The sequence below is a fragment of the Geodermatophilus sp. SYSU D01045 genome (genome assembly GCF_054050295.1).
Genome location: NZ_JBJGZB010000006.1, coordinates 56318 through 113988, shown reverse-complemented (window position 1 = coordinate 113988; position 57671 = coordinate 56318). Strand labels below are relative to the sequence as shown.

General features: G+C 74.8%; 57 protein-coding genes and 5 tRNA genes (2 of these 62 running past the window's edge). 46 read left to right on the top strand and 16 right to left on the bottom strand.

The window, feature by feature from the left end; all coding sequences use genetic code 11:
- The 16 genes from ACI798_RS07090 to ACI798_RS07015 all read left to right on the top strand — a co-directional run.
- Positions 1–538, top strand: partial view of an ABC transporter ATP-binding protein gene (locus ACI798_RS07090; RefSeq protein ID WP_456940568.1) — the final stretch only. It extends 1274 nt beyond the left edge of the window; the window shows 538 of its 1812 coding nt (coding positions 1275–1812); its start codon lies off the left edge, out of view; its stop codon occupies positions 536–538.
- 27 nt (positions 539–565) lie between these two features.
- A complete protein-coding gene (locus ACI798_RS07085) occupies positions 566–979 on the top strand; it encodes a hypothetical protein (RefSeq protein ID WP_457047562.1) in 414 nt (137 codons plus the stop codon).
- 37 nt (positions 980–1016) lie between these two features.
- Positions 1017–1547, top strand: coding sequence for a hypothetical protein (locus tag ACI798_RS07080; protein ID WP_457047561.1), 531 nt, complete (start codon positions 1017–1019; stop codon positions 1545–1547).
- Positions 1548–1557: 10 nt separating this feature from the next.
- A complete protein-coding gene (locus ACI798_RS07075; RefSeq protein ID WP_456940571.1) occupies positions 1558–3210 on the top strand; it encodes an FAD-binding dehydrogenase in 1653 nt (550 codons plus the stop codon).
- Positions 3207–3872, top strand: coding sequence for a hypothetical protein (locus ACI798_RS07070; RefSeq protein ID WP_456940572.1), 666 nt, complete (start codon positions 3207–3209; stop codon positions 3870–3872). Before ACI798_RS07075 ends, ACI798_RS07070 begins: the two co-directional genes overlap by 4 nt.
- Positions 3873–3925: 53 nt before the next feature.
- Entirely contained in the window at positions 3926–4300 is a 375-nt protein-coding gene (hisI, locus tag ACI798_RS07065) for a phosphoribosyl-AMP cyclohydrolase (protein WP_456940573.1), read from the top strand.
- A complete protein-coding gene (locus tag ACI798_RS07060) occupies positions 4287–5795 on the top strand; it encodes an anthranilate synthase component I (RefSeq protein ID WP_457047560.1) in 1509 nt (502 codons plus the stop codon). Before hisI ends, ACI798_RS07060 begins: the two co-directional genes overlap by 14 nt.
- Complete coding sequence (locus tag ACI798_RS07055; protein ID WP_457047559.1) at positions 5792–6424, top strand: Trp biosynthesis-associated membrane protein; 633 nt, start codon at positions 5792–5794, stop codon at positions 6422–6424. Before ACI798_RS07060 ends, ACI798_RS07055 begins: the two co-directional genes overlap by 4 nt.
- A 56-nt stretch (positions 6425–6480) precedes the next feature.
- The gene (trpC, locus tag ACI798_RS07050) at positions 6481–7290 is read left to right on the top strand and encodes an indole-3-glycerol phosphate synthase TrpC (RefSeq protein ID WP_456940576.1); all 810 of its coding nucleotides are present in this window, start codon (positions 6481–6483) and stop codon (positions 7288–7290) included.
- Between the two features lie 104 nt (positions 7291–7394).
- A complete protein-coding gene (gene trpB / locus ACI798_RS07045) occupies positions 7395–8744 on the top strand; it encodes a tryptophan synthase subunit beta (RefSeq protein ID WP_457047558.1) in 1350 nt (449 codons plus the stop codon).
- On the top strand, positions 8741–9538 hold the full coding sequence (gene trpA / locus ACI798_RS07040; RefSeq protein ID WP_457047557.1) for a tryptophan synthase subunit alpha: 798 nt from the start codon (positions 8741–8743) through the stop codon (positions 9536–9538). Before trpB ends, trpA begins: the two co-directional genes overlap by 4 nt.
- Entirely contained in the window at positions 9535–10485 is a 951-nt protein-coding gene (gene lgt, locus ACI798_RS07035) for a prolipoprotein diacylglyceryl transferase (RefSeq protein WP_457047556.1), read from the top strand. The genes trpA and lgt overlap by 4 nt, the downstream gene beginning before the upstream one ends.
- A 317-nt stretch (positions 10486–10802) precedes the next feature.
- Positions 10803–15467 carry a glutamate synthase large subunit gene (gltB, locus tag ACI798_RS07030; protein WP_457047555.1) on the top strand — a complete coding sequence of 1555 codons (4665 nt, stop codon included), beginning with the start codon at positions 10803–10805 and terminating at the stop codon, positions 15465–15467.
- Positions 15460–16947 carry a glutamate synthase subunit beta gene (locus tag ACI798_RS07025; RefSeq protein ID WP_457047554.1) on the top strand — a complete coding sequence of 496 codons (1488 nt, stop codon included), beginning with the start codon at positions 15460–15462 and terminating at the stop codon, positions 16945–16947. Before gltB ends, ACI798_RS07025 begins: the two co-directional genes overlap by 8 nt.
- 206 nt (positions 16948–17153) lie before the next feature.
- A complete protein-coding gene (gene pyk, locus ACI798_RS07020; protein ID WP_456940582.1) occupies positions 17154–18569 on the top strand; it encodes a pyruvate kinase in 1416 nt (471 codons plus the stop codon).
- 29 nt (positions 18570–18598) lie between these two features.
- Positions 18599–19441 carry an acyl-CoA thioesterase gene (locus tag ACI798_RS07015; RefSeq protein ID WP_456940583.1) on the top strand — a complete coding sequence of 281 codons (843 nt, stop codon included), beginning with the start codon at positions 18599–18601 and terminating at the stop codon, positions 19439–19441.
- Here the strand turns inward: ACI798_RS07015 and ACI798_RS07010 are convergent.
- A complete protein-coding gene (locus ACI798_RS07010; RefSeq protein ID WP_456940584.1) occupies positions 19419–21089 on the bottom strand; it encodes an aminotransferase class V-fold PLP-dependent enzyme in 1671 nt (556 codons plus the stop codon). The two genes, ACI798_RS07015 and ACI798_RS07010, sit on opposite strands and share 23 nt — an antisense overlap.
- A gap of 129 nt (positions 21090–21218) precedes the next feature.
- Positions 21219–21292, bottom strand: a tRNA-Leu gene (locus tag ACI798_RS07005).
- Positions 21293–21370: 78 nt separating this feature from the next.
- On the opposite strand from ACI798_RS07005, the gene ACI798_RS07000 reads away from it, so the two are divergent.
- Positions 21371–21985, top strand: a complete 615-nt coding sequence (locus tag ACI798_RS07000; protein ID WP_387986671.1) for an ANTAR domain-containing response regulator — start codon at positions 21371–21373, stop codon at positions 21983–21985.
- Positions 21986–22135: 150 nt separating this feature from the next.
- The gene (locus ACI798_RS06995; protein WP_456940586.1) at positions 22136–23470 is read left to right on the top strand and encodes an ABC transporter substrate-binding protein; all 1335 of its coding nucleotides are present in this window, start codon (positions 22136–22138) and stop codon (positions 23468–23470) included.
- A 77-nt stretch (positions 23471–23547) separates the two neighbouring features.
- Here the strand turns inward: ACI798_RS06995 and ACI798_RS06990 are convergent, their stop codons facing one another.
- From ACI798_RS06990 to ACI798_RS06970, 5 genes are all read right to left on the bottom strand, one after another.
- Positions 23548–23967, bottom strand: a complete 420-nt coding sequence (locus tag ACI798_RS06990) for a DUF7712 family protein (protein ID WP_457047553.1) — start codon at positions 23965–23967, stop codon at positions 23548–23550.
- 90 nt (positions 23968–24057) lie between these two features.
- On the bottom strand, positions 24058–24915 hold the full coding sequence (locus ACI798_RS06985; RefSeq protein WP_456940588.1) for an ABC transporter ATP-binding protein: 858 nt from the start codon (positions 24913–24915) through the stop codon (positions 24058–24060).
- Positions 24912–25925 carry an ABC transporter ATP-binding protein gene (locus ACI798_RS06980; protein WP_456940589.1) on the bottom strand — a complete coding sequence of 338 codons (1014 nt, stop codon included), beginning with the start codon at positions 25923–25925 and terminating at the stop codon, positions 24912–24914. Before ACI798_RS06980 ends, ACI798_RS06985 begins: the two co-directional genes overlap by 4 nt.
- Positions 25915–26913 (bottom strand): branched-chain amino acid ABC transporter permease, encoded by a 999-nt coding sequence (locus ACI798_RS06975; RefSeq protein ID WP_456940590.1) that lies wholly within the window; start codon positions 26911–26913, stop codon positions 25915–25917. The genes ACI798_RS06980 and ACI798_RS06975 overlap by 11 nt, the downstream gene beginning before the upstream one ends.
- 4 nt (positions 26914–26917) lie before the next feature.
- A complete protein-coding gene (locus ACI798_RS06970; protein ID WP_456940591.1) occupies positions 26918–28168 on the bottom strand; it encodes a branched-chain amino acid ABC transporter permease in 1251 nt (416 codons plus the stop codon).
- A gap of 289 nt (positions 28169–28457) precedes the next feature.
- Between ACI798_RS06970 and ACI798_RS06965 the strand changes: the two genes are divergently transcribed.
- Entirely contained in the window at positions 28458–29078 is a 621-nt protein-coding gene (locus ACI798_RS06965) for a GNAT family N-acetyltransferase (RefSeq protein WP_456940592.1), read from the top strand.
- On the opposite strand, the gene ACI798_RS06960 is transcribed toward ACI798_RS06965, so the two are convergent.
- Positions 29079–29483, bottom strand: coding sequence for a PaaI family thioesterase (locus ACI798_RS06960; RefSeq protein ID WP_457047552.1), 405 nt, complete (start codon positions 29481–29483; stop codon positions 29079–29081). It abuts the gene before it with no gap.
- A gap of 69 nt (positions 29484–29552) precedes the next feature.
- On the opposite strand from ACI798_RS06960, the gene polA reads away from it, so the two are divergent.
- Positions 29553–32303 carry a DNA polymerase I gene (gene polA, locus ACI798_RS06955; protein ID WP_457047551.1) on the top strand — a complete coding sequence of 917 codons (2751 nt, stop codon included), beginning with the start codon at positions 29553–29555 and terminating at the stop codon, positions 32301–32303.
- Between the two features lie 108 nt (positions 32304–32411).
- Here polA and ACI798_RS06950 read toward each other — a convergent pair whose 3' ends face one another.
- Both ACI798_RS06950 and ACI798_RS06945 read right to left on the bottom strand, forming a co-directional pair.
- Complete coding sequence (locus ACI798_RS06950; protein WP_457047550.1) at positions 32412–32909, bottom strand: hypothetical protein; 498 nt, start codon at positions 32907–32909, stop codon at positions 32412–32414.
- A gap of 43 nt (positions 32910–32952) precedes the next feature.
- Positions 32953–33792, bottom strand: coding sequence for a class I SAM-dependent methyltransferase (locus ACI798_RS06945; RefSeq protein WP_456940596.1), 840 nt, complete (start codon positions 33790–33792; stop codon positions 32953–32955).
- Between the two features lie 214 nt (positions 33793–34006).
- On the opposite strand from ACI798_RS06945, the gene rpsA reads away from it, so the two are divergent.
- Positions 34007–35479, top strand: a complete 1473-nt coding sequence (rpsA, locus tag ACI798_RS06940; RefSeq protein ID WP_456940597.1) for a 30S ribosomal protein S1 — start codon at positions 34007–34009, stop codon at positions 35477–35479.
- 222 nt (positions 35480–35701) lie between these two features.
- On the opposite strand, the gene ACI798_RS06935 is transcribed toward rpsA, so the two are convergent.
- Positions 35702–35881: a hypothetical protein gene (locus tag ACI798_RS06935; RefSeq protein WP_457047549.1), complete on the bottom strand. Its 180-nt coding sequence runs from the start codon at positions 35879–35881 to the stop codon at positions 35702–35704.
- Positions 35882–36129: 248 nt separating this feature from the next.
- Between ACI798_RS06935 and coaE the strand changes: the two genes are divergently transcribed.
- Positions 36130–36735, top strand: a complete 606-nt coding sequence (coaE, locus tag ACI798_RS06930) for a dephospho-CoA kinase (RefSeq protein ID WP_457047548.1) — start codon at positions 36130–36132, stop codon at positions 36733–36735.
- 82 nt (positions 36736–36817) lie between these two features.
- Here the strand turns inward: coaE and ACI798_RS06925 are convergent.
- The 4 genes from ACI798_RS06925 to ACI798_RS06910 all read right to left on the bottom strand — a co-directional run bounded on the left by ACI798_RS06925 (position 36818) and on the right by ACI798_RS06910 (position 37680).
- Positions 36818–36892: transfer RNA gene (locus tag ACI798_RS06925), tRNA-Val, on the bottom strand.
- A 49-nt stretch (positions 36893–36941) separates the two neighbouring features.
- Positions 36942–37012: transfer RNA gene (locus ACI798_RS06920), tRNA-Cys, on the bottom strand.
- A 43-nt stretch (positions 37013–37055) separates the two neighbouring features.
- Positions 37056–37128 (bottom strand) — tRNA-Gly (locus tag ACI798_RS06915).
- A 102-nt stretch (positions 37129–37230) separates the two neighbouring features.
- Complete coding sequence (locus ACI798_RS06910; protein WP_456940600.1) at positions 37231–37680, bottom strand: SsgA family sporulation/cell division regulator; 450 nt, start codon at positions 37678–37680, stop codon at positions 37231–37233.
- Between the two features lie 215 nt (positions 37681–37895).
- Between ACI798_RS06910 and ACI798_RS06905 the strand changes: the two genes are divergently transcribed.
- The 4 genes from ACI798_RS06905 to ACI798_RS06890 all read left to right on the top strand — a co-directional run bounded on the left by ACI798_RS06905 (position 37896) and on the right by ACI798_RS06890 (position 40019).
- A complete protein-coding gene (locus ACI798_RS06905) occupies positions 37896–38546 on the top strand; it encodes a sigma-70 family RNA polymerase sigma factor (RefSeq protein WP_456940601.1) in 651 nt (216 codons plus the stop codon).
- Complete coding sequence (locus tag ACI798_RS06900) at positions 38543–39433, top strand: anti-sigma factor domain-containing protein (protein WP_457047547.1); 891 nt, start codon at positions 38543–38545, stop codon at positions 39431–39433. Before ACI798_RS06905 ends, ACI798_RS06900 begins: the two co-directional genes overlap by 4 nt.
- Before the next feature lie 14 nt (positions 39434–39447).
- A complete protein-coding gene (locus tag ACI798_RS06895; protein ID WP_456940603.1) occupies positions 39448–39921 on the top strand; it encodes a TIGR02611 family protein in 474 nt (157 codons plus the stop codon).
- A gap of 26 nt (positions 39922–39947) precedes the next feature.
- Positions 39948–40019: transfer RNA gene (locus tag ACI798_RS06890), tRNA-Val, on the top strand.
- Between the two features lie 302 nt (positions 40020–40321).
- On the opposite strand, the gene ACI798_RS06885 is transcribed toward ACI798_RS06890, so the two are convergent.
- Positions 40322–40867, bottom strand: a complete 546-nt coding sequence (locus ACI798_RS06885; protein ID WP_456940604.1) for a dihydrofolate reductase family protein — start codon at positions 40865–40867, stop codon at positions 40322–40324.
- Between the two features lie 110 nt (positions 40868–40977).
- Here ACI798_RS06885 and ACI798_RS06880 point away from each other — a divergent pair, with 110 nt between their 5' ends.
- From ACI798_RS06880 to ACI798_RS06785, 20 genes are all read left to right on the top strand, one after another.
- Entirely contained in the window at positions 40978–41400 is a 423-nt protein-coding gene (locus tag ACI798_RS06880; protein WP_457047546.1) for a hypothetical protein, read from the top strand.
- Positions 41401–41435: 35 nt separating this feature from the next.
- Positions 41436–41825, top strand: coding sequence for an HNH endonuclease (locus ACI798_RS06875; protein ID WP_456940606.1), 390 nt, complete (start codon positions 41436–41438; stop codon positions 41823–41825).
- A 10-nt stretch (positions 41826–41835) separates the two neighbouring features.
- Positions 41836–42375 (top strand): MOSC N-terminal beta barrel domain-containing protein, encoded by a 540-nt coding sequence (locus tag ACI798_RS06870; protein ID WP_456940607.1) that lies wholly within the window; start codon positions 41836–41838, stop codon positions 42373–42375.
- Positions 42376–42473: 98 nt separating this feature from the next.
- On the top strand, positions 42474–44546 hold the full coding sequence (thrS, locus tag ACI798_RS06865; RefSeq protein ID WP_457047545.1) for a threonine--tRNA ligase: 2073 nt from the start codon (positions 42474–42476) through the stop codon (positions 44544–44546).
- Complete coding sequence (locus ACI798_RS06860; protein WP_456940609.1) at positions 44543–45124, top strand: HIT family protein; 582 nt, start codon at positions 44543–44545, stop codon at positions 45122–45124. Before thrS ends, ACI798_RS06860 begins: the two co-directional genes overlap by 4 nt.
- A gap of 2 nt (positions 45125–45126) precedes the next feature.
- Complete coding sequence (pgsA, locus tag ACI798_RS06855; RefSeq protein WP_456940610.1) at positions 45127–45759, top strand: phosphatidylinositol phosphate synthase; 633 nt, start codon at positions 45127–45129, stop codon at positions 45757–45759.
- Entirely contained in the window at positions 45756–46691 is a 936-nt protein-coding gene (locus ACI798_RS06850) for a phosphatidylinositol mannoside acyltransferase (protein ID WP_456940611.1), read from the top strand. Before pgsA ends, ACI798_RS06850 begins: the two co-directional genes overlap by 4 nt.
- Entirely contained in the window at positions 46691–47902 is a 1212-nt protein-coding gene (locus ACI798_RS06845; protein WP_456940612.1) for a glycosyltransferase family 4 protein, read from the top strand. The genes ACI798_RS06850 and ACI798_RS06845 overlap by 1 nt, the downstream gene beginning before the upstream one ends.
- A gap of 11 nt (positions 47903–47913) precedes the next feature.
- Positions 47914–48453, top strand: a complete 540-nt coding sequence (locus ACI798_RS06840; RefSeq protein WP_456940613.1) for a hypothetical protein — start codon at positions 47914–47916, stop codon at positions 48451–48453.
- Between the two features lie 66 nt (positions 48454–48519).
- Entirely contained in the window at positions 48520–49422 is a 903-nt protein-coding gene (gene pdxS, locus ACI798_RS06835; RefSeq protein ID WP_456940614.1) for a pyridoxal 5'-phosphate synthase lyase subunit PdxS, read from the top strand.
- Complete coding sequence (gene pdxT / locus ACI798_RS06830) at positions 49419–50087, top strand: pyridoxal 5'-phosphate synthase glutaminase subunit PdxT (protein WP_457047544.1); 669 nt, start codon at positions 49419–49421, stop codon at positions 50085–50087. Before pdxS ends, pdxT begins: the two co-directional genes overlap by 4 nt.
- Entirely contained in the window at positions 50084–50836 is a 753-nt protein-coding gene (locus ACI798_RS06825) for a YebC/PmpR family DNA-binding transcriptional regulator (RefSeq protein WP_456940616.1), read from the top strand. The genes pdxT and ACI798_RS06825 overlap by 4 nt, the downstream gene beginning before the upstream one ends.
- 145 nt (positions 50837–50981) lie before the next feature.
- Positions 50982–51548, top strand: coding sequence for a crossover junction endodeoxyribonuclease RuvC (gene ruvC, locus ACI798_RS06820; protein ID WP_456940617.1), 567 nt, complete (start codon positions 50982–50984; stop codon positions 51546–51548).
- On the top strand, positions 51545–52183 hold the full coding sequence (gene ruvA, locus ACI798_RS06815) for a Holliday junction branch migration protein RuvA (protein WP_457047543.1): 639 nt from the start codon (positions 51545–51547) through the stop codon (positions 52181–52183). Before ruvC ends, ruvA begins: the two co-directional genes overlap by 4 nt.
- Positions 52180–53304 (top strand): Holliday junction branch migration DNA helicase RuvB, encoded by a 1125-nt coding sequence (gene ruvB / locus ACI798_RS06810; RefSeq protein WP_456902765.1) that lies wholly within the window; start codon positions 52180–52182, stop codon positions 53302–53304. The genes ruvA and ruvB overlap by 4 nt, the downstream gene beginning before the upstream one ends.
- A 172-nt stretch (positions 53305–53476) precedes the next feature.
- Positions 53477–53842, top strand: a complete 366-nt coding sequence (locus tag ACI798_RS06805) for a preprotein translocase subunit YajC (protein ID WP_456940619.1) — start codon at positions 53477–53479, stop codon at positions 53840–53842.
- Positions 53843–53852: 10 nt separating this feature from the next.
- Positions 53853–55541 carry a protein translocase subunit SecD gene (gene secD / locus ACI798_RS06800; protein WP_457047542.1) on the top strand — a complete coding sequence of 563 codons (1689 nt, stop codon included), beginning with the start codon at positions 53853–53855 and terminating at the stop codon, positions 55539–55541.
- Complete coding sequence (gene secF, locus ACI798_RS06795; protein ID WP_456940621.1) at positions 55538–56908, top strand: protein translocase subunit SecF; 1371 nt, start codon at positions 55538–55540, stop codon at positions 56906–56908. The genes secD and secF overlap by 4 nt, the downstream gene beginning before the upstream one ends.
- A complete protein-coding gene (locus tag ACI798_RS06790) occupies positions 56905–57501 on the top strand; it encodes an adenine phosphoribosyltransferase (protein WP_456940622.1) in 597 nt (198 codons plus the stop codon). The genes secF and ACI798_RS06790 overlap by 4 nt, the downstream gene beginning before the upstream one ends.
- A 90-nt stretch (positions 57502–57591) precedes the next feature.
- Positions 57592–57671 carry the beginning of a RelA/SpoT family protein gene (locus tag ACI798_RS06785; RefSeq protein ID WP_457047541.1) on the top strand. 2344 nt of this gene lie beyond the right edge of the window, so the window shows 80 of its 2424 coding nt (coding positions 1–80); the start codon lies at positions 57592–57594; the stop codon falls past the right edge of the window.

Genomic DNA, 57671 nt, shown 5'->3' with positions numbered 1-57671 from the left:
CTCCTCGCTGCGCCGGCGGGTCGGCATGGTGCCGCAGGACGGGTTCCTGTTCGACGCGACGGTCGCCGACAACGTCCGCTACGGCCGCCCCGACCTCACCGACGAGCAGGTCACCGCGGCCTTCGCCGAGCTCGGCCTCGGCGACTGGCTGGCCGGCCTGGCCGACGGCGTCGCCACCGCGGTGGGTCAGCGCGGGGAGTCGCTGTCGGCGGGGGAGCGGCAGCTGGTCGCCATCGCCCGCGCGCACGTGGCCGCCCCCGACCTGCTGGTGCTCGACGAGGCCACCAGCGCCGTCGACCCGGCCACCGAGCGGCGGCTGACCCTGGCGCTGGACCGCCTCACCGAGGGCCGCACCACGCTCACCATCGCGCACCGGCTGTCCACCGCCGAGCGGGCCGACGAGGTGCTCGTCGTCGACGCCGGGCGGGTCGTGCAGCGCGGCACGCACGCCGACCTGGTCGACGCCGTCGGCCCCTACGCCCGGCTGCACGCGTCGTGGCGCCGGTCGTCGGCGGGGGAGCCCGAGCGCGTCGCCTGAGCGGGCGCCGGTCCTAGGCTCCGCGGCGTGACCACGTCCTCCACGAGCCCCTCCCGCATGCCCGGCACGGCGATCGCCGCCGCGGCGGTCGGCGCCCTCGGCGTGCTGCCGCTGGCCCTGGTCACCGTCCTGCCCTTCGTCCTCGGCGGGGTGCAGTCCGACGACGTCCGCGACTGGTGGGTCTACGCGCTGCTCCTGCTGCCCGTGATCCAGCTCTTCGGCGTCGTCTGGCTGGTCTCCCGCCGGGGCCGGTGGCCGCTGCTCCTGGGCGCCGTGGCCTCGCTGGGGTTCGCCCTCCTCGTCGTCGCGACGGCGGTCGCGGTCGGCGAGGACGTGGGCGCCGCGCCCTTCGTCGTGGCCGTCTGCCCGCTGGTCGCGGCCGGCCTGGCGCTCAGCCCCCGGGTGTCGGCCTGGCTGGCCGGGCGGCGCCGGGCGGGCTGACGGGGTCCGGCCAGGCAACGGACCTACGCTGCGCGGCATGCCGTCGTCCCCACCCCGCCGGACGACGACCCGCCGCTCGCCGCGGGCGGCGCCCGCGAGGTCGTCGGCCGTCCGGCGGACCGCCCCGCCGCCCGCGGCCGGCCGCCCGCTCACCGCGCCGTTCGCCGCCGTGTTCGGCCTGCTCGTCGCCGCCGAGGACCTCTACCTCGGCCGGCTGCTCTGGGACGGCCTGCCCCCGGGCTGGGGCTGGTACCTGGCCGCCTCCGCCGTTCCGGCGCTCCTGGCCGTCGCCGGGGCGGCGCTGGTGTGGCTGGGCCGGGGCCGCGGGTGGCTGGTGCTCACGGTCGCCGCGGTGCTGCCGCTGCTCCTGCTGCTCGGCGTGGCCCTGCTCTTCGGCGCCCTCGGCGACGGCTCGTCGGTCGGCTGGGCGCTGGCGCTGCTCGTCGGCCCGGTCGGCTGCCTGGCGCTGACGGTGCGCCGCCCGATCCGGGAGTGGACCCGTCCCGCCTGGGCGACACCGGCCCCGGTGCAGCCGGCGCGGACCCCCCGCGGCGGCCGCGCCCGCTAGCGTGCCCGCCGTGATCGACACAGACGTCGTCGTGGTGGGGTCCGGCCTGGCCGGCCTGGTGGCCACCGCCGAGCTGGCCGACGCCGGCCGGCGGGTGGTGCTGGTCGAGCAGGAGCCGGAGGCGTCCTTCGGCGGGCAGGCGTGGTGGTCCTTCGGCGGGCTGTTCCTCGTCGACTCGCCCGAGCAGCGCCGCCTCCGGGTCCACGACTCGCTGGAGCTGGCCCGCCAGGACTGGTTCGGCACCGCCGCCTTCGACCGCGCCGAGGACCACTGGCCCCGGCAGTGGGCCGAGGCGTACCTGGAGTTCGCGGCGGGGGAGAAGCGGGCCTGGCTGCGCGAGCAGGGCGTCGGCTTCTTCCCCGTCGTCGGGTGGGCCGAGCGCGGCGGCTACACCGCCAACGGCCACGGCAACTCCGTGCCCCGGTTCCACATCGTCTGGGGCACCGGCCCCGGCATCGTCGAGCCGTTCGCCCGCCGGGTGCGCGCCGCCGTCGAGCGCGGGCTGGTCGAGCTGCGCTTCCGGCACCGGGTGACCTCGCTGGTCGTCACCGACGGCGCGGTCACCGGCGTCCGCGGCGAGGTGCTCGAGCCCAGCGGCGTCGCCCGCGGCGAGGCCAGCTCGCGCACCGCCGTCGGGGACTTCGAGGTCGCCGCGCAGGCCGTCGTCGTCACCTCCGGCGGCATCGGGGGCAACCACGACCTGGTGCGGCAGAACTGGCCGGCCCGGCTGGGCCCCGCGCCGCAGCGGCTGCTGTCCGGCGTGCCCGCGCACGTGGACGGGCTCATGCTCCAGGCCACCGAGGCCGCCGGCGCCAACCTCATCAACCGTGACCGCATGTGGCACTACACCGAGGGGATCGCCAACCACTCCCCGGTGTGGGCGCGGCACGGCATCCGGATCCTGCCCGGGCCCTCCTCGCTGTGGCTGGACGCGACCGGGCAGCGGCTGCCGGTCCCGCTGTTCCCCGGCTTCGACACCCTGGGCACCCTCGCCCACATCGGGCAGACCGGGTACGAGCACACCTGGTTCGTGACGACGAAGAAGATCGTCGAGAAGGAGTTCGCGCTGTCGGGCTCCGAGCAGAACCCCGACCTCACCGGGAAGGACGTCCGGCTGCTGCTGGGCCGCGTCCGGGCCGGCGTCTCGGCCCCCGTCCAGGCCTTCCTCGACCGCGGCGAGGACTTCGTGACGGCGACGTCGCTGCCCGAGCTGGTCACCGGGATGAACCGCATCACCGGCGGCGCGCCCGAGGTGTCGCTGGAGACCGTGGAGCGCGAGGTCACCGCCCGCGACCGTGAGGTCGCCCACCCGTTCACCAAGGACCTGCAGCTCACCGCGGTCCGCGGCGCCCGCAGCTACCTCGGCGACAAGCTCATCCGGGTCGCCCCGCCGCACCGGCTGCTCGACCCCGCGGCCGGCCCGCTGATCGCCGTCCGGCTCAACCTGCTCACCCGCAAGACCCTCGGCGGGCTGGAGACCGACCTGTCCGGCCGGGTGCTGCGGGCCAGCGGCGAGCCGTTCCCCGGCCTGTACGCCGCCGGCGAGGCGTCCGGCTTCGGCGGCGGCGGCATGCACGGCTACCGGTCGCTGGAGGGCACCTTCCTCGGCGGCTGCCTCTTCTCCGGCCGGGTCGCCGGCCGGGCCCTGGCGGCGGCCCTGTGAGCTCGCCCGGCAGCCCCTGGGCCGACCCGGCCGCCGGGACCGAGCCGGTGGCCTACGCGGGCCCGCCGGCCACCGCCCCGTACGTCACGCCGCCCCCGGTGTACGGGGGGTACGCGCCGGGCTGGCCGGCCGCGCCGTACTGGCCGGCCTACGGCCCGCCGGTGCCGCAGCGGCCGCGCCGGCCGGGGCAGGTGGTCGCCGCGGCGGTCCTCGCCTTCGTCCAGGCCGCCGTCGTCGCGCTGTCCTCGGCCTACGTGCTGCTGCTGGCCAGCACGTTCGGCGTCTTCGCGGCGATCCCCGACGCCGGCACCGGGGCCGACGACGACCTGTACGGCCTGGTCACCGAGGTCACGGCGCTCTCGGCGGTCCAGCTGCTCTCGGCGGTCCTGCTGGTCGTCGCGGGGGTGCTGGTGCTCAACCGGCGCAGCCGGGCGGTGTGGACGACGCTGCTCGCCGGCTTCGGCGTGCAGCTCGCCCTCGCCGTCTACTGGCTGGTCCGGCTGACCTCGCTCGCCGACCTCGCCGGCTTCGAGCCGACCGGCGTGCTCGTCGTCGGCGTGCTGTTCTACGCCGCCGCCCCGGCCGTGGGCCTGGGCCTGCTGCTGGCCGGCGCCGTCCGCCGGTGGGCCGCCGGCGGGGACGCGGCACCGTCCGCGGGGTGACCGCGCGGGGCCGCTGACCCGGCCGGTCCCGGCGGCGGGGGAGAATCGCCGGCATGCCCGCCGTGCCCGCCGTCGACTCCGCCCTCGACCCCGCCGTCGCCGCGCTGCTGCGCCGCGACCCGGCCGGCCTGGTCGCCGCCGTCGTGCAGCAGCACGACACCGGCGAGGTCCTCATGGTCGCCTGGATGGACGACGAGGCGCTGCACCGCACCCTCACCACCGGCCGGGCCACCTACTGGTCGCGCAGCCGCGAGGAGTACTGGGTGAAGGGCGAGACCTCCGGCCACCGGCAGTGGGTCCGCGACGTGCGGCTCGACTGCGACGGCGACGCGCTGCTGCTGCTCGTCGACCAGGAGGGCCCGGCCTGCCACACCGGCGAGCGCAGCTGCTTCCACCGCGACCTGGAGGTCACCCGTGCGGCTCGGTGAGACCAGCCCCTCGCGCGAGGCGTTCGCCGCGCTCGACCAGCCGGTCGTGCCGGTCACCCGGCGGCTGCTGGCCGACGGCGAGACCGCCGTCGGCATCTACCGCAAGCTGGCCGGCAACCGGCCCGGCACCGTGCTGCTCGAGTCGGCCGAGCAGGGCAAGCGCTGGTCGCGCTACAGCTTCGTCGGCGTGCGCAGCGCCGGGGTCCTCACCGAGCGCGACGGCCGGACGCTGTGGCTCGGCGACCCGCTGCCCGGGCTCACCGACGACCTGCCCGGGGACCCGCTGGCCGCGGTCCGCACGCTGGCCCGCCGGCTGCGCTCGCCGCGCCGGGAGGACCTGCCGCGGCTGACCGGCGGGCTGGTCGGCTACCTCGGGTACGACGTCGTCCGGCGGCTGGAGCGGCTGCCGGTCACCGCCACCGACGACCTCGGCATGCCCGAGCTGTCGCTGGCGCTGGTCACCGACCTCGCCGTCCTCGACCACACCGACGGCACCGTGCTGCTCATCGCCAACGCCCTGACCGGGTCCGGTGACGCCGACACGGCCTGGGACGACGCCGTCGCCCGCCTGGACGCCATGGCCGCCGACCTCACCAAGGCCGTGCCGCCCGGCGTGGCCACGTTCACCCCCGCCGAGCCGCCGCCGGTGCGCAGCACGATGGCGCCGGGGGAGTACGAGGCCGGGGTCGAGACGGTGCGCGAGCACATCCGCGCCGGCGACGCGTTCCAGGTCGTGCTGGCCCAGCGGTTCGAGACCGACACCGACGTCGACGCGCTCGACCTCTACCGGGTGCTGCGGGCCACCAACCCCTCGCCGTACATGTACCTGCTGCGCTTCGCCGGCCGGGAGACGCCCTTCGACGTCGTCGGCTCCTCGCCGGAGGCGCTGGTGACCGTGACCGGCAGCTCGGCCGTCGTCCACCCGCCGGCCGGCACCCGCCCGCGCGGCGCCACCGAGGAGGAGGACCTGCGGCTGGCCGAGGGGCTGCTCGCCGACCCCAAGGAGCGCGCCGAGCACGTCATGCTCGTCGACCTCGCGCGCAACGACCTGGGCCGGGTGTGCGTGCCCGGCACCGTCGAGGTGCCCGACTTCATGCGGATCGAGTACTACAGCCACGTCATGCACCTGGTGTCCACCGTCGGCGGGGAGGTGGCGCCCGGCCGCGACGCGCTCGACGTCTTCGACGCCACCTTCCCGGCCGGCACGGTCTCCGGCGCCCCCAAGCCGCGGGCGATGGAGATCATCGAGTCGCTGGAGCCCACCCGGCGGGCGCTGTACGCGGGCACGGTCGGCTACGTCGACGCCGGCGGGGACCTGGACATGGCGATCGCCATCCGCACCGCGGTGCTCCACCAGGGCCGGGCGTACGTCCAGGCCGGTGCCGGGATCGTCGCCGACAGCGACCCCGCCACCGAGGAGGCCGAGACCCGGCACAAGGCGCGCGCGGTGCTCTCGGCGATCGCGACCGCGGAGGGCATGCGGGAGGTGCGGTGAACGCCCGGCGGGAGCTGGGGACGGCGCTCGCCGGCTGCGCGGTCGCCGGCGGCCTGGCGCTGTCGGCGGGCGGGCAGACCTGGGCCACGGTCACGGTCACCCGGCGGCCGCCGCTGCCGCCGGTCACCGAGGCGCTGACCGGGTCGTCGCTGGCGCCGCTGGTGCCCGCCGCGGGGCTGCTGCTGCTCGCCGCGGCGGTCGCCGTCCTCGCCGTGCGCGGCGCCGGGCGGGTGGCGGTCGGGGTGCTGGTGGCGCTGGCGGGGGCGGCGCTGGCCTGGTCGGCCGTGCGCGTGCTGGCCGGCGGGGTGGACACGACCGCGGCGCCGGGGGAGCGGCGCACCGCCGACCTCGCGGCCGCCTGGCCGGTGCTGTGCCTGGTCGCCGCCGTCGTCGCGCTGGCCGCCGGGGTGCTGGTCGCGGTGCGCGGCCACCGCTGGCCGGCCATGGGCCGCCGCTACGAGCGGGCGCCCGGTGTGGCCGCCGCGCCGGCCCCGGCGCGCGCCCGCACCGACGAGGACCGGGCGCTGGACGCCTGGCGCGCCCTCGACCGCGGCGACGACCCGACGGCCGACCCTGCCGACGACCCGGCCGGCGACCCGGCGACCGGGCCCCCGGGCCGCCGTCGCTAGGGTGGGTCCACCGTCCGACCGGCACCGGACCGGCCGACCAGCAGCGAGGAGGCGGAGTGACCGTCCTCGACGACATCGTCGCCGGCGTCCGTGAGGACGTCGCGGCGCGCGAGGCGGCCACCCCGCTGGCCGAGGTGCGGGCCGCCGCCCGCGACGCCCGCCCCGCCCGCGACGCCCTGGCCGCGCTGCGCGCGCCCGGCGTCGGCGTGATCGCGGAGGTCAAGCGGCGCAGTCCGAGCAAGGGCGCGCTGGCCGACATCCCCGACCCCGCCGTCCTCGCCGCCCAGTACGCCGCCGGCGGTGCGCGGGTGATCAGCGTCCTCACCGAGCGGCGCCGCTTCGGCGGCTCGCACGCCGACCTGGCCGCCGTCCGCGCCGCCGTCGACGTGCCGGTGCTGTGCAAGGACTTCGTGGTCAGCAGCTACCAGGTGCACGAGGCCCGCGCCCACGGCGCCGACGTCGTCCTGCTGATCGTCGCGGCGCTCGAGCAGAACGCGCTGCTGGGCCTGCTCGAGCGGGTCGAGTCGCTCGGCATGACCGCGCTGGTGGAGGTGCACACCGAGGCCGAGGCCGACCGCGCGCTGGCCGCCGGCGCCTCGGTGATCGGCGTGAACGCCCGCGACCTCACCACCCTCGACGTCGACCTCGGCACCTTCGAGCGGATCGCGCCCGGTCTGCCGTCGGGCGTGGTCAAGGTCGCCGAGTCCGGCGTCCGCGGCCCGCGCGAGCTCATCGCCTACGCGGCCGCCGGCGCCGACGCCGTCCTGGTCGGCGAGGGCCTGGTCACCGCCGGCGACCCGCGGCAGGCGGTCGCCGACCTGGTCACCGCCGGTTCCCACCCGGCCGTGCCCCGCACGACCCGCTGAAGAAGGACCCTCCTGCCCCCCACCGCTCGCTCGCTCGCGACGGGCCCCTGCAGGAGGGCCACCCCCTGCACCACCTCGGCGTCGCAGCGCGGGACACTGGGGGCATGACCACCAGTGCCGTCCACCCTCCCGAGCAGCGCAGCGACCCGGCGCGCCCGGCGTGGCCCGACGCCACCGGTCACTTCGGCGTCTTCGGCGGCCGGTTCGTCCCCGAGGCGCTGATCGCGGCCCTCGACGAGCTGACCGAGGCCTACGAGGCCATGCGGGTCGACCCCGCCTTCGTCGCCGAGTTCGCCGCCCTCCAGCGCGACTACACCGGCCGCCCGAGCCCGGTCACCGAGGTGCCGCGCTTCGCCGAGCACTGCGGCGGCGCCCGCGTGCTGCTCAAGCGCGAGGACCTCAACCACACCGGCTCGCACAAGATCAACAACGTGCTGGGCCAGGCGCTGCTCACCAGGCGCATCGGCAAGCAGCGGGTCATCGCCGAGACCGGCGCCGGCCAGCACGGCGTCGCCACCGCGACCGCCGCGGCGCTCATGGGCCTGTCCTGCACGATCTACATGGGCGAGGAGGACACCCGCCGGCAGGCGCTCAACGTCGCCCGCATGCGGCTGCTCGGCGCCGAGGTGGTCCCGGTGAGCACCGGCTCGCGCACCCTCAAGGACGCCATCAACGAGGCCTTCCGCGACTGGGTGACCAACGTCGAGACCACCAACTACGTCTTCGGCACCGTCGCCGGCCCGCACCCGTTCCCGGCGATGGTCCGCGACTTCCAGCGGGTGATCGGCGACGAGGCCCGCGCCCAGGTGCTCGAGCGCGAGGGCCGGCTGCCCGACGCCGTGCTCGCCTGCGTCGGCGGCGGCTCCAACGCCATCGGGATCTTCACCGCGTTCGTGCCCGACGAGGGCGTCCGCCTGGTCGGCCTGGAGGCCGGCGGCGACGGCGTCGAGACCGGCCGGCACGCCGCGACGATCACCGGGGGAGCCCCGGGCGTGCTGCACGGCGCCCGCTCCTACCTGCTGCAGGACGACAACGGCCAGACGATCGAGTCGCACTCGATCAGCGCCGGGCTGGACTACCCGGGCGTCGGGCCGGAGCACAGCTTCCTGCACGACGTCGGCCGCGCCGAGTACCGCCCGGTCACCGACGCCGAGGCCATGGAGGCCTTCGCGCTGCTGTGCCGCACCGAGGGCATCATCCCGGCGATCGAGTCCGCGCACGCCCTGGCCGGGGCGATGCGGTTGGGGAGCGAACTGGGTCCGGACGCCCTCCTGCTGGTCAACCTCTCCGGCCGCGGCGACAAGGACGTCGAGACCGCCTCGCGCTGGTTCGGCCTCGGCGACCGCGACGAGGTCGACCCCGGCCCCGGCATGGACACCGACCAGCAGCCCACCGAGGGCGCCGTCGCCTCCGGCGACGCGGTGCCCGGCCGGGCCGCGGGGAGCCCGGCGTGAGCCGGCTCGCCGACCGCATCGGCGCCGCCCGCGCCGAGGGCCGCGCGGCGCTGGTCGCCTACCTGCCGGTGGGCTACCCGAGCGTGGACGACTCGATCGCGGCCATGGTCGCGGCGGTCGAGGGCGGGGCCGACGTCGTGGAGATCGGCGTCCCGTACTCCGACCCCGGAATGGACGGCCCGGTCATCCAGCAGGCGGTCGACCCCGCGGTGCGCGCCGGCGTCGGCATGCGCGACGTGCTGCGCGCCGTCGAGGCGGTCGACGCCGCGGGCGCGGTGCCGGTGGTGATGAGCTACTGGAACCCGGTCGAGCGCTACGGCGTCGAGCGGTTCGCCGCCGACCTGGCGGCCGCCGGGGGAGCGGGCGCGATCACGCCCGACCTCATCCCCGACGAGGCGGGGGCCTGGCTGGCGGCGTCGGAGGAGCACGACCTGGACCGGGTGTTCCTCGTCGCGCCGTCGTCCACCGACGCGCGGCTGGCGTCGACCACCGCGGCCTGCCGCGGGTTCGTCTACGCCGCGTCCACGATGGGCGTCACCGGCACCCGCGCCACCGTCGGCGACGCCGCCGAGCGCCTGGTCGCCCGCACCCGCGCGGTCACCGACGTCCCGGTGTGCGTCGGCCTGGGCGTCTCGAACGGCGACCAGGCCGCCGAGGTGGCGGGCTTCGCCGACGGCGTCATCGTCGGGTCGGCCTACGTGCGGGAGCTGCTCGAGGGCCGGGGCGCCGACGGCGTGCGCCGGCTGTCGGAGGAGCTCGCCGCGGGCGTGCGCCGCCGGGTGGCCGTGCCGTGACGGTCCTCGCGAGCATCCCGAGCCCGGCCCAGGGGGTGTGGCACCTCGGGCTGTTCCCGCTGCGCGCCTACGCGCTGTGCATCGTCGCCGGCATCGTCGCGGCCTGCTGGATCGCCGAGAAGCGCTGGGTGGCCCGCGGCGGCCGGCCCGGCGAGGTGCTCGACATCGCGATGTGGGCGGTGCCCTTCGGCATCCTCGGCGGCCGGCTCTACCACGTGGTCACCACGCCGCAGCCGTACTTCGGGGAGGGCGGCGACCCGCTGCGGGCGTTCGCCATCTGGGAGGGCGGCCTCGGCATCTGGGGCGCCATCGCCCTCGGCGGCGTCGGCGCCTGGATCGCCTGCCGCCGCCGCGGCATCCCGCTGCCGGCCTTCGGCGACGCCATCGCCCCCGGCCTGCTGGTGGCCCAGGCGGTCGGCCGGCTGGGCAACTGGTTCAACCAGGAGCTGTTCGGCCGGCCCACCACGCTGCCCTGGGCCCTGGAGATCGACGCGGCGCACCGGCCCGACGGCTACGAGGCGTTCGCCACCTTCCACCCGGCGTTCCTCTACGAGCTGCTGTGGAACCTCGCCGCGGCCGCCGTCGTCGTGTGGGCCGACCGCCGGTTCCGGCTGTCCCACGGCCGCGCGTTCGCGCTCTACGTCGCGCTGTACTGCGCCGGCCGGCTGTGGATCGAGCTGCTGCGCATCGACGACGCCAACCGCTTCCTCAGCGTCCGGATCAACGTGTTCACGAGCATCGTGGTGGGCCTGCTCGCCGTGGCCTACATGGTCTGGCAGCGCGGCCGCCCCCGGGAGGTCCTCGACCGGGCCACCGCCGGCGGACGTGACGACGACGACACCCCCGCCGCCGACGCCGGCACCGCCGGCGAGGCCCCGACCAGCACCGACGTGCCCGCCGAGGAACGGCGGGGTGACCGGTCTCACGACGCGCCGGGCACGACCTGAGAGGACGCGCCGACGGATCGGTTTGCGCCGATGAGCCCGGTGTTACGGCTGTGTACCCTCCTGTCCAGACCAGCCGGTGATCCCGGGGGGTCACTCGCGTCGTAACCGGGCCAGCGCTGCCCCGCGGGACGACGACCCCGCGCAACCACCCGCGGGGCCGCCGGTCCTCAGCCTGTCCGGGCCACCGTGTCCCGGCCGGTCGCCGGCTCCGCTGTCCTCCACTGCTTCCGTGCACCGCACCCTCTGACCACCGGCCGGGCCCCATGCCCCGCGACGTCCTCCCGGGGACCGCGCGCAGGCCGACGACGGGAGTGATCATGTCCGGGTCCCGCACCCCCGCCCCCCGCACCACCGCCGGCTCGGCCGTGCCGTTCTCGGCCACCCCGCCGGCCTCCGGTCTCTACGACCCGGCGAACGACTCGGACGCCTGCGGCGTCGCCTTCGTGGCCGACGCCCGGGGCCGCCGCTCGCGCGCGATCGTGGCCGCGGGCCTGACCGCGCTGCACAACCTCGACCACCGGGGTGCCGCCGGCTCCGAGCCCAACTCCGGTGACGGCGCCGGCATCCTGACCCAGGTGCCCGACGCGCTGCTGCGGGCCAGCGTCGACTTCGACCTGCCCCCGCTGGGCGAGTACTCCGTCGGCGTCGCCTTCCTCCCGGTCGACGAGCAGGAGCGGGCCGCCCGCTACGCCGACGTCGAGCGGATCGCCGCCGAGGAGGGGCTGACCGTCCTCGGCTGGCGCGACGTGCCGGTCGACCCCGACGGCGCCGACCTCGGCCCCACCGCCCGCGCGGTCATGCCGCACTTCGGGCAGCTGTTCGTCGCCGAGACGATGGGCGCCCGCGCCGACGCCGCGGCCTTCGGCGGCCCGCGCGAGGTCAACGGCGTCACCCGGCTGGAGCGGCGCTCGTTCGTGCTGCGCAAGCGCGCCGAGCGGGAGGCCCGCGAGACCGGCAGCTCCCTGTACGTCGTCTCGCTGTCCAGCCGCACCATCACCTACAAGGGGATGCTGACCACCGACCAGCTGCCCGCGTTCTTCCCCGACCTGCGCGACGAGCGCTACGAGTCGGCGATCGCGCTGGTGCACAGCCGGTTCTCCACCAACACCTTCCCGAGCTGGCCGCTGGCGCACCCGTTCCGGTTCATCGCCCACAACGGCGAGATCAACACCATCAAGGGCAACCGCAACCGGATGCGCGCCCGCGAGGCCAAGCTCGAGACCGAGCTGTTCGACGGCCCCGCCGGCCCGGCCGCCGAGCTCGGCCTGGACCGGGTCTTCCCGGTCACCGCGAGCGACTTCAGCGACTCGGCCACCTTCGACGAGGTGCTCGAGCTGCTCCACCTGTCGGGCCGCTCGCTGCCGCACGCGGTGCTGATGATGATCCCGGAGGCGTGGGAGAACCACGACGAGATGGACCCGGCCCGCCGGGCCTTCTACCGGTTCCACTCCTCGATCATGGAGCCCTGGGACGGGCCGGCCTGCGTCGCGTTCACCGACGGCACGCTCATCGGCGCCGTCCTCGACCGCAACGGCCTGCGCCCGGGCCGCTGGTGGCACACCAGGGACGACCTCGTCGTCCTGGCCAGCGAGGCCGGCGTCCTCGACATCCCGGCCGGTGACGTCGTCGCCAAGGGCCGGCTGCAGCCGGGCCGGATGTTCCTCGTCGACACCGCCTCCGGGCGGATCGTCTCCGACGAGGACGTCAAGGGCGCCCTGGCCGCCGAGCACCCCTACGAGGACTGGCTGCACGCCGGCCTGGTGCACCTGCCCTCGCTGCCCGAGCGGCGGCGCGCGCGGCCCAGCCACGAGTCGGTGGTGCGCCGCCAGCAGCTGTTCGGCTACACCGAGGAGGAGCTGCGCGTCCTGCTCACGCCGATGGCCGCCACCGGCGCCGAGCCGATCGGCTCCATGGGCACCGACACCCCGATCGCGGCGCTGTCGGACCGCTCGCGGCAGCTCTACGACTACTTCGGGCAGCTGTTCGCCCAGGTGACCAACCCGCCGCTGGACGCCATCCGTGAGGAGCTGGTGACCAGCCTCGGGCGGACCTTCGGCCCCGAGCAGAACCTGCTCACGGCCACCCCGGCCTCCTGCCGGCAGGTGTACCTGCCCTACCCGGTCATCGACAACGACGAGCTGGCCAAGATCCTGCACATCGACGACGACGGCGACCTGCCCGGCTTCGCCGCCGTCCGGATCACCGGCCACTTCGACGTCACCGGCGGCGGCCCCGCGCTGGTGCAGGCGGTCGAGGAGCTGCGGAACAAGGTCAGCAAGGCGATCGCGGCCGGCGCGCGGGTCATCGTGCTGTCCGACCGCGACTGCGACGAGAAGCGCGCGCCGATCCCGTCGCTGCTCATGACCGCCGCCGTCCACCACCACCTGGTGCGCGAGCGCACCCGCATGGAGGTCGGCCTGGTCGTCGAGTCCGGCGACTGCCGCGAGGTGCACCACGTCGCGCTGCTGCTCGGCTACGGCGCGGCCGCGGTCAACCCCTACCTGGCGTTCGAGTCCATCGAGGACCTCATCCGCGACGGCGTCCTCACCGGCGTGCAGCCCGCCCAGGCGGTGCGCAACGTCGTCAAGGCGCTCGGCAAGGGCGTCCTCAAGGTCATGAGCAAGATGGGCATCAGCACCGTCGGCTCGTACACGATGGCGCAGATCTTCGAGGCCGTCGGCCTGTCCCAGGACGTCGTCGACGAGTACTTCACCGGCACCTCCTGTCCCCTCGGCGGCGTCGGCATGGACGTCCTCGCCGAGGAGGTCGCCATGCGGCACCGGCGCGCCTACCCGGAGAACCCCACCGAGCGCGCGCACCGGCGGCTGGAGACCGGCGGCGAGTACCAGTGGCGCCGCGAGGGCGAGGTGCACCTGTTCAACCCCGAGACGGTGTTCCTGCTCCAGCACGCCACCCGCTCGCGGCAGTTCGAGGTGTTCCAGCGCTACACCGACACCGTCGACGCGCTGTCGGAGGAGGCCGCGACGCTGCGCGGCCTGTTCGAGATCAAGAAGGGCGTGCGCCCGCCCGTGCCGCTCGAGGAGGTCGAGCCGGCCGGCGAGATCGTCAAGCGCTTCCAGACCGGCGCGATGAGCTACGGCTCCATCTCGCAGGAGGCGCACGAGACCCTCGCCATCGCCATGAACCGGCTCGGCGGCAAGTCGAACACCGGTGAGGGCGGCGAGGACCCCGACCGCTACGTGCCCGACCCGAACGGCGACCTGCGCCGCTCGGCGATCAAGCAGGTGGCCAGCGGCCGCTTCGGCGTGACCAGCGAGTACCTGGTCAACTCCGACGACATCCAGATCAAGATGGCGCAGGGCGCCAAGCCCGGCGAGGGCGGTCAGCTGCCCGGCGGCAAGGTCTACCCGTGGGTGGCCCGCACCCGGCACTCGACGCCGGGCGTCGGCCTGATCAGCCCGCCGCCGCACCACGACATCTACTCGATCGAGGACCTCAAGCAGCTCATCCACGACCTCAAGAACGCGAACACCGAGGCGCGGGTCAACGTCAAGCTGGTCGCCGAGGTCGGGGTCGGGACGGTCGCGGCCGGCGTCAGCAAGGCACACGCCGACGTCGTCCTGATCTCCGGGCACGACGGCGGCACCGGCGCCGCCCCGCTGACCTCGCTCAAGCACGCCGGCTCGCCGTGGGAGCTGGGCCTGGCCGAGACCCAGCAGACGCTGCTGGCCAACGGCCTGCGCGACCGGATCGTGGTGCAGGCCGACGGCCAGATGAAGACCGGCCGCGACGTGCTCGTCGCGATGCTGCTGGGCGCCGAGGAGTACGGCTTCGCCACCGCTCCGCTCGTGGTCTCCGGCTGCATCATGATGCGGGTCTGCCACCTGGACACCTGCCCGGTCGGCGTCGCCACCCAGAACCCGGAGCTGCGCAAGCGGTTCACCGGCCGGCCGGAGTTCGTCGTCACCTTCTTCGAGTTCCTCGCCGAGCAGGTCCGGCAGTACCTCGCCGAGCTGGGCTTCCGCTCGGTCGACGAGGCCGTCGGCCACACCGAGCTGCTCGACACCCGGCGCGCGGTGGACCACTGGAAGGCCAGCGGCCTGGACCTCTCGCCGATGCTCGCCCAGCCCGAGCTGCCCGAGGGCGCGTCCCGCCGGGCGGTCCGCACCCAGGACCACGGCCTCGACGTCGCCCTGGACCAGACGCTGATCCAGCTGTGCGAGGGGGCGCTGCTCGACGCGCGGCCGGTGCGCCTGGAGCTGCCGGTGCGCAACGTCAACCGCACCGTCGGCACGATGCTCGGCTCGATGGTCACCCGCCGCTTCGGCGGCGAGGGCCTGCCCGACGGCACGATCGACCTGACCTTCACCGGGTCGGCCGGCCAGTCCTTCGGTGCCTTCGTGCCGCGCGGCATCACCATGCGGCTGCTCGGCGACGCCAACGACTACGTCGGCAAGGGCCTGTCCGGCGGGCGGATCGTGGTCCGCCCGGCGCCCGAGGCGACCTTCGCCGCCGAGGACAACGTCATCGCCGGCAACGTCATCGGTTACGGCGCCACCAGCGGGGAGATCTTCCTCCGCGGGCGGGTCGGCGAGCGGTTCTGCGTCCGCAACTCCGGCGCGCTGGCCGTCGTCGAGGGCGCCGGCGACCACGCACTGGAGTACATGACCGGCGGCCGCGCGGTGGTCCTCGGGCCCACCGGCCGCAACGTCGCGGCCGGCATGTCCGGCGGCGTCGGGTACGTCCTGGACCTCGCCCGGCACCGGGTGAACACCGAGATGGTCGACGTCGAGGCGCTGGACGGCGAGTCCGCGCAGTGGCTGCGCGACGTGCTGGTCCGGTACCACACCGGGACCGAGTCGCCGGTCGCGGCGGCCCTGCTGGCCGACTGGGGCCGCTGGTCCGAGCAGTTCAGCGTGATCATGCCGCGCGACTACCGTCGCGCCCTCGAGGCCCGGCGCGCCGCCGAGGCCGCCGGCACGGATGTGGATCGAGCAGTGATGGAGGCCGCACGTGGCTGACTCCACGGGGTTCCTGAAGTACGAGCGGGCGCTGCCGCCCCGGCGGCCGGTCGACGTCCGCATCCTCGACTGGAAGGACGTCTACCTCTCCCGGCAGAACGGGGAGGACGGCGTCTACCCGGTCGCCGCGCTGCGCCAGCAGGCCGCGCGGTGCATGGACTGCGGCATCCCGTTCTGCCACCACGGCTGCCCGCTGGGCAACCTGATCCCGGAGTGGAACGACCTCGCCCGCCGGGACGACTGGCGCGACGCGATCGAGCGGCTGCACGCGACCAACAACTTCCCGGAGTTCACCGGGAAGCTGTGCCCGGCCCCCTGCGAGGGCGCCTGCGTGCTGAACCTGCAGGACTCGCCGGTCACGATCAAGCAGATCGAGTGGGAGATCATCGACCAGGCCTTCGAGCGGGGCCACGTCGAGCCGCAGGCCCCGGCCGAGCGCACCGGCAAGAAGGTCGCCGTCGTCGGGTCCGGGCCGGCGGGCCTGGCCGCCGCCCAGCAGCTCACCCGCGCCGGGCACGACGTCACCGTCTACGAGCGGTCCGACCGCGTCGGCGGCCTGCTCCGGTACGGCATCCCCGAGTTCAAGATGGAGAAGGCCGTCCTGGACCGGCGGCTGGACCAGATGCGCGCCGAGGGCACCCGTTTCGTCACGGGCGTCGAGGTCGGCGGCCCGGGGGAGGACGACCTGTCGGCCGAGCGGCTGCGCGGGGAGTACGACGCCGTCGTGGTCGCCGCGGGCGCCACCGTCGGCCGCGACCTGCTCGCCCCCGGGCGTGAGCTGGACGGCATCCACCTCGCGATGGAGTTCCTGCCCTTCGGCAACCGGCAGGCGCTCGGCGAGCTGGACGACCCGCCGATCACGGCGAAGGGCAAGGACGTCGTCATCATCGGCGGCGGTGACACCGGCGCGGACTGCCTGGGCACCTCGCACCGGCAGGGCGCCCGCTCGGTCACCCAGCTGGAGATCATGCCCGCGCCGCCGGACAAGCGGGCCGAGGGCAACCCCTGGCCGACCTACCCGATGATCATGCGGGTCTCCTCGGCGCACGAGGAGGGCGGCGAGCGGCTGTACTCGGTCAACACCGAGCGCTTCCTCGGCGACGACGAGGGCCGCGTGCGCGCCCTGGTCATCCACGAGGTGGAGCAGGTCGACGGCCGGTTCCAGAAGGTCGAGGGCACCGAGCGCGAGCTGCCCGCCCAGCTGGTCCTGCTGGCCATGGGCTTCACCGGCGTGCAGCGCGAGGGCCTGGTCGAGGCGCTGGGCCTCGACGTCGACGGGCGCGGGAACGTCGTCCGTGACGGCGAGTTCATGTCCACCGTGCCCGGCGTGTTCGTGGCCGGCGACGCCGGCCGCGGCCAGTCGCTGATCGTGTGGGCCATCGCCGAGGGCCGCGCCGCCGCCGGTGCGGTCGACTCCTGGCTGACCGGCAGCTCCATGCTGCCCCGCCCGGTCACGCCTACCGCCGTGGCGCTGCGGTAACCGTGGCGCTGCGGTAACACTGTCGTCCTCCGGACGACACCGCCACCAGGTGCCGTCCCGACCGGGCGGAGCCCTGCACGAGAGTCCTCCTCGGGGGACCCTCCGGGCCCCCGCTCGTCGGACCGACCAGGGGCCGGGTCCTCGCGACACCCCGAGGACCCGGCCCCCGTCCGTTCCGCCGGAGGCGGCGCACTAGCGTCTGTCTCATGTCCCGCCGCGCGAAGATCGTCTGCACCCTGGGCCCGGCCACCAGCTCCCTCGAGCAGATCACCGCCCTGGTCGAGTCGGGGATGGACGTCGCCCGGCTCAACTTCAGCCACGGGGCGCACGCCGACCACGAGAAGGCGTACATCCACGTGCGCCAGGCCTCCGACCGAACCGGCCGCGCCGTCGCCGTCCTGGCCGACCTGCAGGGCCCCAAGATCCGCCTGGGCACGTTCGCCGACGGCCCGGTCCACTGGGCCACCGGCAGCCGCGTCTGCATCACCGTCGACGACGTCGAGGGCACCGCCGAGCGCGTCTCGACCACCTACAAGGGCCTGGCCAACGACGCCCGCGTCGGCGACCGGCTGCTGGTCGACGACGGCAAGCTCGCCCTCTCGGTCGTCTCCGTCGACGGGCCCGACGTCTGGTGCCTGGTCGTCGAGGGCGGCGAGGTCTCCAACAACAAGGGCCTGTCGCTGCCCGGCGTCGCCGTGAGCGTGCCCGCGCTGTCGGAGAAGGACGAGGAGGACCTCCGCTTCGCCCTGCACCTGTCGGTCGACTTCGTCGCGCTGTCGTTCGTCCGCTCGCCCAGCGACGTCGAGCTGGTGCGCGACATCATGCGCCAGGAGGACGTGCACGTCCCGGTGATCGCCAAGCTGGAGAAGCCCGAGGCGGTGGCCAACCTCGAGGCGATCGTCGAGGCCTTCGACGGGGTCATGGTGGCCCGCGGCGACCTCGGCGTGGAACTGCCGCTCGAGCAGGTGCCGCTGGTGCAGAAGCGCGCCGTGCAGGCCGCCCGCGAGCGCAACAAGCCGGTCATCGTCGCCACCCAGATGCTCGAGTCGATGATCACCAACTCGCGGCCCACCCGCGCCGAGGCCTCCGACGTCGCCAACGCCGTCCTCGACGGTGCCGACGCGGTGATGCTCTCCGGCGAGACCTCGGTGGGCCGCTACCCGATCGCCGCGGTGCGCACGATGGAGCGGATCATCGACGCCGTCGAGAGCTCCGACGCGCGCGCCCCGGAGATCACCCGCCGGTCCCGGTCCCGCTCCGGCGCGATCGTCCGCGCGGCCCGGGACATCGGCGAGGCGCTCGACGTCAAGGCGCTGTGCACCTTCACCCAGACCGGCGAGACCACCCGCCGGCTGGCCGCGCTGCACCCCCGCCAGCCGCTGCTGGCCTTCACCGTCGACGGCCGGGTCCGCAGCCAGCTGGCGCTGTCCTGGGGCGTGGAGACCTTCCTGGTGCCCTCGGTGCAGCACACCGACGACATGGTCGAGCAGGTGGACTTCTCGCTGCTGTCCATCGGCCGGCTCCGGGTCGGCGACCGCGTCGTCGTCGTCGCGGGCAGCCCGCCGAACACGGTCGGGTCGACCAACCTCATCCGGGTGCACGAAGTCGGCACCGACTCGTGACCGGCGGCGGGACCCAGGCCGCCGCTCTGATGAGCGTCCTCGACCTCGAGGAGCGCTCGCCCGACGTGTTCGTGGGGCAGACCCCGACCACCACGCTGCAGCGCATCTTCGGCGGGCAGGTGGCCGGGCAGGCGCTCATGGCGGCCACGCGCACGGTGGCGGCCGGCCGGGGCGTGCACTCGTTGCACTCCTACTTCCTGCGGCCGGGCGACCCGCACGAGGAGCTGCGCTACACCGTCGAGCGGATCCGCGACGGGCGGTCCTTCTCCACCCGCCGGGTCATCGCCTGCCAGACCCGGCGCGGTGAGGACGTCGCCGTCTTCGCGCTGACGGCGGACTTCCACGCCGGCGAGCCGGGCGTCGTCGCGCACTCCCGGCCGATGCCGGAGGTGCCGCGGCCCGAGGAGCTGCTGTCGCTGGCCGACCACGCCGCCGGCCACGGCGACCTGGCCGCGCCCGCGCTGGAGATCAGCCGGGCCGTGGAGCAGCGGCCGCTGGTCAACCCGTTCGCGCCGGAGCCGAAGACCCCGCCGGCCACCCAGTCGCACGCCTGGTTCCGGGTGGCCGGCCGGCTCCCCGACGACGCCGGGGTGCAGGCCGCGGCGCTGACCTTCGTCAGCGACCTGACGCTGCTGTCCGCCGGGCTCGCACGGGTCGGCGGCGGGTGGGGCGGGCGCTACGTCGGCGCCAGCCTCGACCACGCCGTCTGGTTCCACGCGCCGTTCCGCGCCGACGAGTGGTTCCTCTACGAGACCGACAGCCCGGCCGCCTCCGAGGGCCGCGCGCTGTGCTTCGGCAGCATCTGGACCGCCGAGGGCCGGCACGTGGCCACGGTGGCCCAGGAGGGGCTCATCCGGTCACTGGGGGAGTAGCCGGCACGACCTCGGCCGGCTCCGCCCCGGCCGGGCTCTCGTCCGGGGTCTCCTCCGGGGTCTCCTGCACCGCCGCCTGCCCCGCTGCCTGCCCGGCGGCGTGCCGCCGGGCCGCCTCCTCCTCGGCCGCCCGTCGCTCGGCCTCCTTGCGCGCGGCCTCGGCGCGGGCGCGCTCGGCGGCCTGCTCGGCGAAGTCGGCGGCCAGCCAGTCGTGGCCCTCGCACAGCAGCGCCCAGGCCCGCTCGACGTGCGCCCGCGTCGTCGCCGGCGCGCCGATCGCCACCCGCAGCACCACCGCGCCGCGCACGGTCGTGTGGGTCAGGTAGACCTCGCCGCCGTCGTTGAGCCGCTCCAGCAGCGTCATGGTCGCGACGTCGGCGTCGACGTCGGCCGGCCAGCGCGGCCGCAGGCACACCAGGGACAGCGGGTGCGGGGTGGCGACGTCGAAGCGGTCGTCGGCGTCGGCCCAGCCGGCGAGCTCCTGCGCCAGCGCGACGCCGGACCGGACGTGCGCGCGCAGTCCCTCGGCGCCGTACCAGCGCAGCACGGTCCACAGCTTGAGCGCGCGGAACCGGCGGCCCAGCTCGATCTGCCAGTCGCGGTAGTCGACGACCGCGCCGGCCTCGGTGGCGGCGTTGCGCAGGTACTCGGGGAGGATCGACAGCGCGCCGGTGAGCGCCGCCCGGTCGGCGACCCAGAACAGCGTCGCGTCGAAGCCGGTGAGCAGCCACTTGTGCGCGTCGGTGGTGTAGCTGTCGGCCTCCTCGACGCCGGCCTGCAGGTGCCGCAGCTCGGGGGCGACGGCGCTCACGCCCGCGTACGCGGCGTCGACGTGCAGCCAGGCGCCGTACCGGCGGCAGACGGGCCCGATCTCGGCCAGCGGGTCCACCGCGGTCGTCGACGTCGTCCCGACCGTGGCGCACACCAGCACCGGCTTCAGCCCGCGGGCGGTGTCGCGCGCCAGCCGGGCGGCCAGCGCCGCCGGGCGCATCGCCAGGTCGCCGTCGACCTCCACGACCCGGATCGCGTCGGTGCCGAGCCCGGCGATCCGGACGGCCTTCTCCATCGACGAGTGGGTCTCGGAGGAGACGTAGACCGTGTACTCCTCGGGCACCACCCCGTGCCGGACGGTGGCCCCGCCGCTGGCCCGGTGCAGCGCCGCGAGCAGGGCGACCAGGTTGGCCCCCGAGCTCGAGTCCTGGACGACCCCGCCCCCGCTGCCCGTCGAGCGGAACGCCTCCGGCAGCCCGAGCAGGTCGGCCAGCCAGTCCAGGACGTGCTGCTCGAGCTCGGTGGCCGCCGGGCTGGTCACCCACGACATGCCCTGGACGCCCAGGCCCGCCGAGAGCAGGTCGCCGAGCACCGAGGGGCCGGAGGTGTTGGCCGGGAAGTAGGCGAGGAAGCCCGGGTGCTGCCAGTGCGTGACGCCCGGCAGGACGACCTGCTCGAGGTCGGCGAGGACGGCGGAGAAGGGCTCGCCCCGCTCGGGCGCCGACGGCGGGAGCGCCGCGCGGACGTCGCCGGGGGCGACCCGCGAGCGGACGGGGAAGGACTCGATGCGCGCCCAGTAGTCGGCGATCCAGTCGACCACCTCGTGACCGTGCTGCCGGAACTGCTCGGGGGTCATGTGGGGCACGGGCTCGCTCACCCCGACACCGTATGGCGCTGCCGCGACGATCACGTGAGCCGCCCCGCGACGAGCGCCGGGGAGGGCTCCGCGGCGGCGGGGACGGCACCCGGCCGCGGTCGTCGTCCGGAGGACGACGGTCCAGCACGGTGCCCCCGGTGCGACTCGAACGCACACTGCGCGGGTTTTGAATCCGCTCCCTCTGCCGATTGGGGTACGGGGGCCGGCGCCGCGACCGAGGTCACGACCCGGTCAGCCTAACCGGGACGCCACTCCCAGCCGTCGTCGCTAGGCTCCTCCGCGTGAGCAGCGAGCCGACCCGGGTCCTCATCGCCGAGGACGAGGCCCTCATCCGCCTCGACCTCAAGGAGATGCTGGAGGAGGAGGGGTACGTCGTCGTCGCCGAGGCCGGGGACGGGCAGACCGCCGTCGACCGGGCCCGGGAGCTGACGCCGGACCTGGTCATCCTCGACATCCAGATGCCGGTCCTCGACGGTCTGGCGGCCGCCGAGCAGATCGCGTCGGCGCGGATCGCGCCGGTCATCGTGCTCACCGCCTTCAGCCAGCGCGAGCTGGTCGAGCGGGCCCGCGACGCCGGCGCCATGGCCTACCTGGTCAAGCCGTTCTCCAAGAACGACCTCGTGCCGGCCATCGAGGTGGCCCGCGCCCGGTTCACCGAGATCGCCGCGCTCGACGGCGAGGTGCGCACCCTCGAGGAGCGGCTCGAGGCCCGCAAGGTCGTGGAGAAGGCGAAGGGCCGGCTCATGGCCGAGCAGGGGATGACCGAGGCCGAGGCGTTCCGCTGGATCCAGCGCACGGCCATGAACGAGCGGACGTCGATGAAGGCGCTCGCCGAGCGGATCCTCGCCACGGACGAGGCGGCTGCGGAGGGTGCACCCTCCCGGGGGAACGCGTAACCCGGCCGGAACAGGCCAGGTCACGACCCCATCACGGTCTCCACGGTCCCGCATCCATCCCCGCACCCAGCAGTTACGTTCACCGGACTGACGGGGCCCCGGCACGTCCGGGGCCCGCCGGACCGACGTACGACAACTGGGAGTTGCTGGATGCGCACGCGTACCTACGCCCGCAGCATCGCCGTCACCTCCGCCGCGCTCGTCGCCCTCACCGCCTGCGGTGGCGGCGACGACGGTGGCAGCGGCTCGGGCGGCGACGCCTCGGGCGGCGGCGAGAAGCAGGTCAACATCTACGGCACCGACGGCAACATGGGCAACGCCCTCGGTGAGGACTTCACCGAGCAGGGCTCCCTGGCCGGCATGAGCGGCACCACGCCCCTCACCGAGCTGGGCCCGGAGTTCACCGACCGGCTGCTCGAGGTGGACCCCAACCTGCAGGACTACAACTACGCGGGTGAGACCTACGACGCGGTGATCGTCACGGCGCTCGCCGCGCAGGCCGCCGGCACCAACGACGCCAACACCTTCAAGGCGTACGTCAACGGGATCACCACCGGCGGCGACAAGTGCACCGACTTCGCCGCGTGCCTGGAGATCATCAACAACGGCGGCAACGTCGACTACGACGGCATCTCCGGCCCGCTGGCCTTCACCGACGCCGGGGAGCCCGCGGCGGCCAGCTTCGGCCTGCTGCAGTTCGGCGACGACAACGCGCTGGACAGTGACGCCACCGAGTACGTCATCGCCGGTGACGAGGCCAACGCCACCACCGACGAGGGCCCGGCCTACGCGCCGCCCGGCACGACCGGCGGCCCGCTGGTCATCGGCACCCTGCTGCCGCTGACCGGCAACCTGGCCTTCCTCGGCCCGCCGGAGGTCGCCGGCGCCAAGCTGGCGGTCAACGACATCAACGCCGCCGGCGGCGTCCTGGGCCAGCCGGTCCAGCTCGTCGAGGGTGACTCCGGTGACGCCTCCACCGACACCGCCACCCAGACCGTGGACCGCCTGCTGCAGTCCGGTGTGAACGCGATCATCGGTGCGGCGTCCTCCGGCGTGAGCCTGACGGTCATCGACGCCATCACCGGCGCCGGTGTCCTGCAGTTCTCGCCGGCGAACACGTCCGACCAGTTCACGAACTACAACGACAACGGGCTGTACTTCCGCACCGCCCCGCCGGACACGCTGCAGGCCCGCGCCCTCGCGGACCTGATCATCGCCGACGGCAACAACACCGTGGGGATCCTCGCGCTCAACGACCCCTACGGCACGGGCCTGGCGGAGAACACGCTGAACAACCTGGTCAGTGCCGGCCTCTCCGAGGACGACATCGTCAGCGTGACGTACGACCCGCAGGCGGCGAACTTCGACGCCGAGGTCCAGCAGATGACCGACTTCAACCCCGACGCGATCGTCGTCATCGGGTTCGAGGAGTCCTCGCGGATCCTGCAGGGCCTCAACGACCAGGGCGTCGGCCCGCAGCGGTGACCCCGCGGCGGTGAGGTGATCACCACCTGAGCAGCGGCCCGGTACCCCTCACGGGGTGCCGGGCCGCTGTCGTGTGCTCAGCGCTGCAGCGACTGCCCCGCGGGCGCCCAGTCGGCCGGGCGCCCGCGGTGGTTGGAGAACTCCACCGCCCAGCGCCACCAGCTGCGGTCGGGCGCGTGCTCCCAGCGCAGCAGGACGCCGACCTCCCCGCCGGGCAGCAGCACCGGCAGGCCCAGGTGACCCTCGTCGGGCCACACCTCGCTGCGCCGCAGGCCGCCGGCGGCCAGCTCGAGCAGCGTGACGGGGGAGTAGTCGCCGTCGCGGTCGGCGTCGCCGCGGGCCACGACGGTGTCGTCGTCGGCGGTGACCCGCACGGCCAGGCGGGCGGGCGCGGCGTGCACGAGCACGCGGGAGAAGCCGCCGGCGGTCAGGGCCCGGCAGAAGTCCAGGCCGTTCATGCCGCCGTCGCGGCTGCGCAGGTCCCACGTCCAGTTCACGGGACGGTCCTACCCGCGCGACCCCCGCACGAGACGACGAGGCCGGCGCCCCCTCGGGGGACGCCGGCCTCGTCCGGGGGCCTCAGGCGGTCACTGCGCCTTGGCGAGGGTCCCCAGGTAGAGCTCGATGACCTTCGGGTCGTTCATCAGCGACTGACCGGTGTCGGTGTAGGCGTTGCGGCCCTGGTCGAGCACGTAGCCGCGGTCGCAGATCTGCAGGCAGCGGCGGGCGTTCTGCTCGACCATGATGATCGAGACCCCGGTGGCGTTGATCCGCCGGCAGCGGATGAACACCTCGTCCTGGTAGGCGGGGGACAGGCCCGCCGAGGGCTCGTCGAGCAGCAGCACCGACGGGTCCATCATCAGCGCCCGGCCCATGGCCACCATCTGCCGCTCACCGCCGGAGAGCGCCCCGGCCTTGCCCTTGCGCCGCTCGCCGAGCAGCGGGAAGAGGTCGATGACGTAGTCGAAGCGCTCCTTGAACGTCTTCGGTCGCAGGTAGACGCCCATCTGCATGTTCTCCTCGATGGTGAGCGAGGGGAACACGTTGTTGTTCTGCGGCACGTAGCCGACGCCCATGGACACCAGCCGGTGGGCCGGCGCCGAGGTGATGTCCTCCCCGCGCAGCTTCACCGTCCCCGAGCGCACCGGGATCAGCCCGAACAGCGTCTTGAGCAGCGTCGACTTGCCCGCACCGTTGGGGCCGATGATCCCGACGAGCTCGCCGTCCTGGAGGTAGAAGTCGGCGCCGCGCAGGATGTTGACCCCCGGCACGTAGCCGGCGACGAGGTCGTCGGCCCGCACCAGGGCGCCCTCGGCGAGGCGCAGGTGCTCCTCGCGGGTGGCGGCCTTCTCCGCCGGCGACAGCTGCGTGGTCCCCGCCGCGGCCTCCTGGGCGCGGGTGACGTCCTCGCCGGACTCGTCGACGTGGAACAGCGGCTCGCTCATCGGTCGGTCTCCCTGCTGGTGTCGGAGCCCAGCACCTCGCCGCCGCCGTGCTCCTCGGCGGCGATCTGCGCCTCGGCCTGGGCGAGGACCTGGTCCTCCTCCTCGACGGTCAGCGGGGCGTCGTGGTGCGCGCCGAGGTAGGCGTCGACCACGGCCTGGTTCTGGCTGATGGACTCGGGCGGTCCCTCGGCGATCACCCGGCCGGCGGCCATGACGACCACCCAGTCGCTGATGTCGCGGACGACGTCCATGTCGTGCTCGACGAAGATCACCGTCATGCCCTCCTCACGGAGGTCCTTGACGTGCCCGAGCAGGCTCTGCGTCAGCGCCGGGTTCACGCCGGCCATGGGCTCGTCGAGCATGACGACCTTCGGGTCGCTCATCAGCGCGCGGGCCATCTCCAGCAGCTTGCGCTGACCGCCGGAGAGGGTGCCGGCGAACTCGTCCTTCTTGGCGTCGAGCTTGAACCGCCGCAGCAGGTCCATGGCCTTCTCGGTGTTGGCCCGCTCCTGCGACTGCCACGTGCCGGGCACCAGCGCCCGCCAGAAGCTCTCGCCGCGCTGGCCCTGCGCGCCGAGCAGCATGTTCTGCAGCACGGTCAGCCGGGACAGCGCCTTGGTCAGCTGGAAGGTCCGGACGACGCCGAGCCGGGCGACCTGGTGCGGCGCGAGCTTGCCCAGCGGCCGGCCGTCGAAGCTCCACGTGCCGGTGTTGGGCTGGTCGAAGCCGGTGAGCAGGTTGAACAGCGTCGTCTTGCCGGCGCCGTTGGGCCCGATCAGCCCGGTGATGCCGCCGCGCTGCACCTCCAGGTGGTCGACGGCCACCGCCGTCAGGCCGCCGAAGGTGCGGGTCACCCCGTCGACGACGATCGCCGGGTCGGGCTTGGCGACGCCGACCTCCCACGCGACGTCGCGCAGCGCGGCCTGCGCCAGCCGCTGCGGGGCGCGGCCGGAGCCGCCCTTGTCCAGCGACGCCGCGTGGGCGCCGGTGGGGGTGTTGTCAGCGGGCATCGAGCATCACCTCTCGTCGGTCGCCGAGGATGCCCTGCGGCCGGAAGACCAACAGAAGCATGAGGCCGATCCCGACCAGGACGAAACGGATCTGCGCCACGTCGGTGGACGACAGCAGCCCCTCCGGGATGATCCCGTTGTCGATGAGGAGCCGCAGACCGGTGTCGGCGAACTGCAGGATGAACAGCAGGATGATCGAGCCGACCACCGGCCCGAGCACCCGCGCGGCGCCGCCGAGGATCAGGGCGGCGTAGGCCAGGAACGTGTTGGCGTTCTGGTACTGGTCGGGCACGGCCGAGCCGGTCCCGACGGCGTAGATCATCCCGCCGAGCGCGCCGAGGATGCCGCCGAGCACCAGCGCCTGCATCTTGTAGACGTAGACGTTCTTGCCGAGCGCGCGGACGGCGTCCTCGTCCTCGCGGATGGACTTGAGCACCCGGCCCCACGGGCTGCGCACGAGCGCCCACACCAGCAGGCAGGACAGCGCCACGAGCACCCAGCCGACGACGGTGACCCAGAGCTCGCCGCCGGACCAGCTGGTGCCGAGGATGCGGTAGCGCTCGTTGGTCGCCCAGGGGGCGAGCGCGATGAAGTCGCCGTTGAAGGCGGACAGGCCGCGGGTCCCGTTGGTCACCGGCGTGGCCGACACCGAGCGGAACAGCAGCCGCAGCCCCTCCGCCGCCGCGATGGTCGCGATGGCGAGGTAGTCCGCCCGCAGCCGCAGGGTCGGCAGACCGAGCAGCAGGGCCAGGACGACGGCCGCGGCCAGGCCGACGAGCACGCCCACCCAGAAGGGCAGGCCCCACTGGCTCACGGAGATGGCGATGCCGAAGCCGCCCAGCATCGCGAAGGCGATCTGCCCGAAGTTGAGCAGGCCGGCGTAGCCGAACTGGACGTTGAGGCCGATGGCCAGCAGCGCGAAGAAGACCGCCTGGAACCCGAGACCGGCCTTGAGGGCGACGGCCAGGGCGTCGATGAGGTCACCCATCGGTTCAGCCGATCCGGACCCGGCTGCCCAGGATGCCCTGGGGCCGGATGACGAGGATGACGATCAAGAGCAGGAGCCCCCCGACGTACTTGACGTCATTCGGGATGACGAGGGTCGACATCTGGACGAACACGCCCACGATGAGGCTGCCCACGAGGGCGCCGTAGGCGGTGCCGAGGCCACCGAGGGTGACGCCGGCGAACATCAGCAGCAGCAGGCGGAAGCCCATGTCCCACTGCACCTGGTCGGACAGGCCCAGGAGGACGCCGCCGAGGGCGGCCAGCGCGCCACCCATCATCCAGACCACGAGGATGACGCGGTTGACGTCGATGCCCGACGAGGCCGCGAGGTCGCGGTTGTCGGCGACCGCGCGCATCGCCTTGCCGATCTTGGTGCGCTGCAGCATCAGGGCGACCAGCACCAGGACGACGACCGAGACGACGATCGAGATGAGCGCCCGGTTGGTCAGCGTGAACAACCCGTAGTCGACGGCGCGGCCGGTGGCCACCTGGTACGGGCTGGACCGGCCCCCGTAGAAGATCTGGATGGCGTAGCGCAGCACCAGCGACAGGCCGATGGACACGACCAGCGCCGCGACCAGCCCGGTGCCGCGGCGGCGCAGCGGCCGCCACAGGCCGAGCTCGTTGAGGGCGCCGACGGCCGCGCCGACCACCATGGCGATGAGCGCCGCGGGGATCAGCGGCACGCCGCCCTGCACGTTGATGTACCAGGCGGCGACCGCGCCGATGGTGACCAGCTCGCCGTGGGCGAAGTTGGTCAGCCCGGTGGTGCCGAAGATCAGGGACAGGCCGACGGCGCACATCGCGATGAGCAGGCCGAAGCGGATGCCGTCGACGAGCAGCTGGACGGCGCGGACGGTGCCGCCGCCCCCGCCCCGGCTGCCGTCCTCGAGGCCGATGATCACTGGCTCGCGCCGGCCGGTGTCGACGGTGACCGCGCGGTTGTCCGCGCCGGCGAGCTCGACGCCCTCGGGCAGGTCGTCGGCGTCGATGGTGACGACGTAGTCGCCGGGGCCGGGCAGGTCGACCGACCAGCGCCCGTCCTCGTCGCTCTCGACGCTGTCGACCTCGTCCCCGGCGGCGGTGGTGACCGTGACCTGGACGCCCTCGATGGGGCCGGACCGGCTGGTCTGCAGCGTGCCGAGCACCTGCTCGCCCTCGGCGCTCGCGATCCCGGGGACCAGGACGGCGAGCCCCGTGACGGCGACGAGGACCAGCAGGAGTCGCAGCAGCACCCCGCGGACGACGCTCCGGCGCCCCGGGCGGATCGCGCTCCGGTGCAGCTCGGGTCGCCCGGCAGTGGCTGACGGGTGCCTCACACAACCTCCCTGGTCGTGGCAGTGGAGGCGTGACGGTAACCCAGGCGTGTTGCCTCCCCGTTCCCTCGTCGCCGCACTGTGACCGAAGCGCGACGCGCCGACGCACCCGTCTGAGTGACCACTCCCGTCCCAGGACCGGCGCGTCGGCGTGGCCGGAGGGAGTGGGAGGTGCACGCTCGGCGGCACCGTCCAGGGGAGGGCTCCCGTGTCTGCTGCCGGCCAGCGGTACCGCGTCGTCACGCGCACGGCGCGCCCCGACGACCTGCCCGCCGTCCTCGCCCTGGTGCGCCAGCACCGCGCCGAGGCGCACGCGGAGGGCGTCCTCACCGGGCAGACACCCGGGGCGGCCGCGGCGGCGGGCTTCCGGCGGCTGCTGACCGACCCCGCGCACCGGGTGGTGCTCGCCGTCCTGCCCGGCGCCAACGCCGCCACGGCGGCGACGGCGGGCGAGGCGGTCGTCGGCCTGGCCGTGCTGGGGCTGGACCCGCTGTCGGCGGTGCTCGGCGTCCCGCAGGTCACCGTGGACAACCTCGTCGTGCACCGGGACCACCGCCGGTGCGGGGCCGGGGCCGCACTGCTGGCCGCGGCCGCCGACCACGCCGCGGAGGTCGGCGCCGAGCACGTCGTCGCCGCGGTCGGCGGGCACGAGGCCGAGCGGCAGCGGTTCTTCGCGCGGATGGGCTTCGCGCCGCTCACCACCCGCCGGATCGTGCCCCGGGAGACGCTGGCCCGGTCGCTGGCCGCCTGGCAGCGCGGCGGCGTCCCGCTGCCCCGGCCGCCGCGCCGTCGCCCGGTGGCCCGGGCGGTGCCGGCCCTCCCCGCCTGATCAGGCGGGGAGGATCGCGCAGGTCAGCCGCGCGGTGGCGGTGGTCCGCCCCCGGTCGTCGGTGACCTCGACGAGGAACGTCGACAGCGTGCGGCCGACGCGGGCCGGCGTGCAGACGGCGGTGACCGTGCCCGACGTCGCCGCGCGCAGGTAGCTGGCGTTCAGCTCGACACCCACGGCCTTCCGGCCCGGGCCGGCGTTGAGCATCGCCGCCCAGGAGCCGATCGTCTCGACCAGCGAGCACGTGGCCCCGCCGTGCAGCAGGCCGAAGGGCTGCTGGTTGCCCTCGACCGGCATCGTCGCCACCAGCCGGGCCGGGTCGTAGTCGATGATCGTGATGCCGAGCTTGTCGTCGAGCGGGCTGCTGGCGGTGGGCGACAGCCAGTCCGGGGGAGCGGAGGTCACCGGCGCACCCTAGCCCCGGTCCCGTGCGGGCCTCGGAACCGTGGGTGAGCGCACCTAGGATCGTGCGCGATGTCCGCTCCGGTGACCACCCCCGCGCCCACCGCCCCCTCGGCGACGGCCCAGCCCACCGCCCAGCGGCCGCGGCTGCTCCTCCTCGACGGGCACTCGCTGGCCTACCGCGCGTTCTTCGCGCTGCCGGTGGAGAACTTCTCCACGACGACGGGCCAGCCGACCAACGCCGTCTACGGCTTCACGTCGATGCTGATCAACGTGCTGCGCGACGAGCAGCCCACCCATCTCGCGGTGGCCTTCGACGTCGGCCGGCAGACCTTCCGCAGCGAGATCTACGCGGAGTACAAGGCCAACCGCACCGAGAGCCCCACCGACTTCCGCGGGCAGGTCAGCCTCATCCAGGAGGTGCTCGCCGCGCTGCGGGTCCCGGTGATCACCGCGCCGGGCTACGAGGCCGACGACGTCATCGCCACGCTGACCGTGCAGGCCGTCGAGCAGGGCATGGACGTGCTCATCTGCACCGGCGACCGCGACGCCCTGCAGCTGGTCAGCGAGCACGTCACCGTGCTGTACCCGCGCAAGGGCGTCTCGGACCTCACCCGGTTCACGCCGGAGGAGGTCGAGGCCAAGTACGGGCTGACGCCGCGGCAGTACCCGGACTTCGCCGCGCTGCGCGGGGACCCCAGCGACAACCTGCCGAGCATCCCGAGCGTGGGGGAGAAGACCGCGGCCAAGTGGGTCCGCGAGTACGGCTCCCTCGACGAGCTGGTCGACCGCGTCGACACGGTCAAGGGCAAGGTCGGCGAGAAGCTGCGCGAGCACCTGTCCTCGGTGCTGCAGAACCGGCGGCTGACCGAGCTCGACCGGCAGGTGGCGCTGGAGCTCGGCCCGCAGGACCTCGCCGTCCGCGCGTGGGACCGCAACGAGGTGCACACCCTCTTCGACAACCTGCAGTTCCGGGTGCTGCGCGACCGGCTGTTCGCCACGCTGACCAGCGCCGAGCCGGAGGTCGAGGGCGGCTTCGACGTCACCGCCGACGACGTCCCGGCCGGCGGGCTGTCGGCCTGGCTCGACGCGCACGCCCGCACCGGCCGCACCGGCGTCGTCTTCCGCGGGACGTGGGGGCGGGGCACCGGGGAGCTGGCCGGCCTGGCGCTGGCCGCCGCCGACGACCACGCCGTCTTCGTCGACTGCGGGCCCGACCTCGACGCCGCCGACGAGCAGGCCCTGGCCGCGTGGCTGGCCGACCCGGCCACCGAGAAGGTGGTGCACGACGTCAAGGGGCCGCTGCTGGCGGTCTGGGCGCGCGGGTGGGACCTGCAGGGCGTCACCAGCGACACCGCGCTGGCGGCCTACCTGGCCACGCCGGGGCAGCGCTCCTTCGACCTCGCCGACCTCTCGGTGCGGTACCTCAAGCGCGAGCTCAAGGACGACGCCGCGCCGGAGGCGCAGCTGACGCTGGAGGGGATGGGCCCGACCGAGGCCGACCTGGCCGCCGAGGCCGCGCACGCCGACGTCCTCAAGGCCGTCGCCGTCAACGACCTGTCCGACGCCCTCGAGCAGGTGCTCGGCTCCAAGGGCGGCGACCACCTGCTCGGCGACCTCGAGCTGCCGCTCACCCGGGTGCTGGCGCGGATGGAGCAGCGCGGCATCGCCGTCGACACGGACCTGCTGACCGAGCTGCAGCGGGAGTTCGCCGAGGGGGTGGCCGCCGCGGCGGCCGAGGCGTACGCCGTCATCGGGCGCGAGATCAACCTGGGCTCGCCCAAGCAGCTGCAGGCGGTCCTCTTCGACGAGCTGGGCCTGCCGAAGACGAAGAAGATCAAGTCCGGCTACACCACCGACGCCGACGCGCTGACCTCGCTGCTGGCCTCGACCGGGCACCCGTTCCTCGAGCACCTGCTGCGCCACCGTGACGTCACCCGGCTGCGCACGGTCATCGACGGGTTGATCCCGATGGTCGACGACGCCGGCCGCATCCACACCACGTTCCAGCAGACGATCGCCGCCACCGGCCGGCTGTCCTCGATCGACCCGAACCTGCAGAACATCCCCATCCGCTCCGCCGAGGGCCGCCGGATCCGGCAGGCCTTCGTCGTCGGGTCCGGCTACGAGTCGCTGATGACGGCCGACTACAGCCAGATCGAGATGCGGATCATGGCCCACCTGTCCGAGGACGAGGGGCTCATCGAGGCGTTCACATCCGGGGAGGACCTGCACTCCTTCGTCGCCTCGCGGGCCTACGACATCCCGATCGAGCAGGTCGACCCGGAGATGCGCCGCCGGATCAAGGCGATGAGCTACGGCCTGGCCTACGGGCTGAGCGCCTACGGGCTGGCCCAGCAGCTGCGGATCACCCCGGAGGAGGCGCGCGGGCAGATGCACGCCTACTTCGAGCGCTTCGGCGGGATCCGCGACTACCTCGACGGCGTCGTCGACGACGCCCGGCAGACCGGCTACACCGAGACGACGCTGGGCCGCCGCCGCTACCTGCCCGACCTCACCAGCGACAACGGGCAGCGGCGGCAGATGGCCGAGCGGATGGCGCTCAACGCCCCGATCCAGGGCTCGGCGGCCGACGTCATCAAGGTCGCCATGCTCGGCGTCGAGCGGGCGATCGAGGCCGAGGGCCTGTCCTCGCGGATGCTGCTGCAGGTGCACGACGAGCTCGTGCTCGAGGTCGCGCCGGGGGAGCGGGAGGCGCTGGAGGCGATCGTCCGCCGCGAGATGTCCGGCGCCGCGCAGCTGTCGGTGCCGCTGGAGGTCTCGGTCGGCGTCGGCCGCAGCTGGGACGCCGCCGCTCACTGACGGGCCTGGTCTGGACGTCCACCTCAGGTCGAGGGTGGCCTCCTGATCGACGACTGCAGGGAACTCGCTGCTGAGCGCTCCGGCTCAGCGACGAGTTCCCTGCAGTCGTCACGTGCGCTGTGCCTTGCTCCGATTCCACAGGGCGCGATCGAGCTCGCGGAGGGTCGCGCCGGTGCTGCGGGCCACGTCCTGACACACCCCCGGGTGGACCGGGTAGGTGGGCCACCCAGGCGCGAGGAGTCCGTGCGCCCGGAGGGTCTCGACCGCCCGGGAGTCCATCACCGTGTGCTCCTCCGGCAGTGCGACCGACAGCAGTGCGCTCGCCATGGGCGTCCCGACTCCGTGGAGCAGGCCGAGCACGCGGTGACGGAGGCGGAGCGGCGCAGTCAACGCCGACTCCGTGAGGTCCAGGACGTCGGCGTCGTCGTTGCGGGCCAGGTAGAACGTGGATCGCGGGCTCTTCCACGTCCCGACGGCATCGAACCCGGTCCGCAGGTACCCGCCTCGCCCCCGTACCGCTGGTCCGACGACGTCGAACAGGTGGACCTCGTGCGTCCCCAGCGGGTACCGCTCACTCCAGTGCCTGACGAACGCCGCATCGATCACGTCGCGAGCTCCCCGTAGCGGCAGGTCGGCCCGATCGCGTGGGTCAGGGGCGGTGGGCGACCAGGACCAGCGTGCCGGGGACGAGGGCGCCGCGGGCAGGGGACCACTGGCCCCACTCCTGCGTGCGGCCCGGCGTCCACTCCGGCTCGACCAGGTCGTCGAGGACCAGGCCCGCCCCGACGACGGCGCGCACCCAGTCGCCGACCGTGCGGTGGTGCTCGACGTAGACCGTGCGCCCCTCGCCGTCGGTCTCCACGTAGGGCCGGCGGTCGAAGTAGGACGACACGACCCGCAGGTCGTCGGGGTCGGGGGAGTCCGGCAGCGGCCAGCGGAACGGGTGGTTGACCGACGCGGCGAACCGCCCGCCCGGGCGCAGCACCCGCGCCACCTCGGCCAGCGCCCCCTCGACGTCGGCGACGAACGGCAGCCCGCCGAAGGCCGAGCAGACGACGTCGAACGACGCGCCGGCCAGCGGCAGCGCGCCGACGTCGGCCTGCACCAGCGGCACCCCGATGCCGGTGTCCCGGCCCAGCTCCGCCGCGCGGGCGAGCATCCCGGCCGACAGGTCCAGCGCGACGACGTCCGCGCCGGCCCGGCGCAGCCAGCGCGCGCACGGCGCCGAGCCGCAGCCGACCTCCAGCACCCGGCGGCCGGCGACGTCGCCGAGCAGGTGTGCGTCGGCCTCGCGCAGCCCCTCCGGGCACCACAGGAAGTCGACGTCGCCCAGGTCGTCGCCGTGCTCGGCGAGGTAGGCCGGCGCGGCGGCGTCCCACCAGCCGCGGTTGGCGCGCACCGACTCGGCGGACCCGGCCGGCCGCCGCTCGACCCCGCCCGCGGCGGGGTAGCCGTCGGGCCCGAGGGGGAGTGCGGGCGGCGGCATCATGACACGCCCAGCGTGACACGCCGCTGCGGATCGGCAGAGGTCGTCCACCCGGTGGACCCCGGTGCGCGCGCGTCCGTACCATGGGAATGCGCCAGAGGTCTGTCAGTGCTGTTACCCGCAAGGGATCGGCGCGCGCCGGCTCTCCCCGCTCCCGCGGTCACCCGGCCGCGGTCCCCCTGTCCCTACGCATCCCCCGTCCGGAGCACTCGACCACATGACCTCCACCCAGGTCCGTCCCGACAGCACCCCCCAGATCGCGGTGAACGACATCGGCACCGCCGAGGACTTCCTCGCCGCGATCGACCAGACGATCAAGTACTTCAACGACGGCGACATCGTCGAAGGCGTCATCGTCAAGGTCGACCGGGACGAGGTGCTGCTGGACATCGGCTACAAGACCGAGGGCGTCATCCCCTCGCGCGAGCTGTCCATCAAGCACGACGTCGACCCCAACGAGGTCGTCAAGGTCGGCGACGAGGTGGAAGCTCTCGTCCTCCAGAAGGAGGACAAGGAAGGCCGCCTGATCCTGTCCAAGAAGCGCGCCCAGTACGAGCGCGCCTGGGGCACGATCGAGGCCAAGAAGGAAGCCGACGAGGTCGTCACCGGCACCGTCATCGAGGTCGTCAAGGGCGGTCTCATCCTCGACATCGGCCTGCGCGGCTTCCTCCCCGCGTCGCTGGTCGAGATGCGCCGCGTCCGCGACCTGCAGCCCTACGTGGGCCGCGAGCTCGAGGCGAAGATCATCGAGCTCGACAAGAACCGCAACAACGTCGTCCTGTCCCGCCGGCAGTGGCTGGAGCAGACGCAGTCCGAGGTCCGCAGCGAGTTCCTCAACAAGCTCGCCCGCGGCCAGGTGCGCACCGGCGTCGTCTCCTCGATCGTCAACTTCGGCGCGTTCGTCGACCTGGGCGGCGTGGACGGCCTCGTGCACGTCTCCGAGCTGTCCTGGAAGCACATCGACCACCCGTCCGAGGTCGTCGAGGTGGGCCAGGAGGTCACCGTCGAGGTCCTCGACGTCGACCTCGACCGCGAGCGGGTCTCCCTGTCGCTGAAGGCGACGCAGGAGGACCCGTGGCGTCAGTTCGCCCGCACCCACCAGATCGGCCAGGTCGTGCCGGGCAAGGTCACCAAGCTGGTGCCCTTCGGTGCGTTCGTCCGGGTCGACGAGGGCATCGAGGGCCTGGTCCACATCTCCGAGCTGGCCGAGCGCCACGTGGAGATCCCGGAGCAGGTCGTGCAGGTCGGCGACGAGATCCTCGTCAAGGTCATCGACATCGACCTCGACCGGCGCCGCATCTCGCTGTCGCTCAAGCAGGCCAACGAGGGCGTCATCGGCGACGAGGAGCAGTTCGACCCCGCCGCCTACGGCATGTCCGCGTCCTACGACGAGCAGGGCAACTACATCTACCCCGAGGGCTTCGACCCCGAGACCGGGGAGTGGCTCGAGGGCTACGAGGAGGCCCGCGAGACCTGGGAGCGGCAGTACGCCGAGGCCCAGGCCCGCTTCGAGGCGCACCGGAAGCAGATCGCCGCGGCCCGCGAGGCCGACGCCGAGGCCGCTGCCGGTGGCAACTACTCCTCCGGCGGCGACACGGCGACCGGCGGCGACACCACCTCCGGTGGCGGCACGCTGGCCAGCGACGAGGCGCTCGCCGCGCTGCGGGCCAAGCTCGCCGGCGGGGAGTGACCCGCTGACCGCGCGCTGACGGTCTGAACCGACGACAGAGGCCCAGGACCCGTGAGGGTCCTGGGCCTCTGTCGTGCGCGCACGGATCGGCGCAGAGGGGTGCCCGCCCGCCGTCCCCGTCCGGGCGGGCACCCGGTCTGATCGGCCCACGTCCGCCCGACGTGTCGGGACGCCCCTCCGGCAGGGTCCCGGCGCGAGCGGTGAGGGCGGAGGAGGCCTCCCTCAGAGGCTGAGGATGATCGCGAAGGCCGAGCGCGGGCGGCCGCCGGCCGCGGCCAGCGACTGCCAGGTGTGGCGGCCGGCCGGGGTGGCGTCGAGCAGCCAGCGGAGGAACGCCCCGCGGCGCGAGGGCCCCGCCTCCTGCACCGTCATGCGCGCGCGGACGGCGGGGATGTCGGCCACCCGGATCCCGCCCGCACGCTCCGCCCGGTGCCGGCCCGGTGTGCGGGGACCGGCGGGGACCGTCGCGACGGCGGTGCGGGGCTGCGACATCGGGCTGCCTGCCTCTCTCGGCTGCGTCCCCCTCCATGGGGAACAGACGGGACGGACGTTATGAGGAGTGACGGGTGTGACTGGTGCGACGCGCCGGGGCCGGGGGGCGGGTGTTACCCGTCCGTGACCGCCGACCGTGCGCTCGTTACCGTCCGTCCGTGCTGCGGATCGGGTTGACCGGCGGGATCGGGTCGGGGAAGAGCACGGTGGCCGCCCTGCTGGCGGCCCGGGGGGCGCTGGTCGTGGACGCCGACCGCATCGCCCGGGAGGTCGTGGAACCGGGTACGCCGGGGCTGGCCGCCGTCGTGGAGGCCTTCGGGCCGGGCGTGCTCACCCCCGACGGGGCGCTCGACCGCCCGGCGCTGGCCGCCGTCGTGTTCGCCGACCCGCAGGCGCGGGCGCGGCTGGACGGGATCGTGCACCCGCTGGTGCGCGCCCGGGCCCTGGAGGTCGTCCAGGCGGCCCCGGAGGACGCCGTGGTCGTCCAGGACGTCCCGCTGCTGGTGGAGACCGGCCAGGCCGGCGCGTACGACCTCGTGCTGGTGGTAGAGACCGACCTGGACACCCGCGTCGCCCGGCTGGTGCTGCGCGGGCTCACCGAGGACGACGCGCGCGCCCGCATCGCCGCCCAGGCCACCGACGAGCAGCGCCGGGCGGTGGCCGACGTCGTCCTCGACAACAGCGGCGCCCCCGAGGCCCTCGCCGCCCAGGTGGAGCGGTTCTGGGAGGAGCGGGTGGCGCCGGCGGTGGGGGAGCGGCGGTGAGTTCCGCCCCGACCGCCCGCCGGCTGACGGACCCCGGAGACGACGAGAGCCCCGGACCGCTGGGGTCCGGGGCTCCGCGTGCTGGTGGGCGATACTGGGTTCGAACCAGTGACCTCTACCGTGTCAAGGTAGCGCTCTACCACTGAGCCAATCGCCCGAGTCCGGTCTGCCGACCGGTCCGCTCCACCGCGCTCGGCGAGGAGCCGAGGTGGAGACGGGATTTGAACCCGTGTAGACGGCTTTGCAGGCCGTTGCCTCGCCTCTCGGCCACTCCACCGCACACACGGGCGCCGGTCTCGCGACCAGCGCCCGAGGTCCCGAGCGGACGACGGGATTCGAACCCGCGACCCTCACCTTGGCAAGGTGATGCTCTACCAACTGAGCCACGTCCGCGTTGCTGTGTTCTGTTGTGTCGCTGTCGTGCTGTGTCGCTGTCGTGCAGGGAGAACCATACCCGACCCTCGGCAGGGGTTTCACGGGGGGTCCCCCCGGGGTTCACCGGGCCCCGGGGTCGGCCCCGCCGCCGGACAGCAGCGCGGCCAGCTCGTCGTCGACGTCGAGCGCCGCCGTCTCCTGCCCGGAGGGCACGAGCTCCTCGGTGCGCTGCAGGAACGCGGCAACCGTGGCGCGGGACAGCTCGAACAGCGCCTCCCCGGAGGGGGCGCGCAGGTGCAGGTACAGCACGTCACCGCTGGTGCGGGCCGGCCAGATGCGCACGTCGCCGTCACCGGCCGGCCGCTCGAGCCCGGCCGCGAGCAGCTCGCGGCCGAGCAGCCAGGTGATGCCGTCGTCGGCGACCTCCCCGGCCTCCCCGAAGCCGATCCGCACCGCGAAGGGGTCGTGCACCGCGTAGGAGAGGGCGGCCGGCACCTCGGTCCAGGAGGTCGGGCCCACCAGGTACAGCGTCGTGGGGACGGAGTACCCGGGGGTGGAGCGGGATGCCATGTCGCCTCGATCCATGTCACGTGTAACGACGAGAGGAGTCGGATGTTGCGCCGACCTGCTACCGGGCGTGTCGCCACGGCCGGGCCGACCGCGGCGGTCATCTTCCCGACCGGTCCGCGCGGTCCCGCCGGGTTCAGGGGCGGGAACCACCTGGGGATGCCCCTACCCGGCGTGGTGAACCGTGATGCGCGCTGCCGCGAATGCGTCGTGTGACGATGGGAACCGTGACGCGTCCGGCACGACGTCCGGAGGGCGACCCCGGTGACCTGGACCTCGTGGCGCGCGTGCGGGCCGGCGACCGGGGCGCCGTGGACGACCTCTACGAGCGGTTCCGCCGGCCGGCGTTCGCGCTGGCCAGGCGGGTGCTCGCCGACGACGTCCTCGCCGAGGACGTCGTCCAGGACGTGTTCCTCACCGTGTGGCGCGACCCGCACGCCTACGACGGCACCCGCGGCAGCTTCTCCGCCTGGCTGCTGGCGATGGTCCACCACAAGGCCGTCGACGCCGTCCGCCGGGAGGAGTCGCAGCGCCGCCGCCGGGCCCGCGCCGAGGACGACCTCGCGCTGAGCGCCCCCACCAGCGCCCGCGACGTCGAGGACGAGGCGTGGGACCGGGTGGTGTCCGAGCGGGTGCGGACCGCGCTCGCGGCGCTGCCCGACGCCCAGCGGGAGGCGCTCACGCTCGCCTACTACGGCGGGTACACGCAGCGGGAGGTCGCGGCCCTGACCCGCGCGCCGCTGGGGACGGTGAAGACCCGCATGCTGGCCGGCATGCGCCGGCTGAAGGAGGAGCTCGGCGGGGTCGCCGGGGGCGGCGCCGGTGGCGCGCTCAGCGGTCCCGCCGCGGTCGACGGGGGTGCCCGGTGAGCCCGCGCCCCGACTCCCACGAGCCCTTCGACGAGCTCGCCGTCGGCTGGGCGCTGCACGCGCTCGAGCCGGAGGACGAGGCGCTGTTCGGCGCCCACCTGCCGACCTGCCCGCGGTGCACCCGGACCGTCGCCGAGACCTCCGAGGTGATGGCGGCGCTGGCCGCGGACCTGCCGCAGGCCGAGCCGGACGACCGGCTGCGCGACCGGCTGCGGGCCGCGGTCGAGGAGACCGGGCAGCTCCCCCCGCCGGCCGGCGTCGACCCCGCCGCCCCGGGCGTGGCGCCCGTGCCGCAGGCCCCGGCCGCCCCCGGCGGGCGCCGCCGCACCGACCGTCCCGTCGCGACCGGCTTCCCCGGCTACGTGCCCACCGCGGAGGAGCCCGCGCCCGACCCCCGCCCGGTGTGGCGGCGGGTGCTGCCCAACGCGCTGGTCGCCGCCGCCGTCGCCGCGATCCTGGCGCTCGGCACCTGGAACGTCGTGCTCAGCTCCGCCCGCGACGACGCCCGCGCCCTCGCCGCGGAGCAGCAGCAGGTGGTCGAGGCGCTGCTGCAGCCCGGACGGGCGACCATCGCACCCGTCCAGGACGGCGACGGCGACCCGGTGGCCACCGTCGTCGCCCGCGACGCGCAGCTGGAGGTCGTCACGCACGGGCTGCGGGTCAACGACAGCAGCGCCAGCGTCTACGTGGTGTGGGGGATGGCCGACGACGCACCGGTGGCGCTCGGCACCTTCGACGTCGTCTCCCCACAGACCGACCTCCGGACCGTAGGCTCCGCCTCGACCGGTCTCGACGGCTACGCGGGGTACGCGATCAGCATCGAGCCCGGCCGGCAGGCTCCGGCGGAACCGTCGGACGTGGTGGCGAACGGGCAGGTGACCAGCTGAGCGGACAGGACACGGTGCCGCCGCCCCCTCGGGAGCGGCGGGCACGACCGACCGCCGAGCAGCGGCGGGAGCACTTCGACCACGACGGCGTCCACAGCCTGCGCGAGCGGGTCGCGGAGTCGCGGTGGCGGCAGCGCCTGGCCGCCCGCCGCTCGGTCGACCACGCCTACCGGATGGTCGTCGGCATCGTCGGCGGCCTCGTGGTCGCCGTCGGCCTGGTCACCATCCCGCTGCCGGGCCCCGGCTGGCTCACCGTCATCGCCGGCCTGTTCGTGCTCGCCACCGAGTTCACCTGGGCCGAGCGGCTGCTGGAGTTCACCAAGCGGCACGTCAAGGCGTGGACCGACTGGCTGGGCCGCCAGCCGGTGTGGGTGCGCCTGGGGATCGGCGTGCTGACGGCGGCGTTCGTCTACGGCGTCCTCGTCGTCACGCTGCACGTCACCGGTGTTCCGGACTGGATGCCGGGGTGGGTGCCCCTGTGGCGCTGACCGTCTGGCATCATGGACGGCGCAACGGGCGATTGGCTCAGTGGTAGAGCGCTTCGTTCACACCGAAGAGGTCACTGGTTCGAACCCAGTATCGCCCACCGGCACGCGAGGGCCGGGCTCCCGACGGGGGCCCGGCCCTCGCGGCGTCCACGGGGGTACCGCGTCGTCGCCCGGTCGCCGGCGGCCCTGGCGACGCCCCGCCCGCCGGCGGGGACCGGCAGGCCGGGGTCGAGCGGCTGCTCGCACTCCGGGCGACCCGGGCCGACGTCGGCCAGGGCGACGTCGGCCCCGGGTGGTGCCGGCCGACCCCGACGGCGACGGGTTCTGCGTGCTGCCGTCCCCGTGGCCGACGGGAGGGCCGGGCTCCCGACGACGGGAGCCCGGCCCTCTCGCGGTGGGCTCAGGCGGCCGGGCCGTAGGTCAGGTGCGCCACGCCGTTGCTCAGCGCCTCGACGCCGACCAGCGACAGCTTCTGCTTCGTGCCCTCGGGGAACAGGTGGATGCCCTCGCCGACGGCGACCGGGTACACGTACAGGTGCAGCTCGTCGACCAGCCCGTCGGCCACCAGCGCCCGCACGAGGGTGGCGCTGCCGCTGACGTAGAGGTCCCGGTCGGCCTTGAGCTCCCGGATCCGGTCGGCGTCGTAGCCGCCGAGGGAGGTGGAGTTCCGCCACACGCCCTCGGCGTCGGCCAGCGTCGAGGAGACGACGTACTTGGTGGTGTCGTTGAAGAACGGCGCCCCGGGGTCGTCCTCGACCGTCCGCGTGGACCACGCCGGCGCGAACATCTCGAAGGTCGTGCGGCCGAGCAGGATGCCCGTCGCCGGCGCGGTGATCGCCCCGATGGAGGCGGCCAGGTCGTCGGGGAACCCGTAGTCGACCGTCCACATCGGTGCGTCGACGACCCCGTCGACGGTGGTGAACTCGTGCACGCGGATGGCACCCATGTCTGCTCCTCGGTCGGTCGGCCGGCCCTGTCGGCCGGTCTCGTCGGGTCAGACACTGGCCGATCCCGTTTCTCATCGGTCGGGGACCCGCCGTGCTGCACGATGCGGGAGTGGAGCCGGTCCCTGATGCGTACACGCTGCGTGCCGTCGTCGAGCTGGAGGTGGCGCTCGAGGCGGGGGTGGCGGTCGACGCCGCGCACGCCGTCGTCGGCGACCTGGCGGTGCGGTCCTTCGGCCCGGGGGTGTTCGGCTGGATCGGCGAGGCGCTGGCCGAGGAGAGCCGGGACCCCGAGGACTGGGCGGCGCTGCTCGCCGACGAGGCCCTCGCCGGCCGCGTCCTCGCGCACCTGCGGGACCGCGCGGGCGACGACGACACGGCGGGAGGCGACCTCGTGTGGTCGGCGTACGCGCCCGGTGCCGGTCCCGGCCGGGAGCAGTTCCGGCGGGCCGTCCGCCGCCGCCGGCGGAGCGCGCTGACGGCCGCACTGCTGCCGCGGCCCCCGCGGGTGGCCGGGCGCCGCCGCCGGGACTGAGCGCGCCCACCTGGATCAGGCGCACCATGGGGGAGATGGCACTGGACAGGGTCGCCCGGCTGGACGCGGCCGTGGAGCGGGACGGCCCCACCTGCATCTGGTGCGGCCGGGCGCTCACCGGGCACGTCACCCCCACGACCGAGCACGTCGTGCCGCGGGTCAAGGGCGGCCCGTCGTGGCTGGAGAACGAGGTGGCCGCCTGCCGGCGGTGCAACGGCGAGCGCGGGCACACCGCACCGGTCGAGTGGCTGGAGGAGTGCCTGCGCCGCGGCTGGCCCGCCGACGAGCAGCGGCTGGCCCGCGTCCTGACCGGGCTGGCCGAGGCGATCGCCGTCCGCGGCGGGCAGCGCCGGGCCCGGCCCTACCTGGAGTCCCAGCTGCGCCGGCTGCGCCGCCGCGGTGTCGTCGTCGCCCGCCCTGCGTAGCGTGACCCGCGTGAGCGCGGGGACGGTCGTCGGCATCTCGGTCTACCCCGTCCGCGGCTGCGCCGGCACGCCCCTGCGGTCCGCCGACGTCGGCCCCGCCGGCCTGGCCGGGGACCGTGGGTCCGCCGTCGTCGACCTCGACGGGCGGGTGCTGCGCGGGAAGGACGCCCCCGCGCTGGCCGGCGTCACCCCCACCGGCCACCCCGACCTCGACGCCGCCGCCGTCGCCGCGGCGCTGGGCCGGCCGGTGCGGCTCGAGCCGCTGACCGGCCGGCCCGAGGGCGCCGCGGCGGTGCACCTGGTCTCCCGGCAGGCGCTGGACCGGGCGGCGGCCGGCGTCGTCCCGGCCGGCTGCGGCGCCGAGGACCCGCGGGCCAACCTCCTCCTCGACCTGCCCGCCGACGACGAGCGGACCTGGGTGGGCCGCCGGCTGCGGCTGGGCTCGGCCGTGCTGGAGGTCACCCGGCTGCCGAAGCACTGCCTGGGCGTCTACGCGGAGGTGGCCGAGCCCGGGACGGTCACGGTCGGCGACGAGGTCCTCCCCACGTAGTCGGCTCTCGGGAACACCGGGGCACGGTCGATACGCTGGCCGGTGCGCGTCCGCCGAGCGGACGCCGTCCCGATCTCGCGCAACCCCCAGGAGCCCCCGTGTCCGCCGCGCCCACCCCTGCCGCAACCGCCCCGATCCGGGTGCCGGCCGGGACGACGGCCGAGCAGGCGCTCAAGGACGCCGGGGTCGCGCTCAAGGGCCCCGACGGCGCCGTCGTCGTCCGCGACCTCGCCACCGGCGACCTGCGCGACCTCGCCTGGGCCCCCGACGCCGACGCCGAGGTCGAGCCCGTCGTCGCCGCCAGCCCCGAGGGCCGCGCGGTCATCCGGCACTCGACCGCGCACGTGCTCGCCCAGGCCGTGCAGGACCTGTTCCCCGGCACCCGGCTGGGCATCGGCCCGCCGGTGGAGAACGGCTTCTACTACGACTTCGACCCGGAGAAGCCGTTCACCCCGGAGGACCTGCAGGCGCTGGAGAAGCGCATGCAGCAGATCGTCAAGGCCGGCCAGCGCTTCTCCCGCCGGGAGGTCAGCGACGACGACGCCCGCGCCGAGCTCGCCCACGAGCCGTACAAGCTCGAGCTGATCGGCCTCAAGGGCTCTGCTGCCGACCCGGCCCACCCGGCCGCCGAGGGCGCCGACGTCGAGGTCGGCGGCGCGCAGCTGACCATGTACGACAACCTCGACCCGCGCACCGGCGAGCGGGTCTGGACCGACCTGTGCCGGGGCCCGCACCTGCCGCGCACCTCGACCATCCCGGCGTTCAGCCTCACCCGCTCGGCCGCCGCCTACTGGCGGGGCAGCGAGAAGAACCCGCAGCTGCAGCGGGTCTACGGCACCGCGTGGGAGAGCCGCGAGGCGCACAAGGCGTACCTGGAGCAGGTGGCCGAGGCCGAGCGCCGCGACCACCGCCGCCTGGGCGCCGAGCTGGACCTGTTCAGCTTCCCCGACGAGATCGGGTCGGGCCTGGCGGTGTTCCACCCCAAGGGCGGCGTCGTCCGGCGGGAGCTGGAGGCGTACAGCCGGCAGCGGCACGAGGAGGCCGGCTACTCCTTCGTCAACACCCCGCACATCACCAAGGGCCGGCTGTTCGAGATCTCGGGCCACCTCGACTGGTACGCCGAGGGCATGTACCCGCCCATGCAGCTCGACGAGGAGCGCGACGCCGACGGCACCGTCCGCCGGCAGGGGCAGGACTACTACCTCAAGCCGATGAACTGCCCGATGCACAACCTGGTGTTCGGGTCCCGCGGCCGCTCCTACCGCGAGCTGCCGCTGCGGCTGTTCGAGTTCGGCACCGTCTACCGGTACGAGAAGTCCGGCGTCATCCACGGGCTCACCCGCGCCCGCGGCTTCACCCAGGACGACGCGCACATCTACTGCACCCCCGAGCAGATGCCCGGTGAGCTGCGCGGGCTGCTCGACTTCGTCCTCGGCCTGCTCGCCGACTACGGCCTCTCCGACTTCTACCTCGAGCTGTCCACCCGCAACCCGGAGAAGTCCGTGGGGTCGGACGAGAGCTGGGAGGTCGCCACCGAGGCACTGCGCCAGGCGGCGCTGGAGTCCGGCCTCGAGCTCGTCCCCGACCCGGGCGGCGCGGCGTTCTACGGCCCGAAGATCTCGGTGCAGGCGCGCGACGCCATCGGCCGCAGCTGGCAGATGTCGACCATCCAGGTCGACTTCAACCTGCCCGAGCGGTTCCACCTCGAGTACACCGCCGCCGACGGCTCCCGCCAGCGGCCGGTCATGCTGCACCGGGCGCTGTTCGGCTCGATCGAGCGCTTCTTCGCCGTCCTCACCGAGCACTACGCCGGTGCGTTCCCCGCGTGGCTGGCCCCGGTGCAGGTGGTCGGCATCCCGGTCACCGACGACCAGGTCGGCTACCTGACCGACGTCGCGCTGAAGCTGCGCGCCCGCGGCATCCGGGTCGAGGTCGACGACTCCGACGACCGCATGCAGAAGAAGATCCGCAACGCCAGCAAGCAGAAGGTGCCCTTCGTGCTCATCGCCGGGGCCACCGACGCCGAGGCCGGCGCGGTCTCCTTCCGCTACCGCGACGGCAGCCAGCGCAACGGCGTGCCGGTCGACGAGGCCGTCGACGCCGTCGTCGCCTGGGTGACCGCGCGGCACAACGCCGACCCGACGGCGGACGCGCCGCTGGAGTCGCGGTGACCGTGGGGCCCGACGGCTTCACGGTCCCCGTCTCCGCCGACGACGACGGGCCGGCCGCCGTCTTCGAGCACCTGTGGACGCCCTACCGGATGGCCTACATCCGGGGCTCGGGCAAGCCCACCGGCGAGCACGACTGCCCGTTCTGCCTCATCCCGGCGATGCCGGACGAGCAGGGACTGGTCGTGGCGCGCGGCGCGACCGTCTTCGCGGTGCTGAACCTCTACCCCTACAACGCCGGGCACCTCATGGTGGTCCCGTACCGGCACGTGCCCGACTACACCGACCTGACCGACGACGAGGTCGCCGAGCTGGGCGCGTTCACGCAGACGGCGATGCGGGTGGTGCGGCAGGTGACCGGAGCACACGGTTTCAACATCGGGATGAACCAGGGCCAGGTGGCGGGGGCCGGCATCGCCGACCACCTGCACCAGCACGCGGTGCCGCGCTGGGGCGGCGACACGAACTTCATGCCGGTCATCGGCCTCACCCGGGTGCTGCCGCAGGTGCTGGCCGAGACCCGCGCGCTGCTGGCCGCGGCGTGGCCGGGCGCGGCGCCGTCGGCGCGGACGGGGGACTGACCGTGCTGGGGTCGGGTGCCCGGGCGGCCGTCGGCCGGTTCTGGGCCCCGGTGGTCACCCGGCTGGCGCGGGCCGGGGTGACGCCGGACGCGATCACCGTCACCGGGACCGTCGGCGCGATCGCCGCGGCGGTGACGCTCATCGCCCACGGCGTCCTGTTCTGGGGCGCGTTCACCGTCACGCTGTTCGTGCTGCTCGACATGCTCGACGGGGCGCTCGCGCGCGCCCGCGGCGGCGGGTCGGCGTTCGGCGCGGTGCTGGACTCGGCCTGCGACCGTGCCGTCGACGCCGCCGTCTTCGGGGCGCTGGTGTGGTGGTACACCGGCGCGGGCGACGACCGGCTGCTCGCGCTGCTGGCCATGGTGGGGCTGGTCCTCGGCGTGCTGACCAGCTACATCAAGGCGCGGGCCGAGGGCGTCGGCATCCCGTGCGACGTCGGCCTGGTCGAGCGCACCGAGCGGCTGATCCTGGTGCTCGCCGGCACCGGCCTCACCGGCCTGGGCCTCCCGTACGCCGTCGACGTGGGCCTGTGGCTGCTGGTGGTGGGCGGCGCGGTGACCGTCGCCCAGCGGGTGGCCGCCGTCCACCGTGGCGCCCGGGGGACGTCGCTGACGCCGTCGGCGCCGGCCCCGTGAGCGGCCTCCGGGCCCGGGCGGCCGCCCGGGCCACCGACCTCGGCTACGCGGCGGGCTGGCAGGCGGTGCAGTGGCTGCCCGAGCCGGTGGCCCGCGGCGCCTCCGACGCGGTCGCCCGCTTCGCCGCCGGCCGTGAGGGCCGGGGCACCCGCCAGCTGCGGGCCAACCTGCGGGTGGCCACCGGCGGCAAGCTCGCCGACGACGAGCTCGCCGCGCTCACCGCGCGCGCGCTGCGCTCCTACGCCCGGTACTGGCAGGAGGCCTTCCGGCTGCCGCGCCTGGGCACCGCGCGGGTGCTGCGCGACACCGTCGTCCCCGGGATCGAGCACCTCGCCCGCGCCCGCGCGCAGGGCCGGCCGGTGATCCTGGCGCTGCCGCACAGCGGCAACTGGGACGCCGCCGGGGTGTGGTTCCTCGACTGGCTCGGCGAGCCGTTCATGACCGTCGCCGAGCGGCTGCGGCCGGAGTCGCTGTACGAGCGGTTCCTGGCCTACCGGGAGACGCTCGGCATGCGGGTGGTGCCCCTCACCGGCGGGGAGCGGCCGAGCTCGGCGGTGCTGCGCGAGTGGCTCGAGGCCGGGCGCTCGGTGTGCCTGCTCGTCGACCGCGACCTCGGCTCCGGCGGCGTGCCCGTCGAGTTCTTCGGCCGGCCGGCCACCATGCCCGGCGGTCCGGCGCTGCTGGCCGCGCAGACCGGCGCCTCGCTGCACCCGGTCACGTGCCGGTTCAGCGAGCGCGGGTGGGTGCTGCAGGTCGGCGAGGAGGTCCCGCTGGACGGCGGGACCCGGCTGCGGGACCGGGTGGCGACGGCGATGCAGGGCGTGGCCGACGCGTTCACTGCCGACATCGCGCGGCAGCCGGAGGACTGGCACGTGCTCGGGCGCATCTGGGCCGACGTGCCGCCCGACCCGCCGGCGGGGGAGTGTCGCTGATGCGGATCGGCCTGGTCTGCCCCTACCAGTGGGACGTCCCCGGGGGCGTCCAGTACCACGTGCGCGACCTCGCCGAGACGCTGCGCGGGCTCGGCCACCACGTCGAGGTGCTCACCCCGGCCGAGCACGAGGAGTCGCTCACCGACCCCTGGCTCACCTTCGCCGGGCGCACCGTGCCGATCCCCTACAACGGTTCGATGGCCAGCGTGCAGTTCGGGCCGGTGTCCGCCGCGCGGGTGCGCCGCTGGCTGCGCGAGGGGCACTTCGACGTCGTCCACGTGCACGACCCGGCGCCGCCGTCGATCGGCCTGCTGGTCTGCATGATCGCCACCGGCCCGATCGTGGCCACCTTCCACGCCGCCACCGTGCGGTCGAAGTGGCTGGCCGCCTGGGGCCCGGTCGTGCGCCCGTGGCTGGAGAAGATCACCGGCCGGATCGCCGTCTCCGACTTCGCCCGGCGCGTGCAGGTCGAGCACCTCGGCGGCGACGCGGTGATCATCCCCAACGGCGTGCACGTGGGCTTCTTCGCCGAGGGCCCGACCCTGCCCGGGGCCGCCCGCGGCGTCGACGGGCCGACCATCGGGTTCCTCGGCCGCTACGACGAGCCGCGCAAGGGCCTGCCGGTGCTGCTGGAGGCGATGCGGACCGTCGTCCGCGAGCACCCCGGCGCCCGGCTGCTGGTGGCCGGCCGCGGCGACCCCGACGCCCTGTACGCGGCGGTGGGGGAGGACCTGCGCGCGCACGTGGCCCTGCTCGGCGAGATCCCCGAGGCCGACAAGGCCGCCTTCCTGCGCTCGGTGGACGTCTACTGCGCGCCCAACCTGCTCGGCGAGTCCTTCGGGGTGGTGCTCATCGAGGCCATGGCCGCCGGCGCGCCGATCGTGGCCAGCGACCTCGACGCGTTCGCGCGGGTGCTCGAGGACGGCACGGCCGGAGTGCTGGTGCGCCGCGGGGACAGCGCGGCGCTGGCCCGGGCGCTGTCGGACCTGCTGGCCGACCCCGCCCGGCGGGCGGCGCTGTCCGCGACCGGGCGCGAGGTGGCCGCGGGCTACGACTGGCAGGTGGTCGCCCGCCGGGTGCTCGCCGTCTACGAGACCGTCGTGCTCCCCGGCGCAGGAGAGGTCACCGCGGGCGACGACGAGGCGTGGCCGGAGGTGACGGGCGCCACCGACGGGGTGTCGACCTCCCTGAGGAGGCGCGGCCGCCGCTAGCGTGACTCGGCGTGACACCCGGCGCCTGGTTGCTCGTCGCCGCGGTCGTCGTCGTCCTCCTGCTGGCCTGGACCGCCTGGACGCTCACCCGGCTGCGGCGGCTGGAGGCCCGCGTCGCCCGCTCGCGGACGGTGCTCGAGGACCGGCTGCGGCACCGCGCCGCGCTCGCCGAGGACCTGGCCGCCGGGTACAGCGCCGCGCTCGGTGAGGACCGCGCGTCCCGGCTGAAGACCGCCGCCTACGAGGCACGGCAGACGCCGGCCGGCGACCGGGAGCTGGCCGAGAACGCCCTGGGCCGGGAGCTGCGCGCCCTGCCGGCCGAGGTGCCCGGCGTCCCCGCGTCGCTGCTGGCCGCGCTGGCCGAGACCGACGCCCGCATGGGGCTGGCCCGGCGCTTCTACAACGACGCGGTCCGGGACACCGCGCTGCTGCGCCAGCGGCGGCTGCCCCGGCTGCTGCGGCTGCACGCGGACCGGCCGCTGCCCCGCTTCTTCGACGTCGAGGACGGCCTGGACGCGGTCCCCACGGGCGCCGGCACACCGCGCGGCTGAGCCCGCCTACGCTGGGCCGGGTCGCGCGGTCGTGCGGCCTGCCCTCCGCACCACCCAGGAGCAGCCGTGTCCGACCCCGCCGCCCTCCCCGTCACCGGCACCTCCCGCGTCAAGCGCGGCCTCGCCGAGCAGCTCAAGGGCGGCGTCATCATGGACGTCGTCACCCCCGAGCAGGCGAGGATCGCCGAGGACGCCGGCGCCGTCGCCGTCATGGCGCTCGAGCGGGTGCCCGCCGACATCCGCGCCCAGGGCGGCATCGCGCGGATGAGCGACCCCGACATGATCGACGGGATCGTCTCCGCCGTCTCCATCCCGGTGATGGCCAAGGCCCGCATCGGGCACTTCGTCGAGGCCCAGGTGCTGCAGAGCCTCGGCGTCGACTACGTCGACGAGTCCGAGGTGCTCACCCCGGCCGACGAGGCGCACCACATCGACAAGCACGCGTTCACCGTGCCGTTCGTCTGCGGCGCCACCGACCTGGGCGAGGCGCTGCGGCGGATCGCCGAGGGCGCGGCCATGATCCGGTCGAAGGGCGAGGCGGGCACGGGCAACGTCGTCGAGGCGACGCGGCACGTGCGGGCGATCCGGGCCGGCATCCGGCGGCTGGGCACCCTCGACGAGACCGAGCTGTTCGTCGCGGCCAAGGAACTGCGCGCGCCGCACGACCTGGTCGCCGAGGTGGCCCGCACCGGGAAGCTGCCGGTCGTGCTGTTCACCGCCGGCGGCATCGCCACCCCGGCCGACGCGGCGATGATGATGCAGCTGGGCGCCGAGGGCGTGTTCGTCGGCTCGGGGATCTTCAAGTCCGGCGACCCGGCCCGGCGCGCCGCCGCGATCGTCCAGGCGACGACGTTCCACGACGACCCCGACGTGATCGCCAAGGTCTCCCGCGGGCTGGGCGAGGCCATGGTCGGGATCGACGTGGACACGCTGTCCGACTCGCAGCGGTTCGCCGCGCGCGGCTGGTGAGCGCGCCCCGGATCGGGGTGCTCGCGCTGCAGGGCGACGTCCGCGAGCACCTCGCGGTCCTGACCGGGCTCGGCGCGGACGCGGTGCCGGTGCGGCGCCCCGCCGAGCTGGCCGCCGTCGACGGGCTGGTCCTGCCCGGCGGCGAGTCGACCACGATGGCGAACCTCGCCGTCCGCACCGGGCTGCTCGAGCCGCTGCGTGCCGCCGTCCGCGGCGGGCTGCCGGTGTACGGCACCTGCGCCGGGCTGGTGCTGCTGGCCGACCGGCTCCTCGACGCCCCGCCCGGGCAGCAGACGATCGGTGGCCTCGACGTCACCGTGCGGCGCAACGCCTTCGGCCGGCAGGCCGACTCCTTCGAGTCGCGCGTCGCGGTGGAGGGCGTGCCCGGCGGCCCGCTGTCGGCCGTGTTCATCCGTGCGCCGTGGGTCGAGGAGGCCGGGCCGGGGGTGCAGGTCCTCGGGCGGGTCGAGGGCGGAGCGGCCGACGGTAGGATCGTCGCGGTGCGCCAGGGCGACGTCGTGGCCACCAGCTTCCACCCCGAGCTGACCGGGGACACCCGGGTCCACGCGTGTTTCATGGAGATCGTGCGGAGCGCGGTCGGCGGGGCGGTCGCAGCCCCCAGCGGCGCCGGTGCCGGCGCCCCCGACCTCGGAGGAGCACAGTGAGCGGCCATTCCAAGTGGGCGACCACGAAGCACAAGAAGGCCGCCATCGACGCCAAGCGCGGCAAGCTGTTCGCCAAGCTGATCAAGAACATCGAGGTCGCGGCGCGCACCGGCGGCGGTGACCCCGCGGGCAACCCGACGCTCTACGACGCCATCCAGAAGGCGAAGAAGTCCTCGGTCCCCAACGACAACATCGACCGCGCGGTCAAGCGCGGCTCGGGCGCCGAGGCCGGTGGCGTCGAGTACCAGTCGATCACCTATGAGGGCTACGCGGCGGGGGGCGTCGCGGTGCTCGTCGAGTGCCTCACCGACAACCGCAACCGGTCGGCCTCCGAGGTGCGCACCGCGATGACCCGCAACGGCGGCTCGATGGCCGACCCGGGCTCGGTGTCCTACCTGTTCACCCGCAAGGGCGTCGTCGTCGTCCCGAAGGCCGACGGCGTCGACGAGGACACCGTTCTCATGGCGGTCCTCGACGCCGGCGCCGAGGAGGTCCGCGACCTCGGCGACACCCTCGAGGTCGTCTCCGAGCCCGGTGACCTGGTCGCCGTCCGCACCGCGCTGCAGGACGCCGGCATCGACTACGACTCGGCCGAGGCCGGGTTCGTGCCCAGCGTCACCGTCGAGCTCGACGAGGAGGGCGCCGGCAAGGTGTTCCGCCTCATCGACGCGCTCGAGGACCTCGACGACGTGCAGAACGTCTACGCCAACTACGACGTCTCCGACGAGGTGCTCGAGAAGGTCGGCTGAGGGAGCTCCTCCTCTCCCTCCCCGCCGCGCACGGCCGGGGCCGCGCACCGCTCCCCGGACCGTGCCGCGTGTTGCGCCGCGGGGCCGTCGTCCGGGACGGTTACGGTTGCGGTCGAACACGCGTTCGGTGGGAGGGGGAGCGGGCATGCGGGTGCTCGGCATCGACCCGGGGCTGACCCGGTGCGGGTGGGGTGTGGTCGACGGCCGGCCCGGCACGCGCCCGGCCGCCGTGGGCGTCGGCGTGATCCGCAGCTCCGCGGACCTGGACCTGGAGCTGCGGCTGCTGGAGCTGCACACCCAGGTCACCGCGCTGCTGCGCGAGCACCGGCCCGACGTCGTGGCCATCGAGCGGGTGTTCACCCAGAACAACAAGGGCACCGCCACCGGCACCGCGCAGGCGGCCGGGGTCGCGGCGCTGGCCGCTGCGCAGGCCGACCGGCCGGTCGCCTGGCACACGCCCAGCGAGGTCAAGGCGGCCATCTCCGGCAACGGCCGCGCGGACAAGGAGCAGGTCACCCTCATGGTCACCCGGGTGCTGGGGCTGGCGTCACCCCCCAAGCCGGCCGACGCCGCCGACGCCCTGGCGCTGGCGGTCTGCCACGTGTGGCGCGGCCCGGCCCAGGACCGGCTGCGGGTCGCGGCGATCGCCGGCGGCATCGGCGCGCCGGTGGTGCAGCGGACGCTGCCGCGCTGGCAGGGGGTGTCCCGGTGATCGCCTCGGTGAGCGGCCGGGTCGCCGCGGTCGGCCCGGAGGGCGCGGTCGTCGAGGTCGGCGGCATCGGCCTGGCCGTGCAGTGCACGCCGGGCACCATCGCCCGGCTCGCGGTGGGTGAGGACGCCCGCCTGGCCACCAGCCTGGTCGTGCGCGAGGACTCCCTCACCCTCTACGGCTTCGCCGACGACGACGAGCGGCAGCTGTTCGAGCTGCTGCAGACCGCCAACGGCGTCGGCCCGCGGCTGGCGCAGGCGGTGCTGGCCATCCACCCGCCGCGCGAGGTCCGCCGCGCGGTGTCCACGGCCGACGTCAAGGCGCTCATGCAGGTGCCCGGCATCGGCAAGAAGGGCGCCGAGCGGCTGATCCTCGAGCTGCGCGACCGGCTGGGCGCCACCACCACCGACACCCAGCTCGACGGGCCCGCCCCGGCGGGTCTCGCGCCGGTCACCCCGGTGGCGCCCTGGCGCGACCAGCTGTCCTCGGCGCTGGTCGGGCTCGGCTGGTCCACCAAGGAGGCCGACACCGCGCTCACCGCGCTCGCGCCGGTCGCCGACGAGCAGCTCACCAGCACCGGGCGGGTCGACGTCGCGCTGCTGCTGCGCCAGGCGCTGCAGCTGCTGGGCCGGTCGTGAGCGCCCCGTTCGACCGGTCGCTGACCGGCGAGGTGGAGTCCGGCATCAGCCGCGACTTCGCCGTCTCCCCGCAGGCCGGGGACGAGGAGCGGGTGGTCGAGTCCGCGCTGCGGCCGCACTCGCTGACCGACTTCATCGGCCAGCCCAAGGTCGCCCGCCAGCTCGCGCTGGTCCTCGAGGGCGCCAAGCGCCGGGGCCGGCCGCCGGACCACGTGCTGCTGTCCGGCCCGCCCGGGCTCGGCAAGACCAGCCTCGCGCTGATCATCGGCTCGGAGCTCGGCACCTCGGTGAAGATCACCAGCGGCCCGGCGATCGAGCGCTCCGGCGACCTCGCCGCGATGCTGTCCAACCTCGGCCCCGGCGACGTGCTGTTCATCGACGAGATCCACCGCATCGCGCGGCCCGCCGAGGAACTGCTGTACATGGCGATGGAGGACTTCCGGGTCGACGTCGTCGTCGGCAAGGGGCCCGGCGCCACCGCGATCCCGCTGGAGATCAACCCGTTCACCCTGGTCGGCGCGACCACCCGGGCGGGCCTGCTCACCGGGCCGCTGCGCGACCGGTTCGGCTTCGTCGGGCAGATGGAGTTCTACGAGCCCGCCGAGCTGCAGCAGGTGCTCGCCCGCAGCGCCGACCTGCTCGGCGTCGAGCTCACCGACGACGGCTCGGCCGAGATCGCCGGCCGCTCCCGCGGGACGCCGCGCATCGCCAACCGGCTGCTGCGCCGGGTCCGCGACTACGCCGAGGTCGAGGCCGACGGCCGGGTCACCCGCGCCGTCGCGCAGGCCGCGCTGGCCCTCTACGACGTCGACGACCTCGGGCTGGACCGGCTGGACCGGGCGGTGCTGGAGGCGCTGGTCGTGCGCTTCTCCGGCGGGCCGGTCGGCGTCTCCACGCTGGCGGTCGCGGTGGGCGAGGAGCCGACCACCGTCGAGGAGGTGTGCGAGCCGTTCCTCGTCCGCGCCGGGCTGCTGGCCCGCACCCCGCGCGGGCGGGTGGCCACCGAGGCGGCCTGGCGGCACCTCGGCCACCCGGTGCCGCGCGGCGGCATCCCCCTCGGGGGTGTCACAGCCGTCCCGCGTGACCCGGGCGCGTCGTCGGAACCGCTGTTCGACGCCTAGACTGATCGGCGCTGGCGCGCAACTCGGCCCTCCCCGGGCCGACCGGTCCCGGCCGTGCGATCCCGTGTCGGCGCGGACGGTGTCCCGCGCGCCACGACCGACGTACCCGAGCGGTCCCGACCCGGGCCGCACCGACCGCGCGCAGCCGGCGCGGTAGAGAGGCACTCCCGTCGTGGAACTGTTCCCCCTGCTCCTGCTCGTGCTGGCGTTCGTGGCGCTGGTCGTGCTCCCCGCGCGGGCCCGCAAGCGCCAGCAGAACCAGACGCAGTCGGCGCTGGCGATCGGCGTGCCGGTCACCATGGCCGGCGGTGTGTACGGCACGGTGGCCGGTCTCGACGACCCGGCCACCGTCCAGGTCCAGATCGCCCCGGGCGTCGTGGTGACCTACGCCCGGCAGGCGGTCCTCCAGGTCCGCCCGGTGGCCGGCGAGGTGCCCGGCCCGGTGGCGACCGGGGAGACCGTGGTCGAGCCCGCCCCGGACGAGACCACGCCCCGGGACGACCGGCCGGGTGACGGCCCCACCGGCAAGACCCTCTGACGGAGGACCCGTGGCTAACCGCGCCCTGCCGGCGCGCCGCTACTTCGGCGCGCTGGTCCTGATCGTGGCCGTCATGTACGGCCTGATCTTCCTCACCGGCTCCGACCGCACCCCCCAGCTCGGCCTGGACCTGCGCGGCGGGACCACGGTCACGCTGACCGCGCGCACGCCCGACGGGCAGGCGCCGGCGCCCGAGGACCTCGAGCTCGCCCGCCAGATCATCGAGCAGCGGGTCAACGGCCTCGGCGTCGCCGAGGCCGAGGTGGTCACCGAGGGCGACGCGAACATCGTCATCTCGGTGCCCGGCGACGACGGCGAGCAGGCCCGCGAGCTGGGCCAGACCGCCCAGCTGCGGTTCCGCCCGGTGGTCACCGGCCCCGAGGCGGCCGCGCCCGCGGAGAGCACCGACAGCGCCGCGCCGAGCGACTCCGCCACCCCGACCGACGGCGCGACGCCGACGGACCCCGCGGCCCCCACGGACGCCGCGGCGCCGACCGACCCGGCCACCCCCACCGACGCCGCGACGGCGACGGACCCCGCCACCCCGAGCGACGGCGCGGTGAGCGACCCCGCGCTCGACCCGGACCGCCCCGCGGTGACCCAGGAGGAGGCCGCGGCGCAGTACGCGACGCTGACCTGCGACCCCGCGGACACCACCAGCGAGGTCGCCCGCCCCGACGACTACGTCGCCGCGTGCAGCGAGGACGGCTCGCAGAAGTACCTCCTCGGCCCGACGATCATCGAGGGCACCGAGATCGCCGACGCGACCGCCGGCACCCAGCAGACCACTGGTGAGTGGGTCGTCCTGCTGGACTTCAACTCCGAGGGCCGGGCCACCTGGGCGGAGTACACCGCCGCCAACGTCGGCAGCAACGTCGCCTTCACCCTCGACGGCCGGGTCGTGTCCGCGCCCACCATCCAGGGCGCCATCAACGGCCAGACGACCATCACCGGCTCGTTCGACCAGGCGAGCGCCGAGGAGCTGGCCAACCAGCTGCGCTACGGCGCGCTCCCGCTGACCTTCGAGCAGGCCACCGCCGAGTCGATCTCCACCGAGCTCGGCGCCGAGCAGCTGGAGGCCGGCCTGATCGCCGGCGCCATCGGCATCGCGCTGGTGTTCGTCTACGCGCTGGTCTACTACCGGCTGCTGGGCCTGGTCATGATCGCCAGCCTGGTGCTGTCGGCGGTCGTGGTCTACGCCAGCCTCGTCCTGCTCGGCCGCGAGATCGGCTTCACCCTGAGCCTCGCCGGCATCGCCGGGTTCATCGTGGCCATCGGCATCACGGCGGACTCGTTCGTCGTCTACTTCGAGCGCCTCAAGGACGAGGTCCGCGAGGGCCGGACGCTGCGCTCGGCGGTGCCGCGCGCCTGGGTCCGCGCCCGCCGCACCATCCTCTCGGCCGACGCGGTCAGCTTCCTCGCCGCGGCGATCCTCTACTGGCTGGCCATCGGCGACGTGAAGGGCTTCGCGTTCACCCTCGGCCTGTCCACGGTCCTGGACCTGGTCGTCGTCTTCCTCTTCACCCACCCGCTGATGGCCGTGCTCGCCCGGTTCCGGTCGTTCGGCTCGAGCCGGTTCTCCGGCCTCGGCCAGGTCGACCGGTCGCTGCGCTCGGCCGCCCCGGCCGTCCGCGCGGAGCGCGAGCTGGTCGGCGCCGGGTCGGGTGCCCGCGCGTCCCAGGACAGGAGCAAGGCATGAGCCGCGACGAGGAGACCCCGGTGCCGGTGGGCACCGAGGCCGACGAGGCCCGCGCGGCCGACGCGTCGGCGGCCGAGGACGCCGCTGCCGCGGCCGACGACGCCGCGCTCGCCGACGCCGGCCTCCCCGCCGAGGGCAGCACCACCCGCCGCCCCGAGCGGCGGGCGTCCCTGGCGCACCGGCTGTACAACGGCGAGGCCGGCCTCGACGTCGTCGGCCGCAGCCGGCTGATCTACAAGGTCACCGCCGTCATCGTGCTGGTCTGCATCGCCTCGATGGTGTTCCGCGGCTTCAACTTCGGCATCGACTTCGCCGGCGGCAACAGCTTCCGGCTGCCGGGCGACAGCGCCGTGCTGGAGCAGGTGCGCGAGGCCGCCACCGACGCGGGCGCCGACGTCGCCTCCGCGCAGGTCGTCGGCGGCGACGAGATCCTGCTGCGCACCGGCGCGCTGGACAACGACGGCGAGCGGGCGGTCGTCGAGGCGGTGGCCGACGCCGCCGGCGTGGACGCGGGCGCCGTCAGCCCCGAGTCGGTGAGCGCCGAGTGGGGTCAGGACATCACCGACCAGGCGCTCATCGCGCTCGTGGTGTTCCTCGTCGCGGTCATCGCGTTCCTGGCGATCCGGTTCCAGCCGAAGATGGCCATCGGCGCCATCGTGGCGCTGCTGCACGACCTGCTGGTCACCGCCGGCGTCTACTCGCTGGTCGGCTTCGAGGTCACGCCGTCGACGATCATCGGCCTGCTGACCATCCTCGGGTTCTCCCTCTACGACACCGTCGTCGTCTTCGACAAGGTCGACGAGAACACCCGCGGCCTGGCGCAGAGCGCCCGCATGACCTGGGGGGAGGCGGCCAACCTCGCGGTCAACCAGACCCTCATGCGCTCGATCAACACCTCGGTGATCGCACTGCTGCCGGTCGCCGGGCTGCTGTTCGTCGGCGCGGGCCTGCTCGGGGTGGGCACGCTCAAGGACCTGGCGCTGGTGCTGTTCGTCGGCCTCGCCGCGGGCGCCTACTCGTCGATCTTCCTGGCCACGCCGATCGTCGCCGACCTCAAGGAGCGCGAGCCCGAGGTCGTCGCGCTGCGCAAGCGCGTGCTCGCCCGCCGGTCGGCCGCCGCCCGCCAGGGCGCCCGCGCCTCGGCCGGGCCGGTCGCCAGCGCCCGCCGGGCCCGCGGCGGCGCCGCGCGCGGCGGGGTGGCGCTGGCCGAGCGGGACGCCGGGTCGCTGGGCCCGGCGGAGGCCGACGTCGTCGTCGAGTCGCCGGCCACGGTCGGCCCCGACGCCGGCCGGCCGCGCGGCGCCACCGCGGCGCCGCGCCCGGGTGTCCGGCCGCAGCGGCCGGGCGGGTCGAAGAAGCGCCGGTGAGCACCGCCGAGGCGCTCCCGCCCCTCGACGAGCTCATCGCCTCCCTGACCGTCGACGTCCCGGACTTCCCCGAGCCCGGGGTCGTCTTCCGCGACCTCACGCCGGTCTTCGCCGACGGCCCGGCCTTCCGCCGCATGGTGGAGGGCCTGGCCGCGCCGGTGCTGGCGGACCCGCGGGCAGCGGCGGTCGCGCACACCGACGACGGCCGCCCCGGCGACCCGGGATTCGACGTCGTCGTCGGCGTCGAGGCCCGCGGGTTCCTGCTGGCCGCGGCGGTCGCGCTGCACGCCGGCGTCGGCGTCGTGCCGGTGCGCAAGGCCGGCAAACTGCCCCGGGAGCGGATCGCCGCCGAGTACGTGCTCGAGTACGGCACCGCGACCGTCGAGATGCACACCGACTCGCTCCGCCGCGGTCAGCGGGTGCTGCTGGTCGACGACGTGCTCGCCACCGGCGGCACGCTGGCGGCCTCCGTCGCCCTGGTCGAGGAGCTCGGCGGCGTGGTGACGGCGGTGTCGGTGGTCGTCGAGCTCGCCGCCCTGGGCGGCCGCGAGCGGCTCGCCCCGCACGCCGTGCACACCCTCTGGACCACCTGAGGAGGAGCCCCGGCCCGGCGCGGCCGCGCCCCTGGCGGGCGCGGCTAGCATGGTGCTGGTCGTTCCTCCTCTGCTCCCGCAGGAGTCACCGTGGCACCCGACGCGCCCGCCACCCGCGTGGCTGGCGCGCGGCCCGAGGAGGACCCCGCCCCGCCGCAGGACCAGCGCAC

What these genes read in the sequence shown, in the direction of transcription:
- ACI798_RS07080 (WP_457047561.1), top strand. Translation starts at nt 1,017, where the DNA reads ATGCCGTCGTCCCCACCCCGCCGGACGACGACCCGCCGCTCGCCGCGG.
- hisI (WP_456940573.1), top strand. Translation starts at nt 3,926, where the DNA reads ATGCCCGCCGTGCCCGCCGTCGACTCCGCCCTCGACCCCGCCGTCGCC.
- trpB (WP_457047558.1), top strand. Translation starts at nt 7,395, where the DNA reads ATGACCACCAGTGCCGTCCACCCTCCCGAGCAGCGCAGCGACCCGGCG.
- gltB (WP_457047555.1), top strand. Translation starts at nt 10,803, where the DNA reads ATGTCCGGGTCCCGCACCCCCGCCCCCCGCACCACCGCCGGCTCGGCC.
- pyk (WP_456940582.1), top strand. Translation starts at nt 17,154, where the DNA reads ATGTCCCGCCGCGCGAAGATCGTCTGCACCCTGGGCCCGGCCACCAGC.
- ACI798_RS07015 (WP_456940583.1), top strand. Translation starts at nt 18,599, where the DNA reads ATGAGCGTCCTCGACCTCGAGGAGCGCTCGCCCGACGTGTTCGTGGGG.
- ACI798_RS06995 (WP_456940586.1), top strand. Translation starts at nt 22,136, where the DNA reads ATGCGCACGCGTACCTACGCCCGCAGCATCGCCGTCACCTCCGCCGCG.
- ACI798_RS06985 (WP_456940588.1), bottom strand. Translation starts at nt 24,915, where the DNA reads ATGAGCGAGCCGCTGTTCCACGTCGACGAGTCCGGCGAGGACGTCACC.
- ACI798_RS06980 (WP_456940589.1), bottom strand. Translation starts at nt 25,925, where the DNA reads ATGCCCGCTGACAACACCCCCACCGGCGCCCACGCGGCGTCGCTGGAC.
- ACI798_RS06975 (WP_456940590.1), bottom strand. Translation starts at nt 26,913, where the DNA reads ATGGGTGACCTCATCGACGCCCTGGCCGTCGCCCTCAAGGCCGGTCTC.
- polA (WP_457047551.1), top strand. Translation starts at nt 29,553, where the DNA reads ATGTCCGCTCCGGTGACCACCCCCGCGCCCACCGCCCCCTCGGCGACG.
- ACI798_RS06945 (WP_456940596.1), bottom strand. Translation starts at nt 33,792, where the DNA reads ATGATGCCGCCGCCCGCACTCCCCCTCGGGCCCGACGGCTACCCCGCC.
- rpsA (WP_456940597.1), top strand. Translation starts at nt 34,007, where the DNA reads ATGACCTCCACCCAGGTCCGTCCCGACAGCACCCCCCAGATCGCGGTG.
- ACI798_RS06910 (WP_456940600.1), bottom strand. Translation starts at nt 37,680, where the DNA reads ATGGCATCCCGCTCCACCCCCGGGTACTCCGTCCCCACGACGCTGTAC.
- ACI798_RS06905 (WP_456940601.1), top strand. Translation starts at nt 37,896, where the DNA reads ATGGGAACCGTGACGCGTCCGGCACGACGTCCGGAGGGCGACCCCGGT.
- ACI798_RS06885 (WP_456940604.1), bottom strand. Translation starts at nt 40,867, where the DNA reads ATGGGTGCCATCCGCGTGCACGAGTTCACCACCGTCGACGGGGTCGTC.
- ACI798_RS06875 (WP_456940606.1), top strand. Translation starts at nt 41,436, where the DNA reads ATGGCACTGGACAGGGTCGCCCGGCTGGACGCGGCCGTGGAGCGGGAC.
- ACI798_RS06845 (WP_456940612.1), top strand. Translation starts at nt 46,691, where the DNA reads ATGCGGATCGGCCTGGTCTGCCCCTACCAGTGGGACGTCCCCGGGGGC.
- ruvC (WP_456940617.1), top strand. Translation starts at nt 50,982, where the DNA reads ATGCGGGTGCTCGGCATCGACCCGGGGCTGACCCGGTGCGGGTGGGGT.
- secF (WP_456940621.1), top strand. Translation starts at nt 55,538, where the DNA reads ATGAGCCGCGACGAGGAGACCCCGGTGCCGGTGGGCACCGAGGCCGAC.